This is a genomic window from Roseococcus sp. SYP-B2431, from assembly GCF_004336745.1.
Classification (GTDB): Bacteria; Pseudomonadota; Alphaproteobacteria; order Acetobacterales; family Acetobacteraceae; genus Roseococcus.
Map to the genome: position 1 here is coordinate 112171 of NZ_SJXD01000029.1, position 53669 is coordinate 165839.

Consider the following 53669-nt stretch of genomic DNA (forward strand, 5'->3'; position numbering starts at 1 on the left):
CAAGCGCCATCTATCGTGGAGTGACAAGGCGGATGGACTTTCGCCGACTTTATGACGTGCTGGTCGTCGGTGGGGGGAATGCCGCGCTTTGCGCCGCGATCACCGCCGCGCAGGCAGGCGCCAGCGTCGTCGTCGCCGAGCACGCGCCCAGGCCGATGCGCGGCGGCAACAGCCGGCACACGCGCAACCTGCGTGCATTGCACCCCAAGCCGACGGGCGTGCTCACCGAGAGCTATCTCGAGGAGGAGTACTGGGACGACCTGCTGCGCGTGACCGGCGGCCGCACCAACGAGGAGCTGGCGCGCATGACCATCCGCGCGAGCCAGTTCGCGCCGGGCTTCCTCGCGGATTGCGGCGTGGTCTTCCAGCCGAGCCTGTCGGGCACGCTCTCGCTCTCGCGCACCAACGCCTTCTTCCTGGGCGGCGGCAAGGCGCTGGTGAACGCGCTCTACCGCACGGCGGAGAAGCTCGGCATCACCATCCTCTACGACACCGAGGTGCAGCACATCGAGGTGAAGGACGGCTTCGCGACGGAGGCCATCGTCTCCTGGCGCGGCTTCCCCGAGCGCATCCGCTTCAAGGCGATCGTGGCCTCGGCGGGCGGCTTCCAGGCCAATCGCGAATGGCTCCGCCAGTACTGGGGCGACGCCGCCGACAACTTCCAGATCCGCGGCACGCCCTACGCCCAGGGGACCGTGCTGAAGGATCTTCTCGCCAACGGCATCCAGGAGGTGGGCGATCCCACCCAGTTCCACGCCGTCGCCAACGACGCGCGCGCGCCGATGGTGGATGGCGGGCTGGCGATGCGGCTGGACTGCGTGCCCTTCTCCATCGTCGTGAACAAGGACGTGGAACGGTTCTACGACGAGGGCGAGGACGTCTGGCCCAAGCGCTACGCCATCTGGGGCCGCCTCATCGCCCAGCAGCCGGACCAGCGCGCCTTCGCCATCACCGACAGCCAGGCGCTGCACAACTATCTCCCCAGCGTCTTCCCGCCGGAGAAGGCGGGCAGCATCGCGGAGCTCGCGGAAAAGCTCGGGCTCGATGCAGAAAAGCTCGGCGCCGTCGTCGACGGGTACAATGCCGCCGTGCAGCCCGGAACCTTCCACGGCAACAAGCTGGACGACTGCCGCACCGAGGGGCTCGAGATCGAGAAGACCCATTGGGCGCGCCGCATCGACACACCGCCCTTCTATGGCCATCCGCTGGCGCCGGGCATCACCTTCACCTTCCTCGGCGTGAAGGTGAACGACCGCGCCCAGGTGATGATGCAGGACGGCAAGCCCAGCGGGAATCTCTTCGCCTCGGGCGAGATCATGGCCGGTAATATCCTGGGGCAGGGCTATCTGGCCGGCTTCGGCATGACCATCGGAACCGTCTTCGGGCGGCTGGCCGGAGAAGGGGCCGCGAAATATGTCAGAAATTGAATCTGGGGCCATCGTCGAAGCCCGGCGGCAGATGGAGATCTGCAACGCCTGCCGCTACTGCGAGGGCTATTGCGCCGTCTTCCCCGCGATGACGCTGCGGCGGGAATTCGCGGTGGGCGACCTCACCCATCTCGCCAATCTCTGCCACTCCTGCAAGGGCTGCTACCACGCCTGCCAATACGCGCCGCCGCATGCCTTCGGCGTGAACATCCCGGCGACCTTCGCCGACATCCGCAACGAATCCTACGCGGAATACGCCTGGCCCGCGCCGATGGGCCGGCTCTTCGCGCGCAACGGCACGGTGGTGACGGCGACCGTCGTGCTGGCGCTGACGCTGGTGCTGCTGCTGACCATGGGCCTGCAGGACCCCGCGATCCTCTACACCGCGCAGACCGGCACGGGCGCCTTCTTCCGGGTGATCCCCTACTGGCTGATGACCGGGCTGGCGACGCTCACCTTCGGCTACGCCGTCATGGCGATGACCATCGGCGGGGTGCGCTACTGGCGCGGCACGGCGCCGGGGAAGGGCCAAGGGGGGAAACAGAAGCCCATCACGCCGCAGCCCGTCGCCACGGCGGCGGTGGACATCCTCACCCTGCGGAACCTCGGCGGCGGCGGGCATGGCTGCAACGACCTGGACGACAGCTTCGCCCAGACGCGGCGCTGGTTCCACCAGTCCATGTTCTACGGCTTCATGCTCTGCTTCGCGGCGACGACGACGGGTGCCTTCTACCACCACTTCCTCGGCTGGAAGTCGCCGCACGCCTTCCTGAGCCTGCCCGTGCAGTTCGGCACCTGGGGCGGCGTGCTGCTCTGCATCGGCACGGTGGGCCTGCTCTGGGTGAAGACCGTCACCGATCCCGGGCCGGTCGCGAAGCGCTGGCTGGGCGGCGAGTACGCGATGCTCGGCCTGCTCTTCCTGGTCTCGATCACCGGGCTGCTGCTGCTGGTCGTGCGGCACACCGGCGCGATGGGCGTGATGCTCGCCGTCCATCTCGGCCTCGTGCTCGGCCTCTTCCTCATCCTGCCCTACAGCAAGATGGTGCATGGCGTGTATCGCAGCCTCGCGCTGCTGCGGAACGCGCAGGAGAAGCGCGTCTGATCGTTCTGGACAGGCGATGAAATCCGGGGCCTCCTGACCGCAATCAGGAGGTCCAGGAATGTTCAAGCGCCGCGCGGGTCTCGCGCTGATGGCCGTGCCCGCCGTTGCGCGGGCGCAGGGCTTTCCCACCCGGCCGATCCGCCTCGTCATCCCCTTCACCGCCGGCGGCAGCAACGACATCGTGGGCCGCATCCTGGCCGAGGCGATGTCGGCGCGGCTGGGCCAGCCGATCGTCATCGAGAACCGCGGCGGGGCAGGGGGGCTGCTCGGCAACGACCTGGTCGCGAAGGCGCCGGCGGACGGCTACACGATCCTGCTGGCCGGCAGCGGCAGCTTCGTCATCTCCAGCCTCACCGTGCCGCGCGTGCCCTATGACGTAGTGAACGGCTTTGCCCCGATCGGCGGCCTCGGCGCGGCGCCGAACGTCATCGCGGTGAACCCTTCCCTGCCGGTGACCAGCCTCGCGGAGCTGCGCGACTACGCCCGCGCGAACGGTCCCATCACCTTCGGCACACCGGGAGCGGGCACGACCGCGCATGCGCTGGGGGCGATGATCGCGCTCACCCTCGGTTTCGAGATCGACTTCATCCATTACCGCGGCACGGCGCCGGCCCTGACCGACGTCGTCGCCGGGCGCGTGCAGATGATCACCAACGCCGCCGCGCCCTTCCTGCCCTTCCTGGCCTCCGGGCGGCTGCGCGCGCTGGCCATCGCGGGCCGGCAGCGCGCCTCGGTGCTGCCGGAGCTCTCGACCTCGCTGGAGCAGGGCTTTCCCGAGATCGACAGCGCCACCTGGTACGGGCTGCTGGCGCCCGCCGGCACGCCGCCGGAGCCGATCGCCCGGCTGCATGCGGCGATGAACGCCGCGCTGGCCGATCCCGCCATCCGCGCGCGGATGGTGGAGAACGGCGTCGAGATCGAGACGAGCCCGACGCCGGAGGATTTCGGGCGATTCCTCGTGGCCGAGCGCGAGCGCTGGGGCGTGGTGGTGCGCCGGGCGAGCCTGCGCGCCGAATAGGACGGCCGGGAGGCGGCCCGTGGCGCGCCTTGCCGCCGGGCCGAGCCGGGAAGGCCCGGCCTGACGATGCTCTACCGGCGCCGCGGATCGTCGGCGGGGTTCACGTAGGTGATCCCCTGCGGGCCCGTGCCGTGCAGCTGGATCTCGGTCTCCTGGGTGAACCAGGCGTAGTGGGTCATGCCCTTGGCCACGAAGGAGAAGCCGCCGGCCCGCACCAGCTCGCCCTTCGTCTCGTCCAGCCGGTCGCCGACGCCGATGTTGAAGCCGCCCGACAGGACGGTGACGTTCTCGTCGTTCGGATGCGTGTGCGGCGCGATCCTGAAGCCGGCCGGGACCTTCAGGCGCACGACGTAGAACCCTTCCCGCGTCGGATCCCCCCGGACCACAGCGAATTGCGCCCCGCGCGCATAGGCGGGCGGCGCGGTCCAGCGCAGGGCATCCGGCTGCACGGTCGCATGCGCGTCGCCGTCGTGGCGATGGGCGGCCTGCGCCAGTGCCGCGCGGACCGGCAGGGCGGCGGCGGCCAGAATACCGGCGGCCAGTTGCCTCTTCTTCATCGTTCTCTCCATGTGCTGTTGGCCCCGAGCCCGCCGACAGCGAATGCCGGCCGGCGCGTGCGGCAGCGTTCCAAGTAGAACCCATGCGAACGCTTGCGAATGACCGGATCGACGGAGTACCTGACCGATCGTCCAAATCCGCGGTTCGGGGAGGGGCGATGGATCCGTTGTCGGATGTGCTTCGTTCGGTCCGCCTCACAGGCGGTCTGTTCGTCGAGGCGCGCTTTACCGCGCCCTGGTGCGTGACCGCGCAGGTCCGGCCGGAGGAATGGAGCGTGGTGCTGGCCGCCCCCGTCCAGGTGATCGCCTATCATGTCGTGATATCCGGAAGGCTTTGCGTGACCGTGGACGGCGCCCCGGACGTCACGGTCGATGCGGGCGAGATCGTGCTGTTCCCGCGCAACGACGGCCATATCCTGGCGAGCGGCCCCGGCCAGGTGCCGATCGGGGCCGGCGCCCTGATCCAGCGTTCGCCGCAGGGCGGGCTCGCGCGCATCTCCCATGGCGGGGGCGGCGAGGCGGCGCATCTCGTCTGCGGCTTCCTGGGCAGCGGAGACGCCTACAATCCCCTGATCGCGAGCCTGCCTCCCGTCCTGAAGCTCGACCTCCGCGAGGGCACCGCGCGCGACTGGATCGAGGCCTCCGTCCGTTTCGCCGCCGCCGAGCTGGCGGCCGGCCGCCTCCCCACCTCGAGCGTCGTGTCCCGCCTGTCGGAGACCCTGCTGGTGGAGGCGGTGCGCCACTATGCCTCGGCGCTGGACAGCGGGGAGACCGGCTGGCTGAAGGGCCTGCGCGACCCGGGTGTCGGGCGCGCCCTGTCGCTGATGCATCAGGACGTCGCGGCGCCCTGGTCGGTCGATGAGCTGGCGCGGCACGTCGCCATGTCGCGGAGCGCCTTCGTGGAGCGGTTCCGGGCCCTCGTGGGCGTGCCGCCGATCCGCTACCTGACGTCGTGGCGCCTGCAGACCGCCCGGCACCAGCTGCGCCGGGGCGGCAGCAGCGTCGGCCAGGTCGCGCGCGCGGTCGGCTACGAGTCGGAGGAGGCGTTCAGCCGCGCCTTCAAGCGGCAGAGCGGGCTGTCGCCCGCCCGATGGCGGAACCTCGACGGCGCCGAAGGCTGAGTGCGGCGGGCGTCCACCGGGCCCGCCGCGGCGACGGTCAGATGTGGATGGCGCGGCCCTCGACGGCGAGCGCCGCTTCCTTCACCGCCTCGTTCAGCGTGGGATGCGCGTGGCAGGTGCGCGCCACGTCCTCGCTGCTGGCGCCGAACTCGATGGCCATGGCCAGCTCCGCGATCAGCGTGCCGGCATCCGGCCCGATGATATGCGCGCCCAGCACCAGGTCCGTCTTCGCATCGGCGATGATCTTCACGAGGCCGTCGGTCTCGCCCATGGCGCGGGCGCGCCCATTGGCGGTGAAGGGGAACTTGCCGATCTTCACGGCCACGCCCCGGGCCTTGATCTGCTCCTCGGTCTCGCCGACGGAAGCGACCTCCGGCCAGGTGTAGATGACCGAGGGAATGGCATTGTAGTTGATGTGCGGCTTCTGGCCCGCGATCATCTCGGCCAGCGCCATGCCCTCGTCCTCGGCCTTGTGGGCGAGCATCGCGCCGGTGATGCAGTCGCCGATGGCGTAGATGCCGGGGACATTGGTCGCGAAATGCGCGTCGACCTGCACGCGGCCGCGCTCGTCGAGCTTCACGCCCGCCTTGTCCAGCCCGAGGCCGGCGAGGTAGGGCCGGCGGCCGATCGCCAGCAGCACGATGTCGGCCGAGATCTTCTCCTCCGCGCCGCCCGCGGCGGGCGCCACGGTCAGCTCCACGCCCGCGCCGGTGACCTTGGCACCGGTCACCTTGGTCTTGAGCTTGAGCTTCATGCCCTGCTTGGTCATGGCGCGCTCGAACTGCTTGCCGATCTCGAGGTCCAGGCCGGGCGCCAGCCGGTCCATGAACTCCACCGCCGTGACCTTGGCGCCGAGCCGCTGCCACACCGAGCCGAGCTCCAGCCCGATCACGCCGCCGCCGATGACGACCAGGTGCTCCGGCACCTTCTCCAACTCCAGCGCGCCGGTGGAGGTGACGATCTTCTTCTCGTCCACCTCGACGCCGGGCAGCGGCACGCTCTCGCTGCCGGTGGCGATGACGATGTGCCTGGCGGCGTATTCCTTGCCGTCCACCGCGACCTTGCCGGGGCCGGCGATGCTGCCCGCGCCCTTCAGCCAGGTCACCTTGTTCTTCTTGAAGAGGAACTCGACGCCCTTCACGTTGGCGTCCACGGTCTTGGTCTTGTGCGCCATCATCTTGGCCAGGTCGTAGCGGACCTCGCTTACGATCACGCCATGGGTCTCCAGCTTGTGCTTGGCTTCCTCGAAATGCTCGGTCGAGTGCAGCAGCGCCTTGGAGGGAATGCAGCCGATATTGAGGCAGGTGCCGCCGAGCGTCGCGCGCTTCTCGACGCAGGCGACCTTCATGCCGAGCTGGGCGGCCCGGATGGCGCAGACATAGCCGCCGGGGCCGGCCCCGATGACGACGACGTCGAAGCTGTCAGGGCCGGTCGGGTTTGGGGCGGTGGCGGACATGAAGGCTCCTGTGCGAAATCCGGCGCAAACTGACGCGCGGCGGGCCCCGGTGCAAGCCGGCCTATAGCGGCGATGGGAAGGACCGATTGTCCCGCATCCTCCCGGCTCGTCATGATCCGGGCATCGAGGAGGAGGCCCAAGCCATGCACCGGATTTTCCTGTCAGCCATGCTCCTGCTGCCGGCGGCGGGCCTGGCCCAAGCGCAGACCGCCGTCGACTGCGCGGGCGTGCTGGACATCGGCAACTGGTCGAGCGAGCTCAGCCGCGGCTACTACACGAACCGGGTGGACCTGCGGAACCTGGGTCAGGCCCGGATCTCGGTCACGCACAGCTATCGCGGCGCGGGCGCCATCATCTCGCCGCCCGTCGTGATCGCCCCGGGCGGTTTCGCCCGGCGCGAGCTGGCCCGGACGCAGGCCCGCCAGGCCGCCGTGGCGCTGCAATCGGCGACCACGCTGACCTGCACGGCGCAGGGCTGACCGATCGGTCGAAAAGGCTTGGCAAGGCGGGCTGGTTCATGGCCTGATCCGGGGATGACGGCGCCGTAAGATGCGCCGGTTCGGGAGGACGTCATGGGGCCGCCGCCAAAGGGGCTGTCACGCCGCAAGGCCATGCTGCTGGGGGCCGGCGCCCTGGCCGCGCCCCGGATCGCGGGGGCCCAGGGGGGCACGGCGCCGCGCTATCCGGACCGCGCGATCCGCCTCATCATCCCCTGGACGCCCGGCAGCAGCTCCGACGTGCAGCTCCGCAACCTGGCCGACCTGGCGAGCCGCGCGCTCGGCCAGACGGTGGTCGCCGAGAACCGGGCCGGGGCCGGCGGCACGCTGCATGCCGTCACCCTGGCGCGCGAGGCGCGGCCGGACGGCTATACCATCGGCCAGATGCACCTCTCGGTCGTCCGGCGGCCCTATCTGGTGCGGGCGCCGCAATGGGACGCGACGACCGACTTCACCCATATCATCGGCCTGACGGGCTGGCTCTACGGCGTCGCGGTCAAGGCCGACAGCCCCTTCCGGACCTTCCAGGACATGATCGCCCATGCCCGCGCCAATCCGGGCAAGCTGAGCTTCGCGACCTCCGGCATCGCCACCACGAACCACCTCGCCATGGAGGACATCGCGGCGCGCGAGCGGGTCGAGTTCACCCATGTACCCTTCCGCGGATCGAGCGAGGGCGTGACGGCCGTGCTCTCCGGCAATGTCGACATGATCGCCGACAGCAGCACCTGGGCACCCCAGGTCGAGGCGGGCGGCATGCGGGCGCTCTGCGTCTGGACGGAGGAGCGGGTGGCCCGCTTCCCAACGGTGCCCACGCTGAAGGAGCTGGGCTACGACATGGTCGTCACCTCGCCCTATGGGATCAGCGGGCCCGCCCGCATGGATCCGGGCGTGGTGCGCGTCCTGCACGACACGCTGAAGGCCGGGCTGATGAGCCCGGAGAACACCCGCGTGCGCGGCCAGTTCGACATGCCGCTCGCCTATCTCGACACCGAGCAATACCAGGATTTCATCCTTCGCCGGGCCGCCTACGAACGCGAGATCGTGACGCGCCTCGGTATCCGAATGGATGGCTGATGGAGGTCTTTTCCTTGAATCGTCGTTCGCTTCTTGCCCTGCCCCTTCTCGCGGCCCCGGCCGTCGCCCGCGCCCAGGCCCGCTATCCGGAGCGCCCCATCCGGCTGATCATTCCCTGGCCCGCCGGCGGCAGCGCCGACGCGCAGCTCCGCAGCATCGGCGAGCTCGCGACGCGCGCTCTGGGCCAGCCGGTGGTGATCGAGAACCGCGGCGGCGCCGGCGGCACGCTGCACGCCGTCCATCTGGCGCGCGAGGCGCGGCCGGACGGCTATACGCTGGGCCAGATGCATCTCTCCATCGTCCGGCGCCCCTATCTCGTCCGCACGCCGCAATGGGACACGACGACCGACTTCACGCATATCATCGGCATGACCGGCTGGCTCTTCGGCGTGGCGGTGAAGGCCGACAGCCGATTCCAGACCTTCCAGGAGATGATCGCCTTCGCGCGGGCCAATCCGGGCAAGCTGAGCTACTCCACCTCCGGCATCGCGACCACGAACCACCTCGCCATGGAGGACATCGTGGCGCGCGAGCGCGTGGAGCTCACCCACGTCCCCTTCCGCGGCGCCAATGAGGGCGTGACGGCCGTGCTCTCCGGCAGCGTGGACATGATCGCCGACAGCAGCACCTGGGCCGGCAATGTCGAGGCCGGGCAGATGCGCCTGCTCTGCGTCTGGTCGGCCGAGCGCGCGCCACGCTTCCCCAACGTGCCGACGCTGAAGGAGCTGGGCTACGACATGGTGGTGACCTCGCCCTATGGCGTGAGCGGGCCGCCACGGATGGATTCCGGCGTGGTGAAGGTGCTGCACGACGTGATGCGCGACGCGCTGATGAGCCCGGAGAACACGCGGGTGCGGGCGCAGTTCGACATGCCGATCAACTATCTCAACACCGAGCAGTACCAGGACTTCATTCTCCGGCGCGCGGCCTATGAGCGGGAGATCGTGACGAGGCTCGGCATCCGCATGGAGTGAGTCGCCTGGCACCACGGGGAGACTTCGCAATGAAAAGACGCACTCTGCTGGCCGCGCTGCCCCTGGCGGCGCCGGCCTTGGCGGCACCGGCTCTGGCGCAGGGCCGCTATCCCAACCGGCCCATCCGCTTCCTGATTCCCTGGCCGCCGGGAGGCAGCCTGGACGCGCTGCACCGCCAGATGTTCGAGATCGCCGGGCGCGACCTCGGCCAGAGCTTCGTCGTCGAGAACATGCCCGGTGCGCGCGGCACCCGCGCGGCGTTCTTCCTCACCCAGCAGGCGCGGCCGGACGGCTACACGCTGGCGCATCACCACCTCTCGATCCTGCGCCACCCCTTCCTGACCCGGCAGCCGACCTGGGATCCGGTGGTGGACTTCTCCTATGTCATGCAGATCACCGGCTTCGTCTTCGGCACGGCGGTCCGCGCCGACAGCCGCTGGCAGACCTTCGACGACCTCATGAAGGAGGCACGCGAGAAGCCGGGCACGCTGACCTATTCCACCTCCGGCATCGCGACGACGAATCACCTCGCGATGGAGGACATCCTGACGCGCCGCGGCGGGCGCATGGAGCACATCCCCACGCGGGGCGCGCAGGAGGGCGTGACCATGCTGCTCGGCCGCCAGATCGACGTGGTGGCCGATGCGCAGAGCTGGCGGCCGCAGGTGGAGAGCGGGGAGTTCCGGCTGCTCTCGGCCTGGACGCCGACGCGGCTGGGTTCCGCGCCCAATGCGCCGACCCTGCTGGAGCTGGGCTTCGGCATGAGCGTCACCTCGCCCTACGGCATCGTCGGGCCGAAGGGGATGGAGCCGGAGGTGGTGAACATCCTGCATCGCTCGCTGAAGAAGGCGCTGGACGACGAGCTGTGCCAGGCGATCGTGCGGCGATGGGAAATGCCGAACGAATATCTGGGGCCGCCGGAATATCTGTCCTTCGCGCAGGAGCGGGTGCCCTATGAGCGCGATATGGTGCGGCGGCTGAACCTCAGCATCGACTGAGGTCAGTTGTCCTGCCAGTTGATCCGGATGCGGTTGACGTTGGCGAAGATCTTCACGTTGTTGACTGCCTGTTCCTCGGTGATGTCGGTGCGACCGGCCAGGTAGATCTGCGACCGGATGTCCTCGTGGAACTTCCGGCGGTTGATCACCATCTCCTCGACCGCCTCGCTGAAGACGATGCGGTCGTAGATATGCGCCTCCACCATCAGGTCGGCGCGGTCCGTGTTCTGCATCGTCATGCTGCGGTAGCAGGCATTGATGAGGTCCTGCAGGCCGTCCTTCGTGGCGTGAAGGATCAGCGCCGGCAGGAAGCCGTAGGTGACGCGGCTGTTGTGATCCATGCCGGGGGTGAAGGTGTCCCCCATGTAGTAGATCGCATTGTGCTTGAACCGCTCCTTCAGCACGAAATAATGCGGGCCGTAATGCGTGCTGCAGCCGCCCGTCCGCCGGCCGTAGTTCAGCGCGGCGAAGATCTGCCGGGCCTTGGAATTGAACTGCGCATTGGAGACGAGGACGGACTTTCCGCGCAGCTCGCCATTGCCGGTGTGCATGAAGCGCTTCACGCCCTGCATGCCGGGCGTGTCGACGTTGGGGGCGAAGGAGACCTTGGCGTCGACCTTGTCGCGCGTACCGGCGGGGTTGGAGGCGTTGCCTTTGATGATCCGCTCTCGCGCGCCGTCGTCGGCGGTCACCACCTCGTCGCCGCGCTCGTACATCTGCTTGTAGACGCGGTAGTGGTTCGGGCGGTCGAACCAGCCCACGGTCGGGAAGTTGATGGTCAGCTGCGCCGATTGCAGCGCGCGCGCCATGTTCTTGATGACGTCGGCGAGCTGCGCATCGGTCATGTTCACGAATTCGTACATGCCGCGCAGCTTGGCGACGACCTGCGCGTGCAGCTCGGCCTCGCGCTTGCCGAGATGGCGCACCTCGCTGCGCGCGAAATGCTGCATCACCACCCGGGCCGAGGTGGTCTGCATGTTCGCGGGAAGCTGGGTCGGCGTGCTGGAGCGGGCCCAGGCGGCCGGCGCGGTGGCAGCGGCCGGGGCTACCGGCGCTGCCGGAGCCGGCACCATGGGCAGGGGGGGCATGGGCGCGTTCGGCAGGCGCGATGTGCCGATCTTGGGCTGCCTGCGAAACCAGTCTGACATCGACGCCGTCCTCACCGAGCTCTTGTAGGCGCGACCTTTGCCCGGCCTCGCGCCTTATGGCGCCGGGAATTGCGGGAATTCCCTGGAATGCCCTGGGAATTCCAGGGCTTCGGAATATGATAAGGTTGAAGTATTCTCGTGGAACCCGTTTCAGCCGCATGCATCCCCCGGGTGGACATCCAGCCGGCGGGCCTCGCATGTGCCTTTAGGAGGTCTTGCGAGAAGACATGGCCGCTCCGATCGAGATCGCCGCCAAATTGACCTTGACGAGCCAGGCGCTCGGGTGCGGCAGCCACAAGGAACTGTGTGGGCGATTCCGGGCGGTCAATCCCACGACCTATTTCGATCTGCAGCGATCGAGAAAGTGGATGCAGGGCAAGGCCGAGCCGCGCTTCGCCGAGGTCTATCAGGATTGGGCGAAGGTGCTGGGCCTGGACCGGGACGGCGCCTGGATCGCCGGCTCCAGCGTCGACGAGTTCGTCGACGAGCTGCAGGCCCGCTTCGGCGTGAAGCCAATCGCCCGTGCCGACGCCAGGTCGGCCGGCACGCTGGAGAGCGAGATCACCGGCCTCTACGCGGCGTATTCCATGGCCTGGTCGCCGCATTTCCGCGGGCGTGTCCTGCGCGGCTCGATGAAGCTCGGCCGCCTTCGGAGCGCCTCTCTCCTGGCTGAATATCACGAGGACCTGCCGATCGGCGCCTCGCTCTACCGGGGCGACGCGACGATCGCCGGCCGCACGCTGAGCGTCCCGCTGCACGAAGCCGCCACCGGGCTGCCGCTCTTCATGAGCTTCGCCCTGCCGGGCCTCCCGGCCGCCGTGCTGGGCGGCGTGCAATGCGGCGTCGCCCTTCTCTCGCACGGCACCGAGCCGATGACCGGCCGGATCCTGCTGGCGAAGCTACGCGGCGCACCCGATCCCCGCGCCTCGAACCGCTACATGGAGAAGGGGGAATCCGTCGCGGCGGACCTCGCCAGGCTGGGCCTGTCGCTGCCGCCGGGGTCGGACGAGCGGCTCCACCAGGCGCTGGCCAAGCCCGACTGCCTGACGACCGCGGAGCAGACGGGCCTTTCGGACCTCTTCGACCCGGCCTTCCTCGCCTGCTGAAGGTCCCCGCGCGCCGGGCGGGCTACGCCTCGCTCAGGCCAGCCCGAGCGCCCAGAGCAGCACGCCCTTCTGCGCGTGCAGCCGGTTCTCCGCCTCGTCGAAGACCACGCTCTGCGGCCCGTCCATCACCTCGTCGGTGATCTCCTCGCCGCGATGCGCCGGCAGGCAGTGCATCACGATGGCGTCCGGCGCCGCGTGTTTCAGCAGCGCCTTGTTCACCTGATAGGGCGCCAGCAGGTTGTGCCGCTGGCGGGCGCTGGTCTTGTCGTCGCTCATCGAGACCCAGGTGTCGGTCACGACGCAGCGAGCGCCGCGGACCGCATCCTGCGGGCTATTGGTGAGCTCCACGCGGGCGCCCTGGCTCCGGGCCCAGCCGATCAGGCCGGGATCCGGCGCCAGCTCGGGCGGCGTCGCGATGTTCAGCGTGAAATCGAAGCGCGCCGCGGCCTGGATGAAGCTCTGGGCGACGTTGTTGCCGTCGCCTGTCCAGGCCACCGTCTGCCCCGCGATGGGGCCGCGATGCTCCTCGAAGGTCATCACATCGGCCATGAGCTGGCAGGGGTGCGACACGTCGGTGAGGCCGTTGATGACCGGCACCGTCGCGAATTCCGCCAGCTCGCGCATCTTGGAGACGCGGTCGGTGCGCAGGATGATCGCGTCCACGTAGCGGGACAGCACGCGCGCCGTATCGGCCGGCGTCTCGCCGCGCCCCAGTTGCGTGTCCTTGCCCGCCAGGGTCACGACCTCGCCGCCGAGCTGGCGGATGCCGACCTCGAAGCTGACACGCGTGCGCGTCGAGGGCTTCTCGAAGATCATGGCGATGTGCTTGCCGGCCAGCGGCTTGCCCGCGATGTCCCCGCGCTTGGCGCGGGAGCCGAGGTCGAGCATGCGCCGCAAGGTCAGCGGGTCATGATCCATCAGCTCCAGGAAGTGGCGCGGCGCGCCACCTCCCTCGATGGGCTTGAGCACCGCGCTCACTTGGCCAGCGCCGGAGACTTGGCTGGCGTGAGCTTGGTGCAGGCGCGGTCGATCGCCGCCAGCGCCTCGTCCACCTGCGCCTCGGTGATGATGAGCGGCGGGGCGACCCGCAGCACATTCATCCCCGCGGCGACGGTGAGCAGCCCCTCGGCCACGCAGGCGGCCTGCATCTCGCCGTTCGAGACCTCGGGTCGGAGCTTGAGGCCGACCAGCAGCCCCGCGCCCTGGACGCCCTCGGCCACGTGCGGATGGCGGGCGGCCAGCGCCTCCATGCCCTTCCAGAGATAGCGGGCCACGCGGTCCACCTGCGCCAGGAAGCCGTCCGCCAGCACCACGTCCAGCACGGCATTGCCGGCGGAGCAGGCCAGCGGGCCGCCGCCATAGGTGGTGCCGTGCGTGCCGGGCTTGAGGTGCTTGGCGACCTTCTCGCGGGCCAGGACGGCGCCGAGCGGGAAGCCGCCGCCGATGCCTTTGGCCGAGCTCATGACGTCCGGCTCGATGCCGGCCCATTCATGCGCCCAGAGCTTCCCCGAACGGCCCATGCCGGTCTGCACCTCGTCGAGCGCGAGCAGGAGCCCGAACTCGTCGCAGACCGCGCGCAGCTCCTTCAGGAAGCGCAGGTCGGCCGGGCGCACGCCGCCCTCGCCCTGGATCGGCTCGATCATGATGCCGGCGGTGGCGGGCGTGATGGCGTCGCGCACGGCGTTCATGTTGCCGAAGGGCACATGGTCGAAGCCGTCCACCGGCGGGCCGAAGCCGGCCAGGTACTTCTCGTTGCCCGTCGCCGCGAGGGTGGCGAGCGTGCGGCCGTGGAAGGCGCCCTCGAAGCAGATCATCCGGAACTTCTCCGGATGGCCGTTCTCCGCATGATACTTGCGGACGGCCTTGATCATGCCCTCGTTCGCCTCGGCGCCCGAGTTGCAGAAGAAGACGCTGTCCGCGAAGGAGGCGGCCACATGCCGCGCGGCCAGCTTCTCGGCCTGCGGCACGCGGTAGAGGTTGCTCACATGCATGACCTTCGCCGCCTGCTCCGCGATGGTCTTCACCAGATGCGGATGCGCGTGGCCGAGCGAGGTGGTGGCGATGCCGGAGCCGAAGTCGAGGAATCGTCGCCCGTCATCCGTCCACACATAGGCGCCTTCGCCACGCTCGAAAGCGAGGTCGGCACGGTTGTAGGTCGGCATCAGGGCGGGGATCACGCTTCAGCGCTCCTCTGGAGTCCTCCCCCCGCCCGGTGCGGGGGGAAACCTCCAGTCTGACGCAACAGCCGCAGAAATCAATTGGCTTGCGGGATAGAGACGATTACCGGCCGGTATTCGGCGTCGGGCCGCCCGTGGGAACGATGTCGCCACCCGAGCCCGTGGGCCCGGCGTTGAAGCGGCCGATATTGCCGAAGAGCGCCTGCAGGATGCTGCGGTCGTTGCCCGGGGTCGGCGTCTCGCGGCTGACGAAGCTCACGCGCGGCATGTCGGTCTGGCCGATCTCCCGCACGGCGGCGACCGTGCCCTGCGGGTTGAAGTTGATCGCCACGACCCGCTCGTCGCGCACGGCCAGTGTCCGGGCCGGGCGCAGCTGCGTCGAGCTGCTGAAATAATACCAGTTGTCGTCCGTGAAGGTGCTCGTCTGGCTCGGGCTGCCGAGCAGCGCCTGCACGTCGGAGCGGGTGGTGACGCCGGGGGTGATCTGCTGGATCTGCTCCTCCGACACCGCATGGCCGCGCGGGATGATGGGCGTGGAGAAGACGTTGCGCGGAAGCTCCGGCGCGGGCGGCAGGTAGGCGCATCCGGCAAGCGCCGGCGCGGCCAGGAGCAGCGCGCCCAGCAGGGGATTGCGGATGTTGACCGGGGCGGTTTGTCGGGCCATGTGCCGGATTAACGACACCCGGCCGTTGCGGTCAATGCGCGCTTCGGCGGCCTTCCAGGAACCTTCCGATCATGGGCCTCTTCGGCCTCTTCCGCCGCTCCCGCCACGAAAGGACCGGCTTCGTCCTCTATGGCGCGGCCGTGACCGCCGCGCGGGCGCCGCGCTTCTACGCGGAGCTCGGCGTGCCGGATACCGCGGCGGGGCGATTCGAGCTGGTCGCGCTGCACGCCGCGCTCCTGATCCGCCGGCTGCGCGCTGCCGGCGACCGGACCGCCGACGACCTGGCCCAGGCTGTCTTCGACGCCATGTTCGCCGACATGGACGTGAACCTGCGCGAGATGGGCATCGGCGACCTCAGCGTTGGAAAGCGCGTGAAAATGCTTTGGGAGGGCTTTCACGGCCGGGCCCAGGCCTATGCCGAGGCGCTGGCCGCCGGCGACGAGGCCGGGCTGACCGCCGCGCTGCGGCGCAACGTCTGGGTGAAGGAGCCGGCTCCCGACGGCGGGCCGGAGGCCCTGGCCCGGGAGGCCATGCGGACCGACGGCATCCTCGCCCGCCAGCCGGTCTCCGCCCTGCTCGAGGGGAAGGTGCATTTCGCATGAATCCCGAATTCAGCCATCGGTTGCCCCTGGCTCAGGTGCCCGCCCAGGGCCGCGACCTGCGTCTCGAGGCCGGCCCCGCCGAGCGCGAGGCGCTGGCGCGGCGCTTCGGCCTGCTGGCGCTGCACGCGCTGTCCGCCGACCTTCGGCTCCTGCCGGATGCCGAGGGCGCCGTCCAGGTCACCGGCCGCATGACGGCCGAGCTGGACCAGGAATGCGGCATCACCCTCGTGCCCGTGCGCCAGTCCGTGGCGGAGCCGGTCGCCTGGCGGCTGGTTCCCGAAGGCATGGAGCCTTCCGATGGCGAGGACGATCCCGACGACATCGAGAGCGAGCAGGGGGCGGCCGATCTGGGCGAGGCCCTGGCGCAGCAGCTCTCCCTTGCAATCGACCCCTATCCCCGCGCCCCGGGCGCCGAACTCCCGGAGCAGGCTGGCGGCCAGGAGCCGCATGGCCCCTTTGCTTCCTTGTTGAAGCTCAAGCGCCCCTGACGGTTGCGCGGCGGGGAGGATGGGTGCTAATCGCCCCCGCTCTGCCGCTGCACGCCCGCCGCGGTGGCTCCCGCTTGGGCAATCGCCCCTCTGATCGTGTTGAAAGGCTGGCTCGATGGCCGTCCCTAAAAAGAAAGTCTCGCCCTCCCGCATGGGCATGCGCCGCAGCCACCACGCGGTCGCCAAGGAAGCGCATCTGGAGTGCTCCAACTGCGGCGAACTGAAGCGCCCCCACCACGTCTGCTCCGCCTGCGGCCACTACGACGGCCGTGAAGTCGCGGCCGCCGACGCGCTGAAGGGCGTGGTCCGCGTCTGACGTGACGGGCAGCGGGGCCCCTCAGGCGGCGAGGACCCGTCGGTGAACATGACGGCATCCGCCGACGGAAGCCTCCGCAGGTTCTCCCTGGCCATCGACGCGATGGGCGGGGACCATGCGCCCGACATCGTTCTCGATGGCCTCGAACTCGCCGCCGAGCGGCATCCCCAGGCGCAGTTCCTGCTGCTGGGCGACGAGGCGCGCTTGCGCGACGCCCTTGCGCGCCGGCCGCGCGCGGCGAAGGTCTGCATGATCCGCCATGCGCCGGACGCCATTCCCGGCGACATGAAGCCCACCCAGGCGCTGCGCCAGGGCCGGAAATCCTCCATGCGCCTGGCCATCGACGCGGTGGCCTGCGGCGAGGCCGCGGGCGTCGTCTCGGCGGGCAATACCGGCGCATTGATGGCGCTGGCCAAGATCGTCATCAAGACCATGCCGGAGATCAGCCGGCCCGCTCTCGCCGCCATCGCGCCCTCCATGGGCGGCGACGTTGTCATGCTGGACCTCGGCGCCAACGTACAGTGCGACGCGCGCAACCTGGTCGAATTCGCCATCATGGGCGACGCCTTCGCGCGCGCCGTGCTCGGCCTGCCCAACCCCACCATCGGCCTGCTCAACGTCGGCTCCGAGGAGCTGAAGGGCGACGACCGCGTCCGTGAGGCCGCCGAGGTGCTGCGCGACGGCCATGCCGGGCTGAATTTCCACGGCTTCGTCGAGGGCCACGACATCTCTTCGGGCACCGTCGACGTCGTCGTGACGGACGGCTTCACCGGCAATGTCGCGCTCAAGACGGGCGAGGGCGTCTACAAGCTCATGAGCACCCTGCTGAAGCAGGCCTTCACCTCCTCGGTCCCGGCGCGGATGGGCTATCTGCTCGCCCGCCCGGCGCTGGAGCGGTTGCGCGAGTGGATGGACCCGCGGCGCTACAACGGCGCCATCCTCCTCGGCCTCAACGGCGTCGTCGTGAAGTCGCATGGCGGCACGGACGCGACCGGCTTCGCCCATGCGGTGGACGTCGCCATGGACATGGTGACGCACGGCTTCACCCAGACCATTCGCGAGAGCCTCTCGCGCCTCGCCGCGACTCCGGCGCCCGCCGCCGCCCCAGGGGTCGCATCTCCGATCGCCGCCCAGCAGGACTGACCCGCCCTTGCCCCTTCGTTCCGTGATCGCCGGCTGCGGCGGCTTCCTGCCTCCCAACGTGCTCGACAACGACGCGCTGGCGGCGAAGTTCGGCCTCGACACCAGCGACGCGTGGATCCGCGAGCGGAGCGGCATCCGCCAGCGTCACCTCGCCGGCCCCGGCGAGAGCGCGACCTCGATGGGCGCCGAGGCGGCGCGCCGCGCTTTGGCCCAGGCCGGCGTCGAGGCGTCCGAGGTGGACGCGGTCATCTGCGCGACCTCCACGCCGGATAACGCCTTCCCCTCCACGGGCGCGCATATCCAGGCGGCGCTCGGCGTGACCAGGGGCTTCGCCTTCGACCTCTCGGCGGCCTGCACGGGCTTCATCTATGCGCTCTCCGTGGCCGATGCGATGATCCGCGCGGGCCAGGCGCGCTGCGTGCTGGTCATCGGCACCGAGGTCTATTCGCGCATCCTCGACTGGACGGACCGCTCCACCTGCGTGCTCTTCGGCGACGGCGCGGGCGCGGTGCTGCTCCGGGCCGAGGAGGGCGGCAACCGCGGCGTGCTCTCCACCCACCTGCATGCGGACGGCACCCAGGCGGGGATCCTCTATGTCGAGGGCACGACGGGGCCCCTGCGCATGGCGGGCAAGGAGGTGTTCCGGCAGGCCGTGAACAAGCTCTCCTCCGCCGTGGACGAGGCGCTGGTGGCGAACGGGCTCGCCAAGGGCGACGTGAACTGGCTTGTGCCGCACCAGGCGAATATCCGCATCATCGATGCGATGGGCCGCAAGCTGGGCCTCTCCCCGGACCGTGTGGTGAAGACGGTGGACCGGCACGCCAATACCTCGGCGGCCTCGGTGCCGCTGGCGCTGGCCGAGGCGGTCGGCGACGGCCGCATCCGCAAGGACGACCTGGTGCTGCTCGAGGCGATCGGCGGCGGCTTGACCTGGGGCGCGGCGCTGGTCCGCTTCTGAGGCCTGGGTCCAGCACCGAAGCGTCGCGCGGGGCTTGGGCACGAGAGGCCCGCGCCCTTCAGGTGTCGTTCAGCCGTCCCAGCCCGGGCGCCAGATCCGGGAAGAAATGGTCCACCTCGTCGAAGAAGAGCGAGGCGATGCGCCGGTAGCCCCAGTCGGTGAAGTGCACGCCGTCCTCCGCGCGGAAGGTCCGCGCGCCGCGGTCCAGCGTGACGCTCGGCGTGAAGCGTCCCTGGGGATCGCTCGTCGCCTCCCAAGTGGGAATGAAGACGCCGCCCGCCATGACGACGGCATTCTGCTGGATCTCGTTGAGCTGCCGCGCCGCGCCGGCGAATTGCGCGTTGCGCATGTTGGGCAGGCCGAACCACACGACCCGCGCGCCGGAGGCGAGGGCCGGCGCCACCATCTCGGTCACGCGGCGGCCATAGCCGTCCGCGAAGCCCTGGGTGCCGAAGGCGAACCGGGTCCGCTGCTCGCGCACGACCAGCGGGCGGAAGTCGTTCGCGCCGATCCAGAAGATGACCAGATTGGGATTGTTCCGCGCCACGAGGTCACGCGCGGCGGTGGGCCAGTCGTGCTCGTCGCTGCGGGTGACGCCCGTCGCGTGCAGGGTGCCGTTCACGATCCGCAGGTTCGCGCGCCGGCGCAGCACCCCGTTCAGCGAGAGGAACATGCCCTGCGCCAGGGAATCGCCGCAGAAGAGAATCTTCACCTGCTCGGGCGGGGCGCGCTCGGCGGCGGGCTGCGCCAGGACGGGCTCGGAGGCGGCCACCCCGGCCGAGGACAGCAGCACCATGGCACCCTGGAGCAGACGGCGGCGGGAGGTCAGGAATTCATCGACACCGACGGCCACCGCGTTCTCCGAGAGGGGACAGAGCTGCAGGAGCAAGCTATATCACGGGCCTGCGCATGATGAAGTGCCGAGCCTGATGAAATGCTGAATCGCCGAGGGTTTTTCTCCGTCGCCGCCGCGGGCCTCGCGGGCTGCCAGGGCAGGGCCACGGCGCCGCGCGGGCCCGAGGATCTGCCGCCGTCGCAGGATCCGATCTTCGTCGCCCAGGCTGCGCCGGATCCCGGATTGGAGGCGTTTCTGCCGGTCAGCGCCGGGGCGGATCCCTTCGCGCCGCTCGGCGCCGCGCTGCGCAGCATCGAGCGCGGCGACCGCGACGCGCGCGCGCTGGTGATGATCATGGGCGACAGCCACACGGCGGGCCCCGTGATGGTCGAGCATCTGCGCGGGCTGTTCCAGTCGCGCTTCGGCGCCATCGGCGTGGGGCGGCTCTCGCCGGGGCGCTCGCAGCGCTACTTCAACCCCTCGGCGGTGACGCGCGGTCAGACCGGCGAGTGGACCGCGCGCAATGCGCTGCGCGCCTCCTCGCCGGGGCCGTTCGGCCTCACCGGCTACCGGTTGAGCGGCTCGACCGCGGGAGACATCATCACGCTGCGCTCCGACGAGCTCGAGGGCTTCGACCGCGTGCACCTTGCCATGCTGGCAGGGCCGGAATCCGGCAGCTTCCGGCTGCGCGTGGACGGCAACTCGATCGGGCCGGCGACGCTGAAATCGTCCCGGCCCGAGTTCCGTCCGATGTTCCTCGACGTGCCGCCGGCCAGCCGCGAGATCGCGATCGAGCTGGTCGGCGACGGCCAGGTGGAGCTGCTGGGCTGGGGCCTGGACCGGCGTGGCCGCGGCGTGCTGGTGGAGGGCTTCGGCATCAACGGCGCGACGCTGGCCTCGCTGGAGAATCGCGACCCGGAAATCCTCCGGCGCGAGCTCGTGGCCAAGCCGCCCGCGCTGCTCGTCCTGGAGTTCGGGACCAACGAGGCCACCGACCCGGATTTCGACGGTGAGGCCTATGCGGCCGCGCTCACGCACCACATCCAGCGGCTGCGCCGGATCCTGCCCCGCAGCGGCATCCTGCTGATGGGCGTGCCCGATGCGGGCCGGCCCGTGCGCCTGCCGCCGGTCCGCCGCGGCCGCCGGATGGTCGCGCAGCGCCAGCCGACGGGCTGCGCCGCCGCCACGCCGCTGGTCGCGCTTTCGCGCGTGCGCGCCGTGCAGCGCGCCGTCGCCCAGGCGCAGCGCGTGGGCTTCTTCGACTGGAGCGCGGAGGTGACGCACAGCACCTGCCGGCTGCAGGCCCTGGCGGGGGGCGACGCGCCCCTCATGCGCGGCGACTTCGTGCATTTCACGCCGGACGGCTATCGCCTCACCGCCGAGAAGCTGCACGCCCACATCCTACGCGGCACGGGTCTCGGCACGCGCAGCTCCAACGCCTGACCGGTGCTTTTTCCGACCGGCATCTTCGCGCTCTTCTTCGCGGCCGTCTTCCTGGGGCACTGGACGCTGGTGCGCGTCCGGCCCTCGCTGGACCGGGCGTTCCTCCTTGCGGCCAATCTCGCCTTCTATGCCTTCTGGAGCGTGGAGTTCTGCGCGGCGCTGATCGCCGTCGGGCTCTGGACCTGGGGGATCGGGCTGCTCGCCGCCCGGGGGAGATCGCGACCGGCGCTGTGGATCGGCGTGGCCGGCGTGCTCGGCTGGCTGTTCTACTTCAAATACGCGAACTTCTTCCTGCAGGAGATCGTGGCGCGGCTGGGCTTTCCGGCGCCGATCCTGGACGTGGTGCTGCCCGTCGGCATCTCCTTCTACTGCTTCCAGGCCATCTCCTACATGGTCGACGTCCATGCCGGCGATGCCGAAGTCGAGCCCAGCCCGCTCAACGTGCTGGTCTACCTGACTTTCTTCCCGCATCTCGCGGCCGGCCCGATCGTGCGCGCCGCGCATTTCCTGCCGCAGCTCGCCGTGCCGCCGGACCGCTTCCGCATCCCGGTGGCGATGGCGGGCATCCTTATCCTCGGCGGGCTGTTCAAGAAGATGGTCATCGCGAACGAGCTCGCGACCGGAATCGTCGATCCGGTCTTCCGGGATCCCAGCGCCTATGGCGCCTGGGACATCGCCCTGGCCTGCTACGGCTACACGATCCAGATCTTCTGCGACTTCTCGGCCTATTCCGACATGGCGATCGGCTTCGCCGCGCTGCTCGGCTTCCACTTCCCGAAGAACTTCGACCAGCCGTTCCGGGCCGTCTCGCTCTCGGAATTCTGGCGGCGCTGGCACATCTCCCTCTCCACCTGGCTGCGGGACTACCTCTACATCCGCGCGCTGGGCGGCAACCGCCGGGGCGAGGCGCGGACGCGCTTCAACCTGATGGCGACCATGGTCCTCGGCGGCATCTGGCACGGCGCCAACTGGACCTTTCTCCTCTGGGGCGCGGTCCACGGCGCGGCGCTGGCGATCGAACGCGCGCTGGTCGGGCGGGCCGAGCCGAGGACGAAGGGCGCCATCCTCCTGCGCTGGCTGGTCACCTTCCATGTGGTGATGCTGGCCTTCGTGCTCTTCCGCGCGCCGGACCTGGGCACGGTGGCGTCGCTGGTCGCGGGCCTCGGCGACGGCCTGCCGAGCGAGGCCGTGACCTGGCGCCTCGCCGCCCTGGCCGGGCTGGGCCTCGCGATCCATTTCCTGCCGCCCGACCTGCGCGAGCGCATCGAGGACGGGCTGCGGCCGCTGCCGGCTCTGGCGCTCGGCGCCGCGATGGGCCTCGTGCTCCTGGCGATCCTGCTCGCCGGGCCCGAGGGCGTGGCGCCCTTCATCTATTTCCAGTTCTGAGGAGGCGAGGATGCAGCAGCCCTGGCTGAACCCTCCTGGCACCCCGCCCCGGCGGGGCGTGCCGGACGATTTCTCGCCCGCCAGCGCGACGATGCCCTTGCGCGGCGCGACGGCGGCGCTCGCCCTCGTCTGGCTGATCCTTCTGGCCGGCCGGTCGGAGGCGATCGTCGATGCCGCCTATGGCCTGCCGGTGGCGCCCGGGACGGAGACGCTGATCGCCGTCGCGGAGGGCTGGAACGACGCGCTCACCGCGATCGGCCTTCCCCAGGTGCTCAGCGCGCTGCGGGAAGGGCTGGCCACCGGGCGCTGATCAGGCGCCGGCGAGCCGGTGGCGCCCGAGGATCTCGGCCAGACCGGCCCACCAGGCCTGGTAGGCCACGCCCGTCGAGGGATGGATGCCGTCGCGCGACGGAAAGCTGCAGCGCGACTGGCGCCCCGAATTGATCGCGGGCAGGTCGCGAAGCTGGTCGCTCGCCTGGCGCCGGAGCTGGGCGAGGACGCGGTCCAGCGCGACGCTGCCGCGCTCCAGCGCATCGTCCTGCGTGAAGCAGCCGGGCGTGGCCCAGATCGCCTGCGCGGCCTCCCACTTTGCCAGGATCTCGGCGACGCGGGCGGGATAGGCCTGCGCCTCGGCGCCGCTCATGCCGCGCAGGTCGTTGGTGCCGAAGACCAGGACGAGCCGGCGGGCGCAGCGGGGCTCCTGCGCGCGAAGCCAGTTGAGGCCCGCGCCGCGTTGCGCGATCACCTCGAAGCCCAGCGCCTGGGCATAGGGGCCCATGCCGACGGCCAGGCTGTCGCCGAGAAGGATGTCGGGGCAGGGGGGGCCGGCCTGCGCGCGGGCCGAAGGGGAGGCCAGGATCAGGACCGCGAAGAGGGCGATGGCGACGGGCAGGGAGGCGGCGGGGTTCCGGCGGAACAGGCTCATTGCGGTCGTGACTCCTTCCTGGGGCCTGCCGCTTCCTGGCACTGCCCTGGTGAATATTCGATGAACGGGAATGGCTTCCCTGAGGGCGGACGGCGCTGGAGCGCCCCTGTCCCACGGCGGTTCGAGAAACATGGTTGACGTGGAGGGCGCTTACCGGCTTTCCTGCCGCTTCAAGCACTTGCGGGGTAGACCAACGCCATGGAGACGTTGACGCGCTCGGGGCTCGCCGAGGCCATCTATGCCGCGGTCGGGCTGTCCCGGAACGAGTCCGCCGCCCTGCTGGAGGCGGTGCTGGAACGCGTCGCCGGCGTGCTCGAAACAGGCGAGTCCGTGAAGATTTCCGGCTTCGGCACCTTTCTCATTCGGCAGAAGGGACAGCGGATCGGCCGCAATCCCAAGACCGGCGTGGAAGTCCCCATCCTCCCGCGCCGCGTGCTGACCTTCCGTCCCAGCCAGGTGCTCAAGGCCCGCATCAACGGGGAGAGCCTGAGCGCCGAGGACATGAAGGACGGCCGTGAAAAGGCCGATGGCGCGTGAGTGGCCTGCCCGATCTAGAGGATCGGCCCCGGCCGCGCAAATCGGCGCAGGCCTTCCGGACCATCAGCGAGGCGGCCGAGCAGCTCAACGTGCCGCAGCACGTGCTGCGCTTCTGGGAGACGAAGTTTCCGCAGCTCAAGCCGCTCAAGCGCGGCGGCGGGCGGCGCTACTATCGGCCCGAGGACCTCGCGCTGCTGAAGCGCATCTCGGATCTGCTCTACACGCAGGGCTATACGATCAAGGGCGTGCAGCGGCTGCTCGGCGAGGGCGAGCCGGAGCTGCCGCTCGGCGAGCCGCCGGAGGAGAATGCGTTGGCGCGCCTGCTGGCCGAGCTGGAGGAGATCGCCGGGGAATTGCGCCGGCTCTGACCCGGCCGCCTCAGCCCGGCACCCGGTCCCGGCAGGTCTGGCTCGTGTCGTAGAATTCCCGGAACTCCACGACGCGGTCGCCGTCGAGCCGTACGAAATCCGCCTTGGCGTAGCGGTGCGTGCAGCCTGTGGCCTCGTAGCGCACCGTCGCCCAGGCGAGCACCGCGACCCATTCGCCCTGTGCGATCACCTGCTCGACCTCGTAGCCGAGGACCTTCGCCTCGGCCTCGATGCGAGAAAAATAGTCCTCGACGCCCTCGCGGCCGCGATAATCGCCGGCCCAGGGCACGGCGCCCTCGCCGCTGGAGTGCCATCTCGTCTCCGGCGTCAGCGCCGCGTAGAGCGCCTCGCGGTCGCCGGCTGCATAGCGGCCGTAGATCTCGGTCACGCGCGCGATGCTGCGCTCGGTCAGGTTCCCGGACATCCTGCGTCTCCCGCTGAACGGCGGGAGCATGGCGCCGCGCGCGTACCGGTTGCAACGATGCCGTGAGGCCTCGCCCTCGTGTCCGGTCCTCGCGCTTCAGTCGTCGTAGGCGAGCAGCGTCTCGACCGGAACGTCCAGCCGCTTGCGCCCTTCGAGGAAGGTGAGCTCGATCAGCGCCGCCACGGCCGGCACCACGGCGCCCGCCTGCCGCAGCAACGCCAGGCCGGCCGCCATGGTCCCGCCCGTGGCGAGCAGGTCGTCCAGCAGCACCACGCGCTGGCCCGGGGTCACGGCATCCTCCTGCATCTCGATGCGGTCGGTGCCGTATTCGAGCGCGTAGTCGTAGCCGACGGTGCGGCCCGGCAGCTTGCGCGGCTTACGCAGCATGATGAAGCCGAGGCCGAGCTCCAGCGCCAGCGGCGCCGCGAGCAGGAAGCCGCGGCTCTCGATGCCGGCCAGCAGCTGCTGCCTGTAGGGCGTGACGCGCGCCGCCATGGCGGCCATCGCGGCCTTCCAGGCCGGACCGTGCCGCAGCAGCGTGGAGATGTCGTAGAAGAGGATCCCTGGCTTCGGGAAATCGGGGATGCCGCGGATGTGGGTCTTGAGTTCTTGCTCGGTCACGGCTTTCTTCGCATGGAGCGGGCGGCGCGAAAGGCGCCGGCGCGGGGTGGCCGGAGCCTAGCCCCGCCGGTTCACGGCCCGCAAGCTCGCCACGCCCCATGCGAAGAACCCGGAAGGTCCTGTCACGGTCATGTCACGAGGTAAGGTCGCGCTGCTGATCGGCGTCGTCGGATTCATCGCCTATATCGCCATCGTGGTCGCGCTCGGCGATTTCTTCGTGCGCCAGCATTGGGCGATACAGGCGGTCTACTACATCGTAACGGGCTTCGTCTGGGTCTTCCCAGCGATCCGGCTGATCCGATGGGGCGCCAGGGCATGACGGCGCCCGGTTGACCGGTCAGGCGGCGCCGGAGGCGCGCACCACCGGGCCCCAGCGCGTGTATTCGCCGCGGACCCAGTCGGCGAGGCCGGCCTGCGGCACGGGATCCGTCGCCACGAAGGCGAAGGAATCGAGCCGCTCGCGCAGCGCGGGCTCGGCCAGGATGGCGTTCACCGCCGCGGAGAGCCGCTCGACGATGGGGGCCGGCGTGCCGGCCGGCGCGCAGAGCAGGAACCAGTTCAGGCTCACCACGTTCGGGAAGCCGGCCTCGCGGGCCGTCGGCACGTCCGGCAGGATCGCCGCGCGCTGCGCCGAGGAGACGCAGAGCCCGCGCAGATTGCCCGCCCGGATCGCCGCGACATTGGCCGCCGCCGTGTCCCAGAGCGAGGTGGTGCTGCCGCTCAGCACGGCGGTCTGCGCCTCGGGGGCGCCGCGGAAAGGCGCGTGCAGCAGCTGCGCGCCGCTCTCCATGCCGAAGAGCACGCCCGTGAGATGGCCCATGGAGCCGATGCCGGAGGAGCCGAAGCTCACCGAATCCGGCGCGCGCCTGGCCGCCTGCGCATAGCCGGCGAGGTCGCGCAGCGGCCCATTGCCGGCCGCCGCGCAGACGATCGGCGCGCCGCCCATCAGGGCGACATAGGTGAAGCTGCGTGCCGCGTCGTAAGGCAGGTTCGCCTGCATCTGCGGCAGCAGCACGAGGGGGCCCGGCGTGGTCAGCAGGAAGGTGTAGCCGTCCGGCGCGGCGCTGGCCGCGGCCCCCAGCCCCACCGCGCCGCCGCCGCCCGCCCGGTTGTCGATGACGAAGGACTGGCCGAGCACGCGCTCCAGCCGCTCGGCAACGGGGCGCATCATGAGGTCGGAGGCGCCGCCGGGCGTGAAGGGGATCACCACGCGCACCGGGCGCGCCGGCCAGGCGGGCTGGGCCCGGACGGCGGCGGGGGCCGCCAGGAGAGGGGCGGCGGCGAGGAGCTGGCGGCGGTTCATGATGCTTTCCCTGAAGGTCGGTCGCCTCCAAGCAATCTCCGTGCCCGCCGCCCGCGGCCGGCCGCCGCCGGTCAGTCGCCCGTCATCGTCAAGCCGCCCGGATTGATCGTGACCGTGCCGGGGCCGGAGATGGCGACCGGCGCGCTCAGGGAAGCCCAGGTGAGCGCATTGCCGCTCGAGGCCGCGTCGAACAGGCCGACATGCGAGTAGGTGCCGGCGGCGGCGGTGAAGGTGAAGCGCACCGCCTCGGCGTTCTGCTGGACGCCCGTGCCGGTGAAGGTGACGCGCTGGCGGGCGTAGCCGTTGCCGACGGGCTCGCCGGAGATGCCGGTCGGATCGCTGCCGCCGGTGCCCAGGGCGAGATAGACCGCGCTCGGCAACACGGGCGAGCGGCCGCAGACGGCGCGCGCGAGGACGTTCTTGGCGTAGTCGGTGAGAGAGCTCATCGGGTGGTTCCTTTGGGTGTTGCGTGGATCACGCCGTCGAGGCGGCGGGGGGGGCGAGCGGGGAGGGGTGGATCCCGCCGCGCGGTCAGATATCGGCGGCGGCCGCGAAGAAGGGCGGCAGGTCCCGGCCGTCCGGGCCCGCGCCGGCGGGCTGGGCCCGGATCGCGCGGTAGAGGTCGTCGATGGCGAGGTTGTAGGGATCCTCCATTGCCGCCTGCTCGAAGCGGAATCCCAGGCGCTGCAGCGGCGCCTTGCCGGCGCGGCGCGCCGCCTCGTCGCGATAGCCGTGAAGCTGCGCCTCCACGACGCCGGCAATCCGGTCGAGCTGCACATGCGTGAGCCGCCAGTAGTCGGCGGTGATGCCGGTCTCGTTGACCTCGATGGCTTTCAGGAAGGCCATGGATGTTCGGTCCTTTCGGATCAGGCTGTGGTTTCGACGGAGAGCACGCGCGCCACCCAGCGGATGGTCTTGTTGGCCTCGCCCGTGGCGCTGACGGCGAGCCCGCCATTCGCCGTGTCGGCGGCGAGGCCCAGCCGCCAGGCGGTCGCGGCGGCATCGGCATGGGTCGGGGCGACGCTGCCGCCCGATGCGCCGGCGAGCACCGTGGATCCCGCGCCGGCGCCGCGCCGGATCAGGGCCGTCACAACCCAGCCGGCGCAGTCGCCGGCCGCGCCGGCGCTGCCGGCGGTCTGCTGCGCCGTCACCAACAGCTGCAGCATGTGGGTGCCGGCATTCGGCAGGTTGACGGTGTTGACCGCGCCGGGCGCCGCGCCATCGCCGGTCAGCCGGGTCGCGGTGGCGTCCGTCGTGATCCGGCGAAGGACGAATTCGCCGGACTGCGCGTCGCCCTGGGTGGCGAAGAAGGACGAGGCCCAGGCGCCCCGCCCGGTCATGCCGCGGGTGTCCGCCCGGGCGCCGCCCGGGATCCAGGATCTGAGGCCGCTGCTGACATTGGTGTCGCCGCCGGCCACCACCGAGGCGATGCCGGAAGCCAGGTTGGCGGCCCCTCCGCCGATGGCGCTGTCGGCCGCGGAGGCCGTGTTGGTGTCGCCGCCGACGACGCTCGCGCGCAGGGCGGCCGCGACATTGGAGACGCCGCCCCCCACGAAGCTCCGCGAGCCGCTGGCGCCGTTGTTGGCGCCCCCGCAGATCGCGCTTTCCTGGCCGCTCGCGACGCGGGTCGGCGAGGAGCGTGTCATCTGCCAGTCCACGGCATTCGCGCCGCGGGCGCCGCCTCCCGCCGCGGTGCCGTCGGGGAACTGGGCGCTGAGCGAGCCGGTGCCCTTGGGCTGGCCCGCGACGGCCGAGATGTTGGCGTCCGTCCCACTGGCGCGCCAGCCGATGCTGCTGGGCGCGCCAGTGGCGGAGGCGACCATTTCGGGCCGGTTCACCGCGCCGGCCGGCGTCGTCACTTCCAGCCCGTGCAGCCCGGGGGCCGCGCCGAGGTTGAGCTTGCCGCTTTCGGCGCGCAGCAGCTCGACGCCGTTGGCGGCGGCCGAGAGGGCCGCGCCGCTGGGGCGAAACAGCCCGGTCGCCGCATCGCCGATGGAGAGCCCGGGCCGCGCGGCCTCGCCGGCCGGGGCATTGAGCCCCACCGAGCCGTTGCTGCCCGCATTGAAGAGCGGCCCGGGGATCGCGGTCTCCAGGAGCGGCGCGCTGCCGAGGTTCACCCGGTTGGGGACGCCCGCGGTCGCATGGGCGAGATGGATCGCCGCCGCGCCGTTGCCGTGCAGGTTGTAGTTGACGCAGCGCAGCGCGCCGATGTCGATCCGGTTGCTGTTCTGCTCGATGCGGATCGCGTTGTCCTCCGCATCGTCGACGCGCAGGGTGCCGATCTGCACGCGCGTGGAACTCGCATCGACATAGACCCCGACGGCGCCGGCGAGCGGCGCGCCGCCGCCGTTGAAGATCTCGCCCTGGGTCGTCATCGCATCGACCTGGCCGTCGGTGCCGTTCGCGTCGATCCAGAGGCCGTATCTCACGAAGTCGGCATAGGCCTGGCCGATGCTGAACTTCTGCGTGTGGCCCGAGGCTGACGAGGTGAAGCGGAACATCGAGCGGTAGCCGAGCACGAAGGATTGGTCGACGAAGACGCCGTCCACCCGCCGGAAGACCAATGCGTCGCCATTGGCCTGCTGCCAGCGGACGACGTTGTCGTTGGCGGACCAGAAGGGCCAGAAGTGGATGTTCATGAGGCGGCAGGTGTCGAAGGCCTCGTCGATCTCGATGCCGGTCGTGAAGACCTGCCCGCGGATCCGCCGGAAATCCGTGCGGCCCGAATTCATGGAGAAGATGCCCCGGTTGACGCCGGAGAGCATGACATTGTCGAAATCGATGCCGCCCAGGCAGTCCACCACCTTGAAGAAGTAGTCGTAATTCACCGGTGCCCAGGACGGGTTCTGCACCGAGCCGTGGCTCTGGCGGACGGCGATGTCGTGTACGCCGGAGCCGCGCGCGGCGACGCCCGTGAAGGTGATGGGCGTGAAGGCGGCCGAAGCCACCGTAAGCCACGTCCCGTCGCCCGGGTTGCCGCCCTCGGCGAAGCCGGCGCCCTGGAGGCGGACGGCGTTGCTCGAGATCGTCACGGCCGAGTTCAGCCGGTAGGTGCGCGGGCCGAGGTTCACGGTGCCGCCCGCCGCGCCGAGCGCGTTGATGGCGGCCTGGATGGCCGGCGCGTCGTTGGCCACGCCGTCACCGACGGCGCCGAAGTCCCGCACGTCCACGCCGCGGTCGGCGAGCACCGCGCGGCGGAGCTGGGAGAGGCTGGCGCGCTTGGTGGCGGGGGTGGGGGCCACCTGCACGAAGGGCGTGAGGTCGCTGTCGGCCATCGCCGTAGCGGCCGGCAGTTCGCTGATCTTCAGGTCGGGCATGGGCTCCGTCCGTTGGGGGGGAGGGGCGGACATCCTCGGGCCGGGCGAAGTGCCGACGGTTCTCGGGATGCGCCGCAACGGCAGGGTGAAGCGGCGGAGCGGTCAGCCCTGGGCGATGGCCGAGCCGTCCTCCTGCAACAGCTTCCCGCCCTCGACCACCAGCATGAGATGAAGGTCGGGCAGGATGTTGAAGCTGCGCGAGGTGACGAGGATGCCGCGGTCCTCGTTGTCCTCGACCTGGATGCGGTAGCCGGCGCCCACGGCCGGGGTGGGCAGCGTCGTCGTCGCGTAGCCCTGGTCGACCGGCACGGTCTTCACCGGCGGGATCACCTGGTTCTGGGCGTTGCGCAGGGTGACGTTGACCGACGCGATCGGCCCGATCACCTGCGCCTGGACCGGAATGGCCGCGCCCATGATCACCCCCGCCACCAGCGGGGCCAGGATGATGGTGGCGACCACGGCGCCCGCGGCCTGCACCATGCGGAGGGTCTGGGCGACGGTACGGGTCAGGGCGATGGGCGTCACCGCGCCGTCGAGCGTGACGCCGGGGCCGATGCCGACATTGCTGCGGACCGGCAGGATCGCGACGGAATCGGAGGACTGCACGATCATCACGTCGCCGGCCTGCAGACGCGCGGCGGCCGCGGCGAAGTAGCCGGGCGTGACGATCGCCGCCTTGAGGTCCGCGCTGCGATAGTGCCAGAGGTTGAAGCGGGCGGTCTGGATCAGCGGCATGAGATCCGTCGCGATGAAGGACATGGGCGTGCGTCTCCTGGGCCGCGCGGGATTGCGGGCAGAGCGGGAAGGGGCATTCGGGATGGGTGGCCGGCGGGGAGCGCTCGGAAAGCGATGGACGCAATTCGCCCCTTGGCCCGGTCCTTCTATTTGAACAAAACAAGAACGTCAAGGAAATACAGGGCACGCATCCGATATTGTGAAACGGCCCGTCCTGCCGCATAGCCGAAGGGACGCGCCTCCGGAGAACGCCCATGCGCCGCCTGCTGCTGAGCCTCGCGCTGCTTGCCCTGCCTTTGCTCGCGAGGGCACAGCAGCCGGTGCTGAACATCTACAACTGGGCGGACTACATCGATCCCTATGCGATCGAGCGGTTCCAGCGCGAGACGGGCATCCGCGTCCGCTACGACGTCTACGACACGCTGGAGACGCTGGAGGGCAAGCTCTCCGCGGGCCGCTCGGGCTACGACATCGTGGTGCCGACCAGCGAGCCCGCCTTCAACCGCCTGGTGCGCGCCGGCGCGCTGCGTCCGCTGGACCTGGCGCGCATCCCGAATGCGTCGAATCTCGATCCCGCGCTCATGGCGCGCGTCGCGGGCGTGGATCCGGGCAATCGGCACGGCGTCATCTATCTTTGGGGCACGGTGGGTCTCGGCATGAACGCGGCGCGCATCCGCGAGGTCGCGCCCGATGCGCCCATGGACAGCCTGCAGCTGTTGCTGAACCCGGAGCATGCGCGTCGCGTGGCGCGCTGCGGCATCGCGGTGATGGACAGCGCGATCGACGTGCTGCCTTCGGTGCTGCGGCATGTCGGCGCCGACCCGAACAGCACGGCGCAGGCCGATCTCGACAGGGCCCTGCAGGCCCTGCTGGCGATCCGGCCCCATCTGCGTTCCATCCCCTCGCCGCCGGCGATCATCGACGCGCTGGCCCAGGGGGAGATTTGCCTCGCCTTCTCCTATTCGGGCGACGTGATCCAGTCCGCGGCCCGGGCGCGCGAGGCGCGGCGGCCGCATGAGGTGAGCTACGTGATGCCGAGCGAGGGCGCGCAGCTCTGGTTCGACATGGTCGCGATCCCGGCCGATGCGCCGAATACCGAGGCGGCCCACGCCTTCATCAACTTCCTGCTGCAGCCGGATGTGATGGCCGGCATCACCCGCCAGGTGCGCTACCCCAACGCGGTGCCCGCCTCGCGCGCGCTGCTGCCGCCGGAGATCCAGAACGACCGGAGCGTGTTTCCCGATCCGGGCGCGCTGGCGCGCAGCTTCGTCGCGGGCACGCCGGCCCAGGCAGGCGAGCGGGCGCGGGCCCGGCTCTGGGCACGGTTCAAGGCGGGCCGGTGAGGCCCTTCGCTTGACCCTGCTCGCCCTGGAGAGCGTGACGAAGCGCTTCGGCGCGGTGGCCGCGCTCGACGCGCTGTCGCTGGAGATCGGCGCGGGGGAGTTCTTCGCCCTGCTCGGCGGCTCGGGCTCGGGAAAGTCCACCCTGCTGCGCGCCGTCGCGGGCTTCGAGCTTCCGGATGCGGGGCGCGTGCTGCTGCGCGGCCAGGACATCTCGCGCCAGCCGCCGCCCGCCCGCGACGTGGCGATGATGTTCCAGTCCTATGCGCTGTTCCCGCATCTCAGCGTCGCCGACAACATCGCGTATGGCCTGCGCCGGGCGGGCGAGGGCCGGGCGGCCATCGCCGCGCGCGTGGCGGAGCTGGTGGCGCTGCTCGCCCTCGGCGGGATGGAGGCGCGCCGCCCGCGGCAGCTCTCGGGCGGGCAGCAGCAGCGCGTGGCGCTGGCCCGCGCGCTGGCCCGGCGCCCCTCGCTGATCCTGCTGGACGAGCCGCTCGCCGCGCTGGATTCCGGGCTGCGCGAGCGCACCGGGCTGGAGCTGCGCGCGCTGCAGCGACGGCTCGGCGCCAGCTTCGTGATGGTGACGCACGACCAGGCCGAGGCGCTGGCGCTGGCCGACCGCGTCGCGGTGCTGGAGCAGGGCCGCATCGCCCAGGTCGCGTCGCCGCGCGAGCTCTACGATCGCCCGGCGACGCGCTCCGTCGCGCGCTTCCTGGGGGCCGCCAACGTGCTGGAGGCCGGAACGCTGCCGCTCGGCGCCGAGGTCGCGGCGCCCGCCTATGCGCTGCGCCCCGAGCGGATCCGACTCGTGGACGCGCTCCCGGCGATCAACGGCACCCCGGCCACCGTCGCCGATCTCGCCTTTCGCGGCGGCGACGCGCTGCTGCTCGCGCAGGTCGCGGGCGGTCCGCTGCTGCGCGTGGTGCTGCCGGCCGGCGCGGCGCTTCCGGAGGCCGGGGCCGCCATCCTCCTCGCCTGGGACGCCGCCGCCCTGGCGCCGCTCGCCGCATGACGCGCGGGGTGGCCTGGCTGGCGCTGCTGGCGCTGGTCGCGGCGCCGCTGGCCATCGTGATCGGCATGAGCTTCAGCACGCCCGATGCGGGCGTCCCGCCCGTGGTCCCGCCCCTCGGCCGCGCCGGGTGGCAAGGCAGCTGGGACTCCTGGGCCCTCATCTTCGCCGACACCTTTTACCTCGACACCCTCCTGCGCTCGCTGCGGCTGGCCGCGGTGACGGCAGGGCTCTGCCTGCTTCTGGGCTTCGCCATGGCGTTGGGCATCGCCAGCGCCCGGCCCGCCTGGCAGCCGGCGCTGCTGGCCCTGGTGCTGCTGCCCTTCTGGACCGGCTTCGTGCTGCGGCTCACCGCCTGGGTCGGGCTGTTGCGGGACCATGGCTGGATCAACGCCATGCTGCTGCGGCTGGGCGTGATCGCCGAGCCCCTGCCGCTGCTCTACAGCGACGGCGCGCTGCTGGCCGGCATGGTGCATTCCTACCTGCCCTTCGCCGTGCTGCCGCTGGCGGCCGCGCTGGCCAGGCGGGACCTCGCCGTCGAGGAGGCCGCCGCCGACCTCGGCGCCCGGCCGATGACGGTCTTCCTCACCGTCACCCTGCCGCTCGCGGCGCCGGCGGCGGCGGCGGCCTTCCTGCTCGTCTTCATCCCGGCGGCCGGCGAGGTGGTGATCCCTGAGATGCTCGGCGCGCCGGATTCCATGCTCATCGGCCGCGCCATCTGGGGCGAGTTCTTCCAGACCCGCGACTGGCCCACGGCCGCCGCGCTTTCGACCGCCCTGCTGGCGCTGCTGCTGGTCCCGATCGCCCTTTACCAGCGGCTCTCGGTGCTGAAGTGAGACGGGTGCTCCTCGTCCTCGGCCTTGCCTTCCTCTGGGCGCCGGTCCTGCTCCTGGCCGGCTATGCCTTTTCCGACAGCCGGGTCCCCTTCGAATGGGGCGGCTTCTCCCTCCGCTGGTTCACCGCCCTGGCGAACAACGCGCGGATCCTGGACGCCGCCTGGCTCTCGCTGCGCATCGGCGCCGCCGCGGCCAGCCTCGCCACCCTGCTGGGAATGGCGCTGGGCTGGGTGCTGGCGCGGCACGGCCCCTTCGCCGGGAGGCCGGTCTTCGGCGCCCTGGCCGGGGCACCGCTGGTGCTGCCCGAGGTGGTGACGGGCCTGTCCCTGCTGCTGCTCTTCGTCGGCCTGCAGGCGCTCACCGGCTGGCCGGCGCAGCGCGGCGCGGTCACGGTCTGGCTGGCCCATTCCGCGCTGGGCATGGCCTATGTGGCCGTGCTGGTCCAGGCGCGGCTGGCCGGCCTCGATCCCGCCCTGGAGGAGGCTGCCGCCGACCTAGGCGCATCGCCCTTCGCCGTCTTCCGCACCGTGACGCTGCCGCTGATCGCGCCGAGCCTCGCGGCCGGCTGGCTGCTGGCCTTCACCCTCTCGCTGGACGACGTGGTGCTGGCGAGCTTCGTCTCCGGTCCCGGCGCCACCACCCTGCCGGTCTACCTCTTCTCCCAGCTCCGCCTCGGCATGACGCCCGAGGCCAATGCGCTGGCCGCGGTCTTCCTCGTCGTCGGGGCGGTGCTGAGCGCGATTGCATGGGTGTTCCGCCGCCGAGCGGGTTGAACGGCGGGTCGGGGGGGCTTAGGGTCCGCCGCCGCGAATTTCCCCGCGGCTTCCCTAGGACGGACCATGAACCTCATCGCCGAACGGCTCGACCGCATCTCCCCCTCCCAGACCATCGCGATTTCCACGAAGGCGCGTGAGCTGAAGGCGGCCGGGAAAGACGTCATCAGCCTCTCGGCCGGGGAGCCGGATTTCGAGACGCCGCAGCACATCAAGGACGCGGCCATCGCCGCCATCCAGTCCGGCGACACGCGCTACACGGACGTGGCCGGCACGCCGGCGCTGCGCAAGGCCGCCGCCGGCTACTTCAAGCGCGAGCACGGGCTGGACTACAAGCCGGAGCAGATCATCGTTTCCACCGGCGGCAAGCAGGTGATCTTCAACGCCATGCTCGCCACGATGGACGAGGGCGACGAGGCCATCATCCCCGCCCCCTGCTGGGTCTCCTACCCCGACATCGTGGCGCTGGCGGGCGGCAAGCCGGTCATCGTCGCCGCCGGGCAGAACCAGGGCTTCAAGATGACGCCCGAGCAGCTCGAGGCTGCGATCACGCCCAAGACCAAGTGGCTGGTCCTGAACAACCCCTGCAACCCCACCGGCGCCGCCTATTCCAGGGAGGAGCTCAAGGGCCTGGCCGAGGTGCTGCTGCGCCACCCTGACGTCTGGGTCTTCACCGACGACATCTACGAGAAGCTGGTCTATGGCGACTTCCAGGGCTCGACCCTCGCCGCGGTGGAGCCGAAGCTCCATGACCGCACGCTGACCATGAACGGCTGCTCCAAGGCCTATGCCATGACCGGCTGGCGCATCGGCTTCGCCGGCGCGCCCACGAAGCTCATCAAGGCGATGGACAAGCTGCAGAGCCAGTCGACCAGCAGCACGAGCTCCATCAGCCAGGCCGCGGCCGTCGCCGCGCTCAACGGCCCGCAGGAGAGCGTGGAGGACATGCGCAAGGTCTATGAGCGCCGGCGCGACCTCGTGGTCGGCCTGCTCAACAAGGCCGAGGGCATCCACTGCATCACGCCCGAGGGCGCCTTCTACGTCTTCCCCTCGGTGAACGGCTGCCTCGGCAAGACCAGCGCCGGCGGCAGGAAGATCGAAACCGACGAGGATTTCGTCATCGCCCTGCTGGACGAGCAGGGCGTTGCGGCCGTGCACGGCTCGGCCTTCATGTTCCCCGGCCATTTCCGCATCAGCTACGCCACCAGCGACGAGCTGCTGACCGAGGCCTGCGCCCGCATCCAGAAGTTCTGCGCCGGCCTGAAGTGAGGGGGGCGGCCTTCGTCCACCGCGACGGCCGGGCCGACCGATCGCCCGATTCGCCACTCGGGCGCGGGTTCGCCCCTCGCTGAAGGGGCGCCTCCGCCCGGCCTTGCGGAAGCGGATGGGCGCGCCGTGGAGGGCGGGGCGGGCTTCGGCCGGCCCAGGAGAACCCGCCGCGAGCCCGACCCCCGCGCCTGGTGCAGGGCCATCCCCCGCGTCACGGCTTGCAAATTCCGGCGGGAGGGGGCATCTCCCCGCCCACTGGACATATTCTGACCGTAAGAGATGGGGCAGGCGGCACCGAGAGGGGCTGTCCTGCCTTGCCGCATGGAGGCCTAACGTGGCTCACACACCGCTCGAGAAGATTCGCAATATCGGCATCACCGCGCATATCGACGCGGGCAAGACGACGACGACCGAGCGCATCCTCTACTACACCGGCAAGAGCCATAAGATCGGTGAGGTCCATGACGGCAACACCACCACCGACTACATGGAGCAGGAGCGCGAGCGCGGCATCACGATCACCTCCGCGGCCGTGACCGCCGAGTGGAACGGCTACCGCATCAACGTCATCGACACCCCGGGCCACATCGACTTCAACATCGAGGTGAACCGGTCGCTGCGCGTGCTGGACGGCGCCATCTTCGTGATCGAGGGCGTGGCCGGCGTGCAGCCGCAGTCCGAGACCAACTGGCGCCTGGCCGACCGCTACAACGTGCCGCGCATCATCTACGTCAACAAGCTCGACCGCACCGGCGCCGATTTCTTCAAGGCCGCGGCCACGCTGACCGAGAAGCTCGGCATCAACTGGGTCGCGCTGCAGATCCCGGTCGGCATCGAGGACAGCCTCAAGGGCATCGTCGACCTGGTCGAGATGAAGGCCCTGATCTGGGAAGGCGACGAGCTCGGCGCCAAGTTCAACGTGGTCGAGATTCCGGCCGACCTCGCCGACACGGCGGCCGAGTACCGCCAGAAGCTTCTCGACATCGCCGTCGGCATCGACGAGACGGCCATGGAGGAATACTTCGAGAAGGGCGATGTCTCGGTCGAGACCCTGAAGCGCTGCATCAAGAAGGGCACGATCTCGGGCGAGTTCCGCCCGGTGCTCTGCGGCTCGTCCTTCAAGAACAAGGGCGTGCAGCCCCTTCTCGACGCCGTCGTCGACTACCTGCCGAGCCCGATGGACGTCGAGGGCATCAAGGTCGCCCCCGAGGAAGGCCAGGACGAGACGGCCGAGCGCCGCATCATCCCCGTCAAGATGGACGGCCCCTTCGCCGGCCTCGCCTTCAAGATCATCAACGACAAGTACGGCAACCTGACCTTCGTGCGCGTCTATTCGGGCGTCCTGCGCCAGGGCGACATGGTCATGAACACGACCAAGGGCCATCGCGAGCGCATCGGCCGCATGTTCCAGATGCACGCCGACAAGCGTGAGGAGATCAAGGAAGTCGTCGCCGGCGACATCGCCGCCTTCGTCGGCCTGAAGGACACGGGCACGGGCGACACGCTGGCCTCCGCCGAGGATCCGGTGGTGCTCGAGCGCATGGCCTTCCCGGTGCCCGTCATCGACATCTCGGTCGAGCCGAAGACCAAGGAAGCCGTCGAGAAGATGACGATCGGCCTACAGAAGCTGGCGGGCGAGGATCCCTCGCTGCGCGTGAAGACCGATCAGGAGACCGGCCAGACCATTCTGTCGGGCATGGGCGAGCTGCATCTCGACATCATCGTGGACCGTCTGCGCCGCGAGTATAACGTCGACTGCAATATCGGCGCGCCGCAGGTCGCCTATCGCGAGACGATCACCAAGCCGCACACCGAGACCTACACCCACAAGAAGCAGTCGGGCGGTTCGGGCCAGTACGCCGAGGTGAAGATCACCTTCGAGCCGTTGGAGCGGAACAAGGGCATCGAGTTCGTGAACGCGATCGTCGGTGGTTCGGTGCCGAAGGAGTACATTCCCGCGGTCGACAAGGGCATCAAGGTGCAGGCCGATACGGGCGTGCTCGCGGGCTTCCCCACGGTAGACTTCAAGTTCAGCCTGGTGGACGGCAAGTACCACGACGTCGACTCGTCGGCCCTGGCCTTCGAGATCGCCGGCAAGGCCTGCTTCCGCGAGGGCATGAAGAAGGCCGGCCCGGTCATCCTGGAGCCGATCATGGACGTGGAGGTGACCACCCCGCAGGACCATGTCGGCGACGTCGTGGGCGATCTCAACCGCCGCCGCGGCGTGATCCAGAACCAGGACATGGCCGGCACCTCGGTCATCGTCCGGGCGCATGTGCCGCTGAAGGAGATGTTCGGCTACATCTCCAACCTGCGTGGCATGACGAAGGGGCGTGCCTCCTTCTCCATGCAGTTCCACCACTATGATCCCGTGCCGCGCAACGTGGCCGACGAGATCATGAAGGCCGCGGGCTGAGCCTTCCAAGTCCCTGAAGAGGGCGGGCCGGGGAAACCTGGCCCGCCCTTTTTATGTTCTCCTGGGCGACGCGATCGCCGTCCGCGATCCGCGTGGCTATCGAGCCGAACCCCCGGCGGCGCGCCGAGCGGGTGGTCGGCGGCGCCTCGCCTGATCAGCGCTTCAGGAAATGCGTCGCGACCATCTCGATGACGGGCCTCTGGTCCGCGATCCGCGTGCCCGTGTAGCGGATGATCGCCACGCCGAGCTCCGGCCTGGACCTGGACGGCGTCAGCCTCTCCACCTGCCCGGTGACGGCCACCGTCTCGTCCGGCCGGAGCGGAGCGGGCCATTTCGTGTCGATCTGGCTGCCGCCCAAGCTCACCGCGCGGAACAGCCCACTGCCCATGATCAGCCCGAAGCAGCAGCCCATGGTGTGCAGCCCGCTCGCCACCAGCCCGCCGAAGAGCGGCGCGGCCCTGGCGGCCTCGGGATCCAGGTGGAAGGGCTGCGGGTCGTATTTGGACGCATAGGCGATGATCTCGTCCTGGCTCAGCGCGAAGGAGCCGAAGGCGAAGCCCTGGTCGGGGGAGAGCTCGTCGAAGGAATTCAGCGGCGTCAGCATCAGTGGACCACCCTTCCTTCGGCCAGCCAGAAGATCAGCAAATAGAGCGCGCCGCCGGCGAGAAAGCCCACCACGGTCCCGTTGATCCGCACGTATTGCAGATCCTTGCCGACACGGAGCTCGATCTTCTCCGTCACCTCGGCGGTGTCCCAGCCCTTCACCACGCCCGCGATGAACTCGGCGAGCCGCGATTGGGCGGAGGGCACGAGCGTCGCGAAGGCCCCCTCGACGGCGCCGTTGAGCCGGGCTCGGGCGGCCTCGTCCTCGGCGAGGAAGGTGCCGGTGTTCACCAGCGCGGCCCCGATCAGGGCGATGGTGCGGCCTTCCGGGTTCGCCGCATCCGCGACGACCGCCTCGCGCAGCCGGGCCCAGATGTCGCCCAGCCATTCCGCCACCGCCGGATGGGACAGCGCGGAACGGATTGCCCGCCCCATGGCGGCGGCGCGCTCGGGTTCGTTCTCCAGCCGGGCGATCTCGGCCTCGATCCAGGCCTCGAAGGCGAGGCGGAGGTCGGACTCGCCGGGCTCCACCTTCTCCAGCTCGGCGTTCAGGACGGCGAGCACTTTGTCGGCCACATAGGCGCCGGCGGCCCAGCCCATGAGCTTGCCGCCCTGCTCGCGGACGCGGCGCTTGATGGCGTCCCGCAACTCCTCCTGCTTGGCGGCGAGCACGATCTTGAGCTGCGCCAGCGCCAGGTCGAACACCGCCTGGTGCTGCCCGCCGGCCATGAGCGCCCGCAGCGCCCGCGCGACCACCAGCGCCGCAGCCGGTCCACCCGCCAGGCGGGGCAGCAGCCGCCCGGTGAGCCGCAGCGCCCGCCCGTCCTCCAGCGTCCGCAGCAGCCGGGGCACCGCGGCCGCCAGCGCCTGGGCCGCCGGCCGCGAGGTTTTCGGATCGGCCAGGAAGCCCGCCAGGATGCTGGCGATGTCGAGCCGCGCGATCACCCGGCGCAGCTCCGCCTCGGTGAAGACGTGGTTGGCTACGAAACGCCCGAGCCCCTGGCCCAGACGCTCCTTCTGCCGCGGAATGATGGCCGTGTGCGGGATCGGCAGTCCCAGGGGCCGGCGAAACAGCGCCGTCACCGCGAACCAGTCGGCGAGCCCGCCCACCACACCGGCCTTGGCCGAGGCGGCGAGCAGATCCGTCCAGAAATTGGGGGGCAGGCGATAGGCCAGGAGGGTGAGCCCCGCCATGACCACCAGCAGGAAGGTCGCGATGGCGCGGTGGCGCGCCAGGGCCGACCGCAACGCGTCGTCGGGATTGGGCATGGGCGCCATCCTATCGCGGACCCGACTTGCTTGGCGACCTGGGGCTGCCCATGTTATGGGATAACATCATGTCGCCCTGGACCCATCCCCTCGACCTGGCGAGCGGCAGCTCGGCGCGGGTCGTCCTGGCTGCCGCGCTGCTGGCGGTGCTGTGGTCGGCCATCGCCTGGGCGCTGGCGGCATGAGGCCCTCCGAAATTCGCGTTCGCGATCTCACGGTCACACATGGGCGCCGCCCGGCGGTCCACCACCTCTCCTTCGCTCTGAGGCCGGGCGCGATGATGGCCGTGGTCGGCCCCAACGGTGCCGGGAAGTCCACGCTGCTGCGCGCGATCGCCGGGCTTCACGCGCCCTCCTCCGGCCGGATCGAGGGCGTGGCGCCCGGGCAGATCGCCCTCCTGCCCCAGCAGGCGGCGCTCGACCGCAGCTTCCCGCTGACCTGCCGCGACGCCGTGCTCTTCGGGCTCTGGGCCGAGAGCGGCGCCTTCCGCGCGACGCCCAGGCCCGAGCGGGTCGAGGCCGCGCTGGACGCCGTCGGCCTGCACGGCTTCGCCCGGCGCCCGGTGGGCAGCCTCTCTTCCGGCCAGTTCCAGCGGCTGCTCTTCGCCCGGCTGCTGCTGCAGGACGCGCCCATCATCCTGCTGGACGAGCCCTTCAACGCGCTGGACGCCCGCACGGCCACCGACCTGCTGGCCGTGATGCGGCGCTGGCATGGCGAGGGCCGCAGCATCCTGGCCGTGCTGCACGACCTCGACCTCGTGCGCCGCGAATTCCCCGAGACGCTGCTGCTCGCGCGCGAAGGCATCGCCTGCGGGCCGACCGAGACGGCGCTCTCCGCCGAGAACCGGATGCGCGCGCGGATGATGTCGGAAGCCTGGACCGAAGGCGCCGAGGCCTGCGCGGCCTAGATCATGACGGGTTCGCGGACGCCGACCGGATCATGATCCGGCTTTCCATGGGCGCGCGGGACCGGCGCGCCGGTCCTCAAGCTCCAAGCCGCGCCGCCGCCACGACATGATCTGGGACACCTTCCTCGCGCCCTTCGCCGAGTTCGGCTTCCTGCGCCGGGCGCTGGTCGGCTGCCTCGCCCTCAGCCTCTCGGCGCCCCCGCTGGGCGTCTTCCTCATGCTGCGCCGCATGAGCCTCACCGGCGACGTGCTGGCCCACGGCATCCTGCCCGGCGTCGCGCTGGGCTTCGTGCTGGCCGGCCTCTGGATGCCGGCCCTGGCGCTGGGCGGGCTGATCGCTGGCTTGGTCGTCGCGCTCGGCTCCGGCGCCCTGGCGCGGGCCACCGGCGGGCGGGAGGACGCGGCGCTGGCCGGCCTCTACCTCACGGCCCTGGCCGCCGGCGTCGCCCTCATCTCCTGGCGCGGCTCGGCGGTGGAACTGACGCAGCTTCTCTTCGGCTCCGTGCTCGGCGTCGATGACGCGGCGCTGCTGCTGATGGGCGGCGCGGCCAGCGCGACGCTGCTCTTCCTGGCCTTCGCCTGGCGACCGTTGATCCTGGAATGCTTCGACCCCTCCTTCGCCCAGGCGGTGGGCGTGCGCGGCAGCGTCTGGCACCTGGGGCTGCTGGCGCTGGTCGTGGTCAACCTCGTCGCGGCCTTCCAGGCGGTGGGGAGCCTGATGGCAGTGGGGCTGATGATGCTCCCCGCCATCGCGGCGCGGCACTGGGCGCGCGAGGTCGGCGGGCTGGTGACGGCCGCCGTGGGCCTGGCCCTGGCGGCGACGCTGGCCGGCCTGCTCGCCTCCTACCATGCCGACCTGCCGAGCGGCCCGGCCATCGTGCTGGCGGCGTCCGGGCTCTGGGTGATCTCGCTGATCGCGGGTCCGGTGGACGGGCTGCTGGCCCGGCACCGCAAGCGGCCTCACCTCGAGGGCTGACGCCCTGCGAGCATGGCGATGGCCGCCATGACCTGGACCGCCGCGGCCGTGAGGAAGAACGCATCCGTATCGGCGAAGATGTCGCGCATTGCCCCGAAGGCGGCCGGCGCGAAGGCATAGGCCGCCTGGCCGCAGGCGGTGGAGAGCGCCACCGCGCGCGCCGTGTCCGCGGGGCAAAAGTCCTGCTGCGCGATGAGTGGCGGCAGCGAGGTCGCGTTCCCCAGCCCCAGCCCGAAGAGCGCGACACCGAGCAGCAGCAGGGTCACGTCGCTCCCCCCGGAGGCGAGCAGCACCAGCGAGCCGACCACCTGCAGCCCGTAATTGCCGGCCGAGGCGATCCGGCGGTCGGCGGTGGGCGTCAGCAGCCAGCCCATCCCCGTCCGCCCCAGGATGGCGCAGGCGGTCGCGAGCCCCGCCGCCAGCCCGGCGAGCCCGGGCCCCATCGGTCCGGCCATCAGCGAGAAAAGATGCGCGATCAGCCCGATCTGCGCGAAGAGCCCGAGCGAGGTGCCGGCCACCAGCGTCAGGAAGCGCCGGTTGGTCCACATCGCGCGGCCGGGCAGGGAGGCGTGGCGCGGGACGGGCTTCGCCGCCGGCGGTCCCGCCGCGCCGCCGTCCGGTTCCTGGCCGAGCTCCGCGGGCGAGGTGGAAAGGTACCGCCCGGCCAGCCACCAGAGGGTCAGCGCCATCGCGCCGCCTACGAGCGCGACGGCCCAGGGAAAGCCCAGCGCCCCGATCGCCACGACCCAGAGCGGCGAGAGGAGGATGCCGCCCACCGAGGCGCCGTTATAGGCCGTGCTCAGCGCGGCCGGCCGGCGCCGGACGAACCAGGGCGCGACCATGGCGTTGATGGCGGCGGCACCCGTCGCGGCCCAGCCCGCGCCGCTGACGGCGGTGGCGAGGAAGAGCTGCCAGGGCGCCTCGGCCAGGGCCCAGCCGAGCATGCCGCAGAGGCTCAGCAGCCCGCCCGCGCGGGTGATGGCGGCGACCCCGAAGCGCCGGTGCAGCGCCGGCAGGTTGGCGACCCAGAAGGCGCCGAGCAGAAAGTGGCAGGTGACGGCGACCGAGACCATCCAGACCGGCCAGCCGCGCGCCTCATGCACCGCGAAGAGAAAGACCGGGGGGCCGTAGAAGCCCATTCCCCAGCCGAAGACGGCGACGGTGAAGGCGGCCCAGGTGACCCGCCATCCGAAGAATCGCGCGTGAAGGATGGGCAGGTCGTCCTTTCGGGGCGTGGCGGCGGCGAGTTGCGAGGAGGACATGAGGCGGCATCCCGATGGAGATGCGCAACCTGCCTCCCGAACCGGGCCGGACGCTTCGGGAAAGGCCGAAGCGCCTGCTCCGAAACCGACAAACCGCCGCGCGCCCTTCAAGACCGGATGACCGGCCGGTTGCATGGGGGCTCGCCCGGCTGCCGTTGCGAGCCGGCAGGACCGAAGGGATTGGAGACACCGGCCATGGCCATGAATCATCTGCAGGCGGGGGCGGACAAGAGCGGCTTCCTCGTCTACGCGCTGGAACAGGCGAAGACCGCGCCCTTGGCGGTTCCCGGCCCCTGGGGTCCGATCCACGCCGGGTATTGCGCCGGTCTCGCCGTCCGCTGGATCGCCCTGCGCTATGCCCTCATGGACTACAAGTTCGACAGGGCGACGAAGATCTGCGAGGCGCCGGACTGGCAGAGCACGCGCGACCAGAACATCGTCATCGACGAGTGGCAGGACATATCGAAGCCCGTTCCGATGCGCTTCAGGGCGGCCTTCGCGAAATACTCCCTGCACGTCAACCAGGGGGCCACCATCGATCAGCCCATGGCGATGAACGGCGTCATGCTCCGCCACGTCGGGCAGGCGGAGAAGGGCTGCCACTGCATCTATATCGAAGGCACTGGTGGCGCCCATGCCGTGGCGATGCAGCGCGAGGACTCGCCGGCGGGCGCCTGGCGCTTCTTCGACGCCAATTTCGGACACTTCCGGCTGCCGAGCGCACAAGCGTTCGAGAGCTTCATTAACTGGTTCATGGCCACGAGCGGCTATAACCAGAGCTTCGCGAACCGGGTGTCGACGGTGCACATCAGCCCGCCCCCCTATACGGGCGCGGCCTTCGGGCGCGGGATGGCGGTGCTCACGAACTCCCTCAAACGCTGAGGCTGGCTGGGCGGGCGAGCTCTCTCCAGAACCGACAAAATCCGGACGCCGTTCAAGACGGCCGCCCGGCCTGCCCGCATTTGGGGCCGGAGCCCGCCGGAAGCGATCGGCGGCACGGAACAGAGAAGGAGAGGGAGCCGCGATGGCGATGACCCGATTGCAAGCGGACGCGAATGCGCGGGGCGTCCTGGTCTATGCGCTGCGCCAGGGAAACACGGCGCCGCTGGCGAAGGACGAGGATGGCAACCGGATGCCCGGGCCATGGGGAGGGATCTCCAGGGGCTATTGCGCCGGACTGGCCTCGCGCTGGATCGCGCTGCGCTACGCCGCCTTCGACTTTCCCTTCGACCGCAAGACGAAGCTCTGCGAATACCCGGACTGGCAGGCGGCCCGCGACCAGATCATCGTCCACCAGGGCTATGGCGACCGGTCGAGGGCCTTCCCGTTGCAGTTCCAGGAGGTGTACGCGCAGTACGGGCTGCGGCTGAACCTGGGTGCGGTGGTGGAGGCGCCGAGGGTGATGGATGGCCAGCTCCTGCGCCGGGCCGGCGATGCGGCGCAGGGCTGCCACTGCATCTACATCGCGGGCGACGGTTGCGCCCATGCGGTGGCGATGATGAACGAAGGCCCGCGCGGCTGGCGCTTCTTCGATGCGAATTTCGGCCATTTCCGGCTGGCCGATGCGCCCGCCTTCGAGAGCTTCATCGACTGGTTCATGCGGCGCAGCGGCTATGCGCGCCGCTACGTGAAGCGTGTGGCGACGGTGCACATCAACCCGCCGCCCTATACCGGCGCGAACTTCGAGTCGCTGATGGGCCAGATCCAGCGCAGCCTCGGCCGGTGAGGCCGGCCGAGGCGCCGCGGCCGCCCGGCCGCGGCGGCCGTCAGCCGAAGCCGCCCGGCCGCGCGAAGGACATGTTGGGCTCCAGCTGCGCGCCGAAGGCGGCGGGCTGGACCGTGCACATGTTGCTGCCCTCGTAGAGGCCACGGGAATCATAGAGGCCCTTGAAGAGCGGCTGGGTGGGATGCGCCACCTTGGCCTCGAACTTCCCGGTCGTGCTGCGGACGGTGATCCGGATCTCGTCCTTCGCCGCCGACAGGCGCCGATGGAACGCCTTGTAGACCTTGTAGGTGTCCGAGATCGTGGCGCCGTGCTTGGTGTCCCAGTGGCCGACCAGGATGCAGCCCTCGCTCCATCTGGCGTTCTTGCCCATGTGCATGCGGATCCCCTCGTAGTTCGGCACGCCGATCAGCAGCGGGACGAGCTCGCTCAGGCCGGCCGCCTTGTACTTCTCGGAGAACTTCTTGCTGTGGGTCAGCTTCACGGGATAGATCCCGCAGGGGATCGCGGTCACCTTGGCGACCTTCTGCTGCCGCTCGACATCCTCGAGCGTGAAGCATTGGAACACCCCGTCGATCGTGAGGATGCCGATGGTCGCGTCCTCGATCTCGGTGAAGCGGTTCAGGTCGAGCTGCATGGATGTGGGTCCACCTTCCTTGTTGCACTTGCCTTGCCGGATCGCGGCAGTCGGGTCTTGAACGGCGCCGGGCCTTTGTCTCTTGCTGCGCCTGTCTCTTTCTGCGCGGGTCAGGCGCCGCGGCGGAACCTGGCCGGCGTGGTGCCGGTGACCTGGCGGAAGCGGCGGCTGAAATGCGCCTGGTCCGCGAATCCGAGCGCCACCGCGAGATCGGCGAGGGGGAGCGAGGGCCGGCCGCGCAGCAGCGCCTGGGCCCGTTCGATCCTTCGCCGCGTGACGAAGGCATGCGGTGTCTCGCCCGTGGCCGCGCGGAAGCACCGCGCGAATTCGGCGACGGACAGGCCGGCAAGATCCGCCAGGGCCTGGAGCGAGGGCGGTTCCGAGGGCGTTTCCGCCAGCGAGGTTTCGATGGCGTCGAGAACGCGCCGCAGCGCGAGGTCGGACAGCGGCCGCCGGCCCGGCTGTCGCCTGGGCGAGGCGAGCGACGCTGCCAGGAACGCCTGGGCATGGTCCACGTACAGCCGCTCGCTGGCCCCGCTGGCCGCGCGCTCCGTGAGCTCCAGCAGAACGCTGCGCAGCGCGTCATCGCGGAAGGGCAGGAGCCCCCGCGAGAAGGCGTCTCCCGCCCTGCCGCCCACCGCCGTGAAGACCGATTCGGGCAGCGTGAGGGTCACGATCTCCGTGCTGCCATGGGCCTCGTATTCGAGGTCCGTCGCACCGGGCGAGAGGGTCATGAGCCCGACGCGCGGCGGCGGCAGATCCCGGACCTCGCCGATATGGCGCGTGATGCGGCCGGGGCCGCGCGCCAGGCAGAGATGCAGCGCCAGCGCCATCTCGTGCCGGCCGCGCGCGGCACCGACCGGGGGGTTGAAGGCGCGCATGAGCTCGGCGCCCGACGGGAGCGTCCAGGCGGTGTAGCGCCCGCCGCACAGCCCGAATCTGCGATAGGAGAGCGAGAAGCCCTCCGGCTCCTGCATGGCCATTCTGCGAGAAGACATTGGCCGCCGGTTGATCCTGCCATGGAAGGCGCGGCCCAGGCGCGCCCTCTCCCTTCGTCGCAGGACCTTAATCGCGGCTTGGTTGATCCGGCATCATCTTCCGCGTCGCGTCTGTCGCGCCAGGACCAGGGGAAAGGTCAGGGGGCCGCGAGCGGGAGGATCTGGCTCCCGCCGAAGGCGGGAAGGCGGAAATCCTGCTCTCCACGGGCGGCGCTGAGCCACCGCTCCGGCTCGTCGATCGCCTCCTGCGTCAGCTTGAAGGTGCCGAAATGCATCGCGATCGCGGTGCGGGCGCGGAGCTGCAGCTGCGCCTCCAGCGCCTGCTCGGGCGTCATATGGACCTTCTGCATGAACCAGAAAGGCTCATAGGCGCCGATCGGGATCAGCGCCGCGCCGAAGCCGCCGAAGGCGCGGCCGATCACCTCCAGATGTCCGCCCGCCGCCGTATCCCCGAGGAAGGCCAGCCGCCCGCCGGACGCCGCCTCCACCGCGAAGCCACCCCAAAGCGCCTTCGAGCGGTCGTGCAGCCCGCGTGCCGAGAAATGCCGCATCGGCAGATAGGTCGCGCGATGCCCGCCGGGCAGCACGGCCTCGCCGCCCCAGTCCAGCTCCAGCGCGCCGGGAACGCCGTGCCGCGCCATCAGCGCCGCGTGCCCGAGGCCGGTGTAGATCGCGGGCTTCCACCGCGCGTGCAGCGCCTGGAGGCTCGGGATGTCGAGGTGGTCGTAATGCCCGTGGCTCACCAGCACCGCGTCGATCCGCGGCAGGGCCTCCAGCGCGATCGCCGGCGGCCGCGCCCGCCTCGGCCCCGCCCAGGAGAGGGGGCTGCACCGGTCGCTGAAGATGGGGTCGGTCAGGATCGTCGTGCCGTCGTCGAGCCGGATCAGGAAGGTCGAGTGGCCGATGAAGGTGAAGGCGGCGTGCCCCGCCGGCACGTTGTCCGGCGGTGGGGGCTGCGGCGGGTCGACGATCGCGGGCGGCCAGGGCACGCCGCCGCGCTCGCGCATCATCCGGAAGACGTTGCGCAGCGACTGCCCCGCCGGCCCGCCATCGGGGTTGAGGAAGCGTCCCTGCGTGTCGCGGACCGCGGGGCCCAGCCTCACCACATCGTCTGCGCGGCGCGCTCCGGCCATTCCTGGTCGTAGGCCGGCCCGCCCACGGTCCCCCTGGTCATCGCCGCCAGGATCTGGCCCGGCGTCGGCAGGTCGGGCTTTGGATGGGGCTCCCAGAGCTGGGCTCGGATCACGGCACGGGCGCATTGGAAGTAGATGGTCTCGGCGCGGATGATGGCGACGGTCCGCGGCCGCTTTCCCTCCATCTCGAAGCTCCGGCGCAGCCCGTCGTCGGCCGTGAGCCGCGCCGTCCCGTTGATCCGCAGCGCATTGCCGCTGCCCGGGATCAGGAACATCAGCGCCACGCGCGGGTCGCGGAGGATGTTGCGCAGGCTGTCGATCCGGTCGTTGCCGCGGCGGTCGGGCAGGGCCAGCGTCCGGTCGTCGAGGATCCGGACGAGCTGGCCCGGCCGGTCGCCGCGGGGCGAGCAGTCCAGCCCCTCGGGGCCGGCGGTGGCCAGCGCCAGGAAGGGCGACGCCTCGATGATCCTGCGGTATTCCGGGATGAACCAGGCCGCCTCCTTCTCCGTGGAGGCCGCGCCGGGCACGCCGTAATGGCCGTGCAGCTCGTCGAGCGTCTCGATGAACTTCATGTGACCTTGACCTCCAGCTTGCCCGCCATCTCCTGGATGAACTGCCAGGCCACGCGGCCCGAGCGGCCGCCGCGCGTGACGCTCCATTCGATGGCCGCCTTGTGCAGCTCCTCGTTCGAGACCGGCAGCGACATGGCGCCGGCATAGCCGTCGATCATCGCGAAGAAGGTGTCCTGGTCGCAGTTGTGGAAGCCGACCCAGAGGCCGAAGCGGTCGCTCAGCGAGACCTTCTCCTCGACGGCCTCGGAGGGGTTGATGGCGGTGCTGCGCTCGTTCTCGATCATGTCCCGCGGCATGAGGTGCCGGCGGTTGGACGTGGCGTAGAAGAGGACATTGGCCGGCCGCCCCTCGATGCCGCCGTCCAGCACGGATTTCAGCGCCTTGTAGTCGGCATCCTCCTTCTCGAAGGAGAGGTCGTCGCAGAAGACCAGCGCGCGGCGCTCCTGGGCGCGCAGATGGGTGAGCAGCTCGGGCAGGGTGCGGATGTCCTCGCGATGGATCTCGATGAGCGCCAGCGAGCCGGGAAACTGCACATTGGCCTCGGCATGCGCGGCCTTCACCAGCGAGGACTTCCCCATCCCGCGCGCGCCCCAGAGCATGGCGTTGTTCGCCGGGAAGCCGCGGGCGAAGCGCAGCGTGTTCTCGAGGATGATCTCCTTCTGCCGGGCGACGCCCTGCAGCAGCACGATGTCGACCCGGCTGACATGGGGCACCGGAACGAGCTGGTTCCGTTCCGGCTTCCAGACGAAGGCGTCGGCGCCCTCGAGCCGCGGCGGCGGCGGGGGCGGGGGGGCGAGGCGTTCCAGGGCGGCCGCGATGCGGGCCAGCAATTCCGTTTCCATGGAGGGTTTTGAAGCCGCGCGCGCGGCGTTGCGCAAGGGCGATGAATCGCTGGACTGTTGACGCGGGGACGCATGCGGGCCATCTGGCCCAGGCCCGCCACGCCACCCGCCACGCCACCAGCCATCACACTGCGAGGAACGATGCTCATCTCCCCGGCCTATGCCCAGGACGCCGCAGGTGCGAGCGCCATGGTCATGCAGCTCCTGCCGCTGCTGCTCATCTTCGTGGTGTTCTACTTCCTGCTGATCCGCCCGCAGCAGAAGAAGATGAAGGAGCATCGCGGCATGCTCACCAGCCTGAAGCGCGGCGACCGCGTGATCACGGCCGGCGGCATCGTCGGCGAGATCAAGCAGGTCAAGGAGAACTCCGACGAGGTGGACGTCGAGATCGCGCCCAATGTGCGCGTGACCGTCGTGCGCGGGACGATCAGCAGCGTGATCCGTCCGCAGGCCGCCAACGACGCCAAGAGCTGAGCCCATGGCCCTGCGGTTCGTCGAGACCCCGCAGGCCATCATCGCCGTCGAGGAGCACGGGCCGGAAGCCGGGCCCGTGGTTTTCCTCCTCCACGGCTTCCCCTATTCCGCGCGCGGCTACGATGCCGTCGCCGCGCTGATGGCCGAGGCCGGGCACCGCGTGCTGGTGCCGCATCTGCGCGGCTATGGCGAGACGCGGCTGAAGCCCGGCGTGATCCGCTCCGGCGGCCAGGGGGCGCTGGGCGCCGACCTGCTGGCTTTGATGGACGCGATGGCCATCCCCTCCGCGATCCTGGCCGGCTACGACTGGGGCGGCCGCGCCGCCTGCATCGTGGCGGCGCTGCATCCGGAGCGCTGCAGCGGCCTGGTGAGCTGCACCGGCTACAACATCCAGGACATCGCCCGCAGCGGCGAGCCGGCCGCGCCCGACCGCGAGATGCGGCATTGGTACCAGTACTATTTCCACGGCGCGCGGGGCGCCCGCGGCCTGGAGCAGAACCGCCGCGAGATCGGCCGGCTGCTCTGGGAGCAATGGTCGCCCGACTGGCGCTTCTCAGCGGCGGAGTTCGTCGCCAGCGCTGCGCATTGGGAGAACGAGGACTACGTGCCGGTGGTGATCCAGTCCTACCGCCACCGCTTCGGCCTGGCCGCCGGCGACCCGGCGCATGACGCGATCGAGGCCGCCCTGGCGCAGCTGCCGCCCATCACCGTGCCGGCCATCGACCTGCATGGCGGCTCGGACGGCGTGAGCCCGCCGCCGCCGAGGGCTTCCAGCCGCTTCACGGGCCGCTTCGAGCGCCGGATCCTGCCGGGCGTGGGCCATAACCCCCCGCAGGAGGCGCCGGAGGAATTCGTCCGCGCCCTGAAGGACGTGGCGGCCGCCTGAGCGGAAAAGGGCGCCCGGTCTCCCGGACGCCCCTCGCGACACATTTCAGAAGCGGCGAACCGGCGAAGCATCCGGCCGCAAAGCGGCCGGCGCCGCCCACCCGACTCAACCGCTAGCGCGCCAGCAGCGCGGCGGAAGGCAAGGCGGCGGAGCCGCCGCCCGCCGTTTGAGGGCGTGAATTACGCGCTCTGGCCGCTCTCCAGCCCACCCTTCTCCATCAGGCCCTCGACCACGCTCCAGTCGACGAGCTTGTTGAGGAAGTTGTCCAGGTAGTTGGGGCGGACGTTGCGGAAGTCGAGGTAATAGGCGTGCTCCCACACGTCGGCGCCGAGGATGGGCTTGCCCTCGCCGGTGGAAATCGGGTTCGCGCCGTTCGGCGTCTTCGTGATCTTCAGCTTGCCGTCGCCGCCGATGATCAGCCAGGCCCAGCCCGAGCCGAACTGTGTCACGCCGGCCTGCTTGAAGTCCTCCTTGAACTTGGCGAGGCCGCCGAGATCGCTGTCGATCTTGGCCGCGAGCTTCGCCGGCAGCTTGTCGCCGCCGCCCGAGGGGCTCATCACCTGCCAGAAGAGGATGTGGTTGTAGTGCTGGCCGGCCTGGTTCAGGACGGGGAGGCCGTCGGCGCCGGCCTTGCCGGCCTCGGCCACGATCGCCTCCAGCGACTTGCCGGCGAGGCCCTTGCTCTCGATCAGCCCGTTCAGCGCCGTCACATAGGCGTTGTGGTGCTTGCCGTGATGCAGCTCCAGCGTCTCCTGGCACATGCCCTGGGCGGCGAGGGCGGCGGTGGCATAGGGGAGGGGGGGAAGGCTGAAGGCCATGGGCGTTTCTCCTGGTGAAGCGATGCTGCGCAGCTAAGCAGGGTGGCGGGGTGCGTCAACCGCTTGCGGAGTTACGCTCTTGCGGCCATGGGCTTCCCGTGCCCGAACTCACGCCCTGCGGCGCCATCGCGCGCCGCCACGATCCGGACCGCTTCTTCTGCGCGCTCTTCGCCCCGGCGGAGAAGCGGGAGGCAATGTTCACCCTGATCGCCTTCAACCACGAGCTGGCCCGCGCCCGCGAGGCCGCGAGCAACCCCATGCTGGCCCTGATGCGCCTCACCTGGTGGCGGGAGGCCGTGGAGGAGGCCGTCGAGGGCCGTCCCGCCCGCCAGCATGAGGTCGCCGCGCCCCTTCACGCCGCCATCCGCCAGGGCGCCCTGGACGCCGAGGGCCTCGTCGCCATGGCCGAGGCGCGCGAGGCGGAGACGGAGGAGGAGGGCATTCCCACCATCCCGGCGCTGCACGCCTATCTCCGTGGGACGGCCGGCGGCTTTGCCGTCGTCGCGGGCCGGCTGCTCGGCGCGCCGCCCGCGCTGCTGCCGGCCTTGCAGCAGGCGGGCATGCTCTATGGGCTGGCCGGGCTGCTGCGCGCGGTACCCGCGCTCGCGGCGCAGGGCCGGTGCCTGCTGCCCGCCGATCTGGTGAGGCCCGAGGCGGTCCTGGCCGATCCGCAGGCTGCCCAGCCGGCCATCCGGGAGCTGGCCTCCGGCGCTCCGGAGGCGCCCGGCCTGCGCGGCCTGCCCCGATCGGCCATCGCGGCCGCCCTGCCGCTCACCCTGGCCCGGCGCGACCTCCGGCGCCTCGCCCTGGGTCGCGAGATCCGCAGGGGGCTGGGCGACCGTCTCGCGGTGCTCATTGCGGCCCAAATGCCCGCCCGCTAGCGAATTCGTGCCACATTCCCCGGGCAAAGGTGTTACCCAGTAAAGCGGGTGAGTCTCATGTCGCGTTATCTCGTTTCCGGTGGCGCCGGCTATGTCGGCAGCCATGTCGTCCTGGCCCTGCTCGACGCCGGGCACGAGGTCGTCGTGGTAGATGACCTCTCCACGGGCCATCGCGGGGCCGTGTCGGGCGGCGCGACCTTTATCCATGCCAACCTCTCCGAGCGGAAGCGCCTGGGCGAGATCTTCGCCGCCTGGAAGTTCGACGCGGTGTTCCACCTCGCCGCGCTGTCGCTCGTCGGCGACAGCATGAAGGATCCGCTGCGCTACTGCCGCGAGAACCTGTCCAACAGCCTGAACTTGGCCGAGACGGCGATGCGCGCGGGATGCCTGCGCTTCGTCCTCTCGTCCACGGCGGCGGTCTTCGGCGTGCCCCGCGTCACGCCCATCCTGGAGGATGCGCCGACGACCCCGGTCAATCCCTATGGCCAGTCCAAGCTCATGATCGAGCAGGCGCTCGCCTGGGCCGAGGGGGCCAATGGCCTGCATTCCGCGGCGCTGCGCTATTTCAACGCGGCCGGCGCCGACCCGCGCGGCCGCGCCGGCGAGGACCACCAGCCGGAAACGCACCTCATCCCGCGCGCCATCCTGGCCACGCTCGGCCACGCGCCGCCGCTGCACGTCTTCGGCACCGACTACGACACGCCGGACGGCACGGCGATCCGCGACTATGTACATGTGACCGACCTGGCCGCCGCGCATATCGCGGTGCTGCCGAGGCTGGAGCGGGGCTCGGTGCGCTACAATATCGGCAATGGGGCAGGACATTCGGTGCGCGAGGTGATGGCCGCGATCGAGCGCGTCTCGGGCCGCAAAGTGCCCTACGAGAACGGCCCCCGCCGCGCCGGCGACCCGCCCTCGCTGGTGGCCTCCTCGGCGCTCATCCGCGCCGAGACGGGCTGGACGCCGCGCCATGCCGGTCTGGACGAGATCGTGCGGACCGCCTGGAACTGGCACCTGGCCAATCCACAGGGCTACGCGGCGCGCCAGGCCGCCTGACCTGCCCCGGGCCAAGTCCTGGCCCGAGCCTTGTCGCTACTCCACCGTCCCCCGTCGAGCTCGGCGGCGAAACGCTCCAGGAGGGGCTGCCGCCGGTACGGTTCTCCACGAGGAAGCCCCGCCCCGTGCTCTCGCCCAGGGCCTGGGCCGCGATGCGCGCGACGACATCTGCCGCGCCGCCTCATCCGAGGCTCCGGTCCGAGATCGGAAGGTCGGTCAGGAAGAGATGCCCCGGCGCATGGGTGATCATCTCCGGGATGCCGCTG

Annotated in this window: 59 protein-coding genes (1 of these 59 running past the window's edge); 34 read left to right on the forward strand and 25 right to left on the reverse strand. The window is 70.6% G+C overall.

What is annotated here, in order from left to right; all coding sequences use genetic code 11:
• Nucleotides 1-32 precede the first annotated feature (32 nt).
• From tcuA to EJV46_RS20505, 3 genes are read left to right on the forward strand one after another with little or no spacing between them, the layout of a single operon-like run.
• The gene (gene tcuA / locus EJV46_RS20495; RefSeq protein WP_131550587.1) at nucleotides 33-1427 is read left to right on the forward strand and encodes an FAD-dependent tricarballylate dehydrogenase TcuA; all 1395 of its coding nucleotides are present in this window, start codon (nucleotides 33-35) and stop codon (nucleotides 1425-1427) included.
• Nucleotides 1414-2529: a tricarballylate utilization 4Fe-4S protein TcuB gene (tcuB, locus tag EJV46_RS20500; RefSeq protein ID WP_131550588.1), complete on the forward strand. Its 1116-nt coding sequence runs from the start codon at nucleotides 1414-1416 to the stop codon at nucleotides 2527-2529. Before tcuA ends, tcuB begins: the two co-directional genes overlap by 14 nt.
• Before the next feature lie 58 nt (nucleotides 2530-2587).
• A complete protein-coding gene (locus EJV46_RS20505) occupies nucleotides 2588-3547 on the forward strand; it encodes a tripartite tricarboxylate transporter substrate binding protein (protein WP_131550589.1) in 960 nt (319 codons plus the stop codon).
• A gap of 71 nt (nucleotides 3548-3618) precedes the next feature.
• Here the strand turns inward: EJV46_RS20505 and EJV46_RS20510 are convergent, their stop codons facing one another.
• Complete coding sequence (locus EJV46_RS20510; RefSeq protein WP_131550590.1) at nucleotides 3619-4104, reverse strand: cupin domain-containing protein; 486 nt, start codon at nucleotides 4102-4104, stop codon at nucleotides 3619-3621.
• Between the two features lie 158 nt (nucleotides 4105-4262).
• Between EJV46_RS20510 and EJV46_RS20515 the strand changes: the two genes are divergently transcribed.
• Nucleotides 4263-5225, forward strand: coding sequence for an AraC family transcriptional regulator (locus EJV46_RS20515; RefSeq protein ID WP_131550591.1), 963 nt, complete (start codon nucleotides 4263-4265; stop codon nucleotides 5223-5225).
• A gap of 37 nt (nucleotides 5226-5262) precedes the next feature.
• Here EJV46_RS20515 and lpdA read toward each other — a convergent pair whose 3' ends face one another.
• On the reverse strand, nucleotides 5263-6681 hold the full coding sequence (lpdA, locus tag EJV46_RS20520) for a dihydrolipoyl dehydrogenase (RefSeq protein ID WP_131550592.1): 1419 nt from the start codon (nucleotides 6679-6681) through the stop codon (nucleotides 5263-5265).
• Nucleotides 6682-6767: 86 nt separating this feature from the next.
• Here lpdA and EJV46_RS20525 point away from each other — a divergent pair, with 86 nt between their 5' ends.
• The 4 genes from EJV46_RS20525 (at nucleotide 6768) to EJV46_RS20540 (ending at nucleotide 10227) form a co-directional block, all read left to right on the forward strand.
• Nucleotides 6768-7160: a hypothetical protein gene (locus tag EJV46_RS20525; RefSeq protein WP_165585644.1), complete on the forward strand. Its 393-nt coding sequence runs from the start codon at nucleotides 6768-6770 to the stop codon at nucleotides 7158-7160.
• 93 nt (nucleotides 7161-7253) lie between these two features.
• A complete protein-coding gene (locus EJV46_RS20530; protein ID WP_131550594.1) occupies nucleotides 7254-8255 on the forward strand; it encodes a tripartite tricarboxylate transporter substrate binding protein in 1002 nt (333 codons plus the stop codon).
• Nucleotides 8256-8269: 14 nt separating this feature from the next.
• Nucleotides 8270-9229 (forward strand): tripartite tricarboxylate transporter substrate binding protein, encoded by a 960-nt coding sequence (locus EJV46_RS20535; protein WP_240782678.1) that lies wholly within the window; start codon nucleotides 8270-8272, stop codon nucleotides 9227-9229.
• Between the two features lie 29 nt (nucleotides 9230-9258).
• Nucleotides 9259-10227, forward strand: a complete 969-nt coding sequence (locus EJV46_RS20540) for a tripartite tricarboxylate transporter substrate binding protein (RefSeq protein ID WP_131550596.1) — start codon at nucleotides 9259-9261, stop codon at nucleotides 10225-10227.
• A gap of 2 nt (nucleotides 10228-10229) precedes the next feature.
• Here EJV46_RS20540 and EJV46_RS20545 read toward each other — a convergent pair whose 3' ends face one another.
• A complete protein-coding gene (locus tag EJV46_RS20545) occupies nucleotides 10230-11375 on the reverse strand; it encodes a hypothetical protein (protein WP_131550597.1) in 1146 nt (381 codons plus the stop codon).
• 227 nt (nucleotides 11376-11602) lie between these two features.
• On the opposite strand from EJV46_RS20545, the gene EJV46_RS20550 reads away from it, so the two are divergent.
• A complete protein-coding gene (locus EJV46_RS20550) occupies nucleotides 11603-12481 on the forward strand; it encodes a hypothetical protein (protein WP_131550598.1) in 879 nt (292 codons plus the stop codon).
• Between the two features lie 33 nt (nucleotides 12482-12514).
• Here the strand turns inward: EJV46_RS20550 and argF are convergent, their stop codons facing one another.
• The 3 genes from argF to EJV46_RS20565 all read right to left on the reverse strand — a co-directional run bounded on the left by argF (nucleotide 12515) and on the right by EJV46_RS20565 (nucleotide 15322).
• Nucleotides 12515-13459: an ornithine carbamoyltransferase gene (argF, locus tag EJV46_RS20555; RefSeq protein WP_131550599.1), complete on the reverse strand. Its 945-nt coding sequence runs from the start codon at nucleotides 13457-13459 to the stop codon at nucleotides 12515-12517.
• Nucleotides 13456-14658, reverse strand: coding sequence for an aspartate aminotransferase family protein (locus EJV46_RS20560; RefSeq protein ID WP_206020889.1), 1203 nt, complete (start codon nucleotides 14656-14658; stop codon nucleotides 13456-13458). Before EJV46_RS20560 ends, argF begins: the two co-directional genes overlap by 4 nt.
• Before the next feature lie 103 nt (nucleotides 14659-14761).
• The gene (locus tag EJV46_RS20565; RefSeq protein ID WP_131550600.1) at nucleotides 14762-15322 is read right to left on the reverse strand and encodes an outer membrane protein assembly factor BamE; all 561 of its coding nucleotides are present in this window, start codon (nucleotides 15320-15322) and stop codon (nucleotides 14762-14764) included.
• A 71-nt stretch (nucleotides 15323-15393) separates the two neighbouring features.
• Here EJV46_RS20565 and EJV46_RS20570 point away from each other — a divergent pair, with 71 nt between their 5' ends.
• The 5 genes from EJV46_RS20570 (at nucleotide 15394) to EJV46_RS20590 (ending at nucleotide 18829) form a co-directional block, all read left to right on the forward strand.
• On the forward strand, nucleotides 15394-15924 hold the full coding sequence (locus EJV46_RS20570) for a ubiquinol-cytochrome C chaperone family protein (RefSeq protein ID WP_131550601.1): 531 nt from the start codon (nucleotides 15394-15396) through the stop codon (nucleotides 15922-15924).
• Nucleotides 15921-16412: a DUF177 domain-containing protein gene (locus EJV46_RS20575; protein ID WP_131550602.1), complete on the forward strand. Its 492-nt coding sequence runs from the start codon at nucleotides 15921-15923 to the stop codon at nucleotides 16410-16412. Before EJV46_RS20570 ends, EJV46_RS20575 begins: the two co-directional genes overlap by 4 nt.
• Before the next feature lie 115 nt (nucleotides 16413-16527).
• The gene (gene rpmF / locus EJV46_RS20580) at nucleotides 16528-16728 is read left to right on the forward strand and encodes a 50S ribosomal protein L32 (protein WP_131550603.1); all 201 of its coding nucleotides are present in this window, start codon (nucleotides 16528-16530) and stop codon (nucleotides 16726-16728) included.
• A 42-nt stretch (nucleotides 16729-16770) separates the two neighbouring features.
• Entirely contained in the window at nucleotides 16771-17871 is a 1101-nt protein-coding gene (plsX, locus tag EJV46_RS20585; protein WP_370323104.1) for a phosphate acyltransferase PlsX, read from the forward strand.
• A 7-nt stretch (nucleotides 17872-17878) separates the two neighbouring features.
• The gene (locus EJV46_RS20590) at nucleotides 17879-18829 is read left to right on the forward strand and encodes a beta-ketoacyl-ACP synthase III (RefSeq protein WP_131550605.1); all 951 of its coding nucleotides are present in this window, start codon (nucleotides 17879-17881) and stop codon (nucleotides 18827-18829) included.
• 58 nt (nucleotides 18830-18887) lie between these two features.
• Here the strand turns inward: EJV46_RS20590 and EJV46_RS20595 are convergent, their stop codons facing one another.
• Nucleotides 18888-19682, reverse strand: coding sequence for a DUF459 domain-containing protein (locus tag EJV46_RS20595; RefSeq protein ID WP_131550606.1), 795 nt, complete (start codon nucleotides 19680-19682; stop codon nucleotides 18888-18890).
• Nucleotides 19683-19763: 81 nt separating this feature from the next.
• Between EJV46_RS20595 and EJV46_RS20600 the strand changes: the two genes are divergently transcribed.
• Genes EJV46_RS20600 through EJV46_RS20610 form a run of 3 tightly spaced genes read left to right on the forward strand, consistent with a single transcriptional unit; the run spans nucleotide 19764 to nucleotide 22803 of the window.
• A complete protein-coding gene (locus EJV46_RS20600) occupies nucleotides 19764-21107 on the forward strand; it encodes a GDSL-type esterase/lipase family protein (protein ID WP_131550607.1) in 1344 nt (447 codons plus the stop codon).
• Nucleotides 21108-21110: 3 nt separating this feature from the next.
• Nucleotides 21111-22493 carry an MBOAT family protein gene (locus tag EJV46_RS20605; protein WP_131550608.1) on the forward strand — a complete coding sequence of 461 codons (1383 nt, stop codon included), beginning with the start codon at nucleotides 21111-21113 and terminating at the stop codon, nucleotides 22491-22493.
• Between the two features lie 10 nt (nucleotides 22494-22503).
• Nucleotides 22504-22803 carry a hypothetical protein gene (locus EJV46_RS20610; protein ID WP_131550609.1) on the forward strand — a complete coding sequence of 100 codons (300 nt, stop codon included), beginning with the start codon at nucleotides 22504-22506 and terminating at the stop codon, nucleotides 22801-22803.
• Here EJV46_RS20610 and EJV46_RS20615 read toward each other — a convergent pair whose 3' ends face one another.
• Nucleotides 22804-23418, reverse strand: coding sequence for an SGNH/GDSL hydrolase family protein (locus EJV46_RS20615; RefSeq protein ID WP_131550610.1), 615 nt, complete (start codon nucleotides 23416-23418; stop codon nucleotides 22804-22806). It lies immediately after the preceding gene.
• Nucleotides 23419-23616: 198 nt separating this feature from the next.
• On the opposite strand from EJV46_RS20615, the gene EJV46_RS20620 reads away from it, so the two are divergent.
• Both EJV46_RS20620 and EJV46_RS20625 read left to right on the forward strand, forming a co-directional pair.
• A complete protein-coding gene (locus EJV46_RS20620; protein ID WP_131550611.1) occupies nucleotides 23617-23955 on the forward strand; it encodes an integration host factor subunit alpha in 339 nt (112 codons plus the stop codon).
• Nucleotides 23952-24323 carry a MerR family transcriptional regulator gene (locus EJV46_RS20625; protein WP_131550612.1) on the forward strand — a complete coding sequence of 124 codons (372 nt, stop codon included), beginning with the start codon at nucleotides 23952-23954 and terminating at the stop codon, nucleotides 24321-24323. The genes EJV46_RS20620 and EJV46_RS20625 overlap by 4 nt, the downstream gene beginning before the upstream one ends.
• A gap of 10 nt (nucleotides 24324-24333) precedes the next feature.
• Here the strand turns inward: EJV46_RS20625 and EJV46_RS20630 are convergent, their stop codons facing one another.
• Nucleotides 24334-24747, reverse strand: coding sequence for a nuclear transport factor 2 family protein (locus tag EJV46_RS20630; protein ID WP_165585645.1), 414 nt, complete (start codon nucleotides 24745-24747; stop codon nucleotides 24334-24336).
• Nucleotides 24748-24843: 96 nt separating this feature from the next.
• Nucleotides 24844-25368 carry an adenine phosphoribosyltransferase gene (locus tag EJV46_RS20635; RefSeq protein ID WP_131550614.1) on the reverse strand — a complete coding sequence of 175 codons (525 nt, stop codon included), beginning with the start codon at nucleotides 25366-25368 and terminating at the stop codon, nucleotides 24844-24846.
• 130 nt (nucleotides 25369-25498) lie between these two features.
• Between EJV46_RS20635 and EJV46_RS20640 the strand changes: the two genes are divergently transcribed.
• Nucleotides 25499-25687, forward strand: coding sequence for a DUF2842 domain-containing protein (locus EJV46_RS20640; protein ID WP_131550615.1), 189 nt, complete (start codon nucleotides 25499-25501; stop codon nucleotides 25685-25687).
• 18 nt (nucleotides 25688-25705) lie between these two features.
• Here EJV46_RS20640 and EJV46_RS20645 read toward each other — a convergent pair whose 3' ends face one another.
• The 5 genes from EJV46_RS20645 to EJV46_RS20665 all read right to left on the reverse strand — a co-directional run bounded on the left by EJV46_RS20645 (nucleotide 25706) and on the right by EJV46_RS20665 (nucleotide 30747).
• Nucleotides 25706-26671, reverse strand: coding sequence for a tripartite tricarboxylate transporter substrate binding protein (locus EJV46_RS20645; RefSeq protein WP_131550616.1), 966 nt, complete (start codon nucleotides 26669-26671; stop codon nucleotides 25706-25708).
• 71 nt (nucleotides 26672-26742) lie between these two features.
• Complete coding sequence (locus tag EJV46_RS20650; RefSeq protein WP_131550617.1) at nucleotides 26743-27117, reverse strand: hypothetical protein; 375 nt, start codon at nucleotides 27115-27117, stop codon at nucleotides 26743-26745.
• 85 nt (nucleotides 27118-27202) lie between these two features.
• Complete coding sequence (locus EJV46_RS20655) at nucleotides 27203-27517, reverse strand: hypothetical protein (RefSeq protein WP_131550618.1); 315 nt, start codon at nucleotides 27515-27517, stop codon at nucleotides 27203-27205.
• Nucleotides 27518-27537: 20 nt separating this feature from the next.
• A complete protein-coding gene (locus EJV46_RS23110; protein ID WP_206020890.1) occupies nucleotides 27538-29988 on the reverse strand; it encodes a glycosyl hydrolase family 28-related protein in 2451 nt (816 codons plus the stop codon).
• A 102-nt stretch (nucleotides 29989-30090) separates the two neighbouring features.
• On the reverse strand, nucleotides 30091-30747 hold the full coding sequence (locus EJV46_RS20665) for a hypothetical protein (RefSeq protein WP_131550620.1): 657 nt from the start codon (nucleotides 30745-30747) through the stop codon (nucleotides 30091-30093).
• A gap of 230 nt (nucleotides 30748-30977) precedes the next feature.
• Between EJV46_RS20665 and EJV46_RS20670 the strand changes: the two genes are divergently transcribed.
• The 6 genes from EJV46_RS20670 to fusA all read left to right on the forward strand — a co-directional run bounded on the left by EJV46_RS20670 (nucleotide 30978) and on the right by fusA (nucleotide 38366).
• Nucleotides 30978-32066, forward strand: coding sequence for an extracellular solute-binding protein (locus EJV46_RS20670; RefSeq protein ID WP_131550621.1), 1089 nt, complete (start codon nucleotides 30978-30980; stop codon nucleotides 32064-32066).
• A gap of 10 nt (nucleotides 32067-32076) precedes the next feature.
• A complete protein-coding gene (locus EJV46_RS20675; protein WP_131550622.1) occupies nucleotides 32077-33075 on the forward strand; it encodes an ABC transporter ATP-binding protein in 999 nt (332 codons plus the stop codon).
• A complete protein-coding gene (locus EJV46_RS20680; RefSeq protein ID WP_131550623.1) occupies nucleotides 33072-33908 on the forward strand; it encodes an ABC transporter permease in 837 nt (278 codons plus the stop codon). The genes EJV46_RS20675 and EJV46_RS20680 overlap by 4 nt, the downstream gene beginning before the upstream one ends.
• 5 nt (nucleotides 33909-33913) lie before the next feature.
• On the forward strand, nucleotides 33914-34681 hold the full coding sequence (locus EJV46_RS20685) for an ABC transporter permease subunit (protein ID WP_240782679.1): 768 nt from the start codon (nucleotides 33914-33916) through the stop codon (nucleotides 34679-34681).
• Between the two features lie 66 nt (nucleotides 34682-34747).
• Complete coding sequence (locus EJV46_RS20690; protein WP_131550625.1) at nucleotides 34748-35950, forward strand: pyridoxal phosphate-dependent aminotransferase; 1203 nt, start codon at nucleotides 34748-34750, stop codon at nucleotides 35948-35950.
• Between the two features lie 334 nt (nucleotides 35951-36284).
• On the forward strand, nucleotides 36285-38366 hold the full coding sequence (gene fusA / locus EJV46_RS20695) for an elongation factor G (protein WP_131550626.1): 2082 nt from the start codon (nucleotides 36285-36287) through the stop codon (nucleotides 38364-38366).
• Nucleotides 38367-38520: 154 nt separating this feature from the next.
• Here fusA and EJV46_RS20700 read toward each other — a convergent pair whose 3' ends face one another.
• The gene (locus EJV46_RS20700; RefSeq protein WP_131550627.1) at nucleotides 38521-38970 is read right to left on the reverse strand and encodes a MaoC/PaaZ C-terminal domain-containing protein; all 450 of its coding nucleotides are present in this window, start codon (nucleotides 38968-38970) and stop codon (nucleotides 38521-38523) included.
• A complete protein-coding gene (locus EJV46_RS20705) occupies nucleotides 38970-40238 on the reverse strand; it encodes a DUF445 domain-containing protein (protein WP_240782680.1) in 1269 nt (422 codons plus the stop codon). The genes EJV46_RS20700 and EJV46_RS20705 overlap by 1 nt, the downstream gene beginning before the upstream one ends.
• A 181-nt stretch (nucleotides 40239-40419) precedes the next feature.
• Between EJV46_RS20705 and EJV46_RS20710 the strand changes: the two genes are divergently transcribed.
• A complete protein-coding gene (locus EJV46_RS20710) occupies nucleotides 40420-41145 on the forward strand; it encodes a metal ABC transporter ATP-binding protein (RefSeq protein ID WP_131550629.1) in 726 nt (241 codons plus the stop codon).
• A gap of 106 nt (nucleotides 41146-41251) precedes the next feature.
• Nucleotides 41252-42121: a metal ABC transporter permease gene (locus tag EJV46_RS20715; protein WP_131550630.1), complete on the forward strand. Its 870-nt coding sequence runs from the start codon at nucleotides 41252-41254 to the stop codon at nucleotides 42119-42121.
• On the opposite strand, the gene EJV46_RS20720 is transcribed toward EJV46_RS20715, so the two are convergent.
• A complete protein-coding gene (locus EJV46_RS20720) occupies nucleotides 42106-43383 on the reverse strand; it encodes an MFS transporter (RefSeq protein ID WP_131550631.1) in 1278 nt (425 codons plus the stop codon). The genes EJV46_RS20715 and EJV46_RS20720 overlap by 16 nt on opposite strands.
• A gap of 180 nt (nucleotides 43384-43563) precedes the next feature.
• On the opposite strand from EJV46_RS20720, the gene EJV46_RS20725 reads away from it, so the two are divergent.
• Together EJV46_RS20725 and EJV46_RS20730 are read left to right on the forward strand one after the other, a co-directional pair.
• The gene (locus tag EJV46_RS20725) at nucleotides 43564-44265 is read left to right on the forward strand and encodes a YopT-type cysteine protease domain-containing protein (RefSeq protein ID WP_165585646.1); all 702 of its coding nucleotides are present in this window, start codon (nucleotides 43564-43566) and stop codon (nucleotides 44263-44265) included.
• A gap of 148 nt (nucleotides 44266-44413) precedes the next feature.
• Nucleotides 44414-45109, forward strand: coding sequence for a YopT-type cysteine protease domain-containing protein (locus tag EJV46_RS20730; protein WP_165585647.1), 696 nt, complete (start codon nucleotides 44414-44416; stop codon nucleotides 45107-45109).
• A 40-nt stretch (nucleotides 45110-45149) separates the two neighbouring features.
• On the opposite strand, the gene EJV46_RS20735 is transcribed toward EJV46_RS20730, so the two are convergent.
• The 5 genes from EJV46_RS20735 to EJV46_RS20755 all read right to left on the reverse strand — a co-directional run bounded on the left by EJV46_RS20735 (nucleotide 45150) and on the right by EJV46_RS20755 (nucleotide 49288).
• Nucleotides 45150-45743: a DUF5675 family protein gene (locus tag EJV46_RS20735; RefSeq protein WP_131550634.1), complete on the reverse strand. Its 594-nt coding sequence runs from the start codon at nucleotides 45741-45743 to the stop codon at nucleotides 45150-45152.
• A gap of 110 nt (nucleotides 45744-45853) precedes the next feature.
• Nucleotides 45854-46741: an AraC family transcriptional regulator gene (locus tag EJV46_RS20740; protein ID WP_165585648.1), complete on the reverse strand. Its 888-nt coding sequence runs from the start codon at nucleotides 46739-46741 to the stop codon at nucleotides 45854-45856.
• Nucleotides 46742-46878: 137 nt separating this feature from the next.
• Nucleotides 46879-47844, reverse strand: coding sequence for an MBL fold metallo-hydrolase (locus EJV46_RS20745; RefSeq protein ID WP_240782681.1), 966 nt, complete (start codon nucleotides 47842-47844; stop codon nucleotides 46879-46881).
• Nucleotides 47841-48446, reverse strand: a complete 606-nt coding sequence (locus EJV46_RS20750) for a pyridoxamine 5'-phosphate oxidase family protein (protein ID WP_131550636.1) — start codon at nucleotides 48444-48446, stop codon at nucleotides 47841-47843. The genes EJV46_RS20745 and EJV46_RS20750 overlap by 4 nt, the downstream gene beginning before the upstream one ends.
• Nucleotides 48443-49288 carry an ATP-binding protein gene (locus EJV46_RS20755; protein WP_131550637.1) on the reverse strand — a complete coding sequence of 282 codons (846 nt, stop codon included), beginning with the start codon at nucleotides 49286-49288 and terminating at the stop codon, nucleotides 48443-48445. The genes EJV46_RS20750 and EJV46_RS20755 overlap by 4 nt, the downstream gene beginning before the upstream one ends.
• A gap of 141 nt (nucleotides 49289-49429) precedes the next feature.
• Here EJV46_RS20755 and yajC point away from each other — a divergent pair, with 141 nt between their 5' ends.
• Together yajC and EJV46_RS20765 are read left to right on the forward strand one after the other, a co-directional pair.
• Complete coding sequence (gene yajC / locus EJV46_RS20760) at nucleotides 49430-49762, forward strand: preprotein translocase subunit YajC (protein ID WP_131550638.1); 333 nt, start codon at nucleotides 49430-49432, stop codon at nucleotides 49760-49762.
• Between the two features lie 4 nt (nucleotides 49763-49766).
• A complete protein-coding gene (locus tag EJV46_RS20765; RefSeq protein ID WP_131550639.1) occupies nucleotides 49767-50648 on the forward strand; it encodes an alpha/beta fold hydrolase in 882 nt (293 codons plus the stop codon).
• Between the two features lie 179 nt (nucleotides 50649-50827).
• Here the strand turns inward: EJV46_RS20765 and EJV46_RS20770 are convergent, their stop codons facing one another.
• Nucleotides 50828-51466, reverse strand: coding sequence for a superoxide dismutase (locus EJV46_RS20770; RefSeq protein ID WP_131550640.1), 639 nt, complete (start codon nucleotides 51464-51466; stop codon nucleotides 50828-50830).
• 98 nt (nucleotides 51467-51564) lie between these two features.
• Between EJV46_RS20770 and EJV46_RS20775 the strand changes: the two genes are divergently transcribed.
• Nucleotides 51565-52347 (forward strand): squalene/phytoene synthase family protein, encoded by a 783-nt coding sequence (locus tag EJV46_RS20775; RefSeq protein WP_131550641.1) that lies wholly within the window; start codon nucleotides 51565-51567, stop codon nucleotides 52345-52347.
• A gap of 57 nt (nucleotides 52348-52404) precedes the next feature.
• Nucleotides 52405-53403: a UDP-glucose 4-epimerase GalE gene (galE, locus tag EJV46_RS20780; RefSeq protein WP_131550642.1), complete on the forward strand. Its 999-nt coding sequence runs from the start codon at nucleotides 52405-52407 to the stop codon at nucleotides 53401-53403.
• Between the two features lie 181 nt (nucleotides 53404-53584).
• On the opposite strand, the gene EJV46_RS20785 is transcribed toward galE, so the two are convergent.
• A protein-coding gene (locus EJV46_RS20785; RefSeq protein ID WP_131550643.1) for a D-glutamate cyclase family protein crosses the window boundary here: on the reverse strand, nucleotides 53585-53669 show its final stretch. Its footprint extends 734 nt past the window's final position; only the last 85 of its 819 coding nucleotides appear in the window; its start codon lies off the right edge, out of view — the gene reads right to left on this strand; the stop codon is at nucleotides 53585-53587.

Excerpts from the sequence above, each read along its gene's own strand:
- EJV46_RS20620 (WP_131550611.1), top strand. The coding sequence starts at position 23,617 with ATGGAGACGTTGACGCGCTCGGGGCTCGCCGAGGCCATCTATGCCGCG.
- EJV46_RS20600 (WP_131550607.1), top strand. The coding sequence starts at position 19,764 with ATGCTGAATCGCCGAGGGTTTTTCTCCGTCGCCGCCGCGGGCCTCGCG.
- EJV46_RS20570 (WP_131550601.1), top strand. The coding sequence starts at position 15,394 with ATGGGCCTCTTCGGCCTCTTCCGCCGCTCCCGCCACGAAAGGACCGGC.
- tcuA (WP_131550587.1), top strand. The coding sequence starts at position 33 with ATGGACTTTCGCCGACTTTATGACGTGCTGGTCGTCGGTGGGGGGAAT.
- EJV46_RS20530 (WP_131550594.1), top strand. The coding sequence starts at position 7,254 with ATGGGGCCGCCGCCAAAGGGGCTGTCACGCCGCAAGGCCATGCTGCTG.
- rpmF (WP_131550603.1), top strand. The coding sequence starts at position 16,528 with ATGGCCGTCCCTAAAAAGAAAGTCTCGCCCTCCCGCATGGGCATGCGC.
- EJV46_RS20690 (WP_131550625.1), top strand. The coding sequence starts at position 34,748 with ATGAACCTCATCGCCGAACGGCTCGACCGCATCTCCCCCTCCCAGACC.
- lpdA (WP_131550592.1), bottom strand. The coding sequence starts at position 6,681 with ATGTCCGCCACCGCCCCAAACCCGACCGGCCCTGACAGCTTCGACGTC.
- tcuB (WP_131550588.1), top strand. The coding sequence starts at position 1,414 with ATGTCAGAAATTGAATCTGGGGCCATCGTCGAAGCCCGGCGGCAGATG.
- galE (WP_131550642.1), top strand. The coding sequence starts at position 52,405 with ATGTCGCGTTATCTCGTTTCCGGTGGCGCCGGCTATGTCGGCAGCCAT.
- EJV46_RS20540 (WP_131550596.1), top strand. The coding sequence starts at position 9,259 with ATGAAAAGACGCACTCTGCTGGCCGCGCTGCCCCTGGCGGCGCCGGCC.
- EJV46_RS20640 (WP_131550615.1), top strand. The coding sequence starts at position 25,499 with ATGTCACGAGGTAAGGTCGCGCTGCTGATCGGCGTCGTCGGATTCATC.
- EJV46_RS20545 (WP_131550597.1), bottom strand. The coding sequence starts at position 11,375 with ATGTCAGACTGGTTTCGCAGGCAGCCCAAGATCGGCACATCGCGCCTG.
- EJV46_RS23110 (WP_206020890.1), bottom strand. The coding sequence starts at position 29,988 with ATGCCCGACCTGAAGATCAGCGAACTGCCGGCCGCTACGGCGATGGCC.
- EJV46_RS20575 (WP_131550602.1), top strand. The coding sequence starts at position 15,921 with ATGAATCCCGAATTCAGCCATCGGTTGCCCCTGGCTCAGGTGCCCGCC.
- EJV46_RS20700 (WP_131550627.1), bottom strand. The coding sequence starts at position 38,970 with ATGCTGACGCCGCTGAATTCCTTCGACGAGCTCTCCCCCGACCAGGGC.
- EJV46_RS20670 (WP_131550621.1), top strand. The coding sequence starts at position 30,978 with ATGCGCCGCCTGCTGCTGAGCCTCGCGCTGCTTGCCCTGCCTTTGCTC.
- EJV46_RS20665 (WP_131550620.1), bottom strand. The coding sequence starts at position 30,747 with ATGTCCTTCATCGCGACGGATCTCATGCCGCTGATCCAGACCGCCCGC.
- EJV46_RS20550 (WP_131550598.1), top strand. The coding sequence starts at position 11,603 with ATGGCCGCTCCGATCGAGATCGCCGCCAAATTGACCTTGACGAGCCAG.
- EJV46_RS20715 (WP_131550630.1), top strand. The coding sequence starts at position 41,252 with ATGATCTGGGACACCTTCCTCGCGCCCTTCGCCGAGTTCGGCTTCCTG.
- EJV46_RS20770 (WP_131550640.1), bottom strand. The coding sequence starts at position 51,466 with ATGGCCTTCAGCCTTCCCCCCCTCCCCTATGCCACCGCCGCCCTCGCC.
- EJV46_RS20565 (WP_131550600.1), bottom strand. The coding sequence starts at position 15,322 with ATGGCCCGACAAACCGCCCCGGTCAACATCCGCAATCCCCTGCTGGGC.
- EJV46_RS20705 (WP_240782680.1), bottom strand. The coding sequence starts at position 40,238 with ATGCCCAATCCCGACGACGCGTTGCGGTCGGCCCTGGCGCGCCACCGC.
- yajC (WP_131550638.1), top strand. The coding sequence starts at position 49,430 with ATGCTCATCTCCCCGGCCTATGCCCAGGACGCCGCAGGTGCGAGCGCC.
- EJV46_RS20615 (WP_131550610.1), bottom strand. The coding sequence starts at position 23,418 with ATGAGCCTGTTCCGCCGGAACCCCGCCGCCTCCCTGCCCGTCGCCATC.
- EJV46_RS20710 (WP_131550629.1), top strand. The coding sequence starts at position 40,420 with ATGAGGCCCTCCGAAATTCGCGTTCGCGATCTCACGGTCACACATGGG.
- EJV46_RS20510 (WP_131550590.1), bottom strand. The coding sequence starts at position 4,104 with ATGAAGAAGAGGCAACTGGCCGCCGGTATTCTGGCCGCCGCCGCCCTG.
- EJV46_RS20680 (WP_131550623.1), top strand. The coding sequence starts at position 33,072 with ATGACGCGCGGGGTGGCCTGGCTGGCGCTGCTGGCGCTGGTCGCGGCG.
- EJV46_RS20740 (WP_165585648.1), bottom strand. The coding sequence starts at position 46,741 with ATGTCTTCTCGCAGAATGGCCATGCAGGAGCCGGAGGGCTTCTCGCTC.
- EJV46_RS20610 (WP_131550609.1), top strand. The coding sequence starts at position 22,504 with ATGCAGCAGCCCTGGCTGAACCCTCCTGGCACCCCGCCCCGGCGGGGC.
- EJV46_RS20750 (WP_131550636.1), bottom strand. The coding sequence starts at position 48,446 with ATGAAGTTCATCGAGACGCTCGACGAGCTGCACGGCCATTACGGCGTG.
- EJV46_RS20755 (WP_131550637.1), bottom strand. The coding sequence starts at position 49,288 with ATGGAAACGGAATTGCTGGCCCGCATCGCGGCCGCCCTGGAACGCCTC.
- EJV46_RS20650 (WP_131550617.1), bottom strand. The coding sequence starts at position 27,117 with ATGAGCTCTCTCACCGACTACGCCAAGAACGTCCTCGCGCGCGCCGTC.
- EJV46_RS20720 (WP_131550631.1), bottom strand. The coding sequence starts at position 43,383 with ATGTCCTCCTCGCAACTCGCCGCCGCCACGCCCCGAAAGGACGACCTG.
- EJV46_RS20645 (WP_131550616.1), bottom strand. The coding sequence starts at position 26,671 with ATGAACCGCCGCCAGCTCCTCGCCGCCGCCCCTCTCCTGGCGGCCCCC.
- EJV46_RS20730 (WP_165585647.1), top strand. The coding sequence starts at position 44,414 with ATGACCCGATTGCAAGCGGACGCGAATGCGCGGGGCGTCCTGGTCTAT.
- EJV46_RS20655 (WP_131550618.1), bottom strand. The coding sequence starts at position 27,517 with ATGGCCTTCCTGAAAGCCATCGAGGTCAACGAGACCGGCATCACCGCC.
- EJV46_RS20505 (WP_131550589.1), top strand. The coding sequence starts at position 2,588 with ATGTTCAAGCGCCGCGCGGGTCTCGCGCTGATGGCCGTGCCCGCCGTT.
- EJV46_RS20735 (WP_131550634.1), bottom strand. The coding sequence starts at position 45,743 with ATGCAGCTCGACCTGAACCGCTTCACCGAGATCGAGGACGCGACCATC.
- EJV46_RS20515 (WP_131550591.1), top strand. The coding sequence starts at position 4,263 with ATGGATCCGTTGTCGGATGTGCTTCGTTCGGTCCGCCTCACAGGCGGT.
- EJV46_RS20765 (WP_131550639.1), top strand. The coding sequence starts at position 49,767 with ATGGCCCTGCGGTTCGTCGAGACCCCGCAGGCCATCATCGCCGTCGAG.
- EJV46_RS20630 (WP_165585645.1), bottom strand. The coding sequence starts at position 24,747 with ATGTCCGGGAACCTGACCGAGCGCAGCATCGCGCGCGTGACCGAGATC.